A 57,509-nucleotide genomic window follows, 5' to 3' on the forward strand; every position below is an offset into this window, starting at 1 on the left:
GCCCGGACCGATCGAGCGACGTCGCGCTGCCCGACGGGGCGAGGTGGGCGGCCTCGGTGGTCGACACCCGGCCGGAGATCCGCGGTGCGATCGACACCGTCCTGGCCGACACCGTCATCGTCGACGACCCTGCGCAGGGGCTCGAACTCGCCCGCCGTCTGGGCGTGCGCGCGGTGACGCCCGCCGGCGACCGCATCTCGGCGGCGTCGGTCGAGGGCGGTTCGTCACGCCGCCCCTCCACGTTGGAGGTCCAGTCGGCGATCGATGCCGCTACCGCCGAACTCGCCTCGACCCGCAGGCGCGTCGAAGAACTCGAGGCGGCGCTCGCCGGTGCGCTCACCGAGCAGCACGATCGGCGGGAGGCGGCCGAGGAGGCGCTCGCGGCGCTGCACGAGTCCGACGCCGGCGTCGGCGCCGCGTATGAGCAGATGGCCCGGCTGGGCCAGGAGATCAGAGCCTCGCGTGCCGAGGCCGACAAGCTGACCCGACAGCGGAATCTGCTCGAGAAGGGCCGCGAGGAAACCCTCGAGAACCTGCAGGAACTCACCGAGCGACTGCGTCTCGCCCGCGATGAGTCCGAGGTGGGGACCGAGATGTCCGCCGACGACACCGACCGCGCGAACGCCGCGACCGCCGTCGGCGTGGCACGCAGCGCCGAGATGGAGGCGCGCCTGACCTTGCGGACAGCCGAGGAACGCCTGGCATCCGTCCGGGGCAAGGCGGACTCGCTGCGGCGGGCCGCACAGCGCGAGCGCGAGGCACGCGAGCGGGCTCGTCGGCAGGACGAGATCCGACGCCAGGCCGCGGGCGTGGCGGCAGCCGTCGAACGCGCCGGTGCACAGGTCAGTGAGCGTCTCGCCGCGGCGGTGGCCTCGGCGCAGGCCGGGCGCGACGAACTCGAGGAGATCCGGACCGCCCGCACCGCGACCCTCGACGCGCTCCGGGTCCGGGCGGGCGAACTGACGACCACCCTCAATTCGCTGCGCGACACCGTCCACCGCGACGAGGTGGCGCGGGCCCAGGTCGCGCTGCGGATCGAACAGCTCGAAGAGCAGGTTCTCGAGACCTTCGCGATGGCGCCCGACGATCTGATCGCCGAATACGGTCCCGACGTGCCGATGCCCCCGTCGGCGCTGGAGATGGCCGAGTACGAGCAGGCCCGGGAACGCGGCGAGCAGGTCGTCGCACCGGCCCCGATGCCCTACAACCGGGCGACACAAGAGGCCCGCGCCAAGAAGGCACAGAAGGATCTCAACACGCTCGGCAAGGTGAACCCGCTGGCGCTCGAGGAGTTCGCCGCTCTCGAAGAGCGGTACAACTTCCTGTCGTCGCAGCTCGAGGACGTCAAGGCGGCCCGCAAGGACCTCCTCGACGTCGTGGAAGAGGTCGACGCCCGGATTCTGCAGGTGTTCACCGAGGCGTACGCCGACGTGGAACGCGAGTTCGGCCAGGTCTTCCAGACCCTGTTCCCCGGCGGCGAGGGCCGGCTCGTCCTGACCGAACCCGGCGACATGCTCACGACGGGCATCGAGGTCGAGGCGCGTCCGCCCGGTAAGAAGGTCAAGAGGCTCTCGCTGTTGTCGGGCGGAGAGAAGTCGCTGACCGCGGTCGCCATGCTGGTGGCGATCTTCCGCGCGCGCCCGTCGCCGTTCTACGTCATGGACGAGGTCGAGGCCGCGCTCGACGACACCAACCTGCGGCGACTGATCACATTGTTCGCCCAGCTGCGGGAGAAGTCGCAGCTCATCGTCATCACCCACCAGAAGCCCACGATGGAGGTCGCGGATGCGCTCTACGGAGTCAGCATGCGCGGCGACGGCATCACGACGGTCATCTCGCAACGCATGCGCGGAGTGAACATGCCCGTCGGTCAACAGGAGGACACCAGCCAGTGAACACCGGAATCATCATCGGCATCGTCGTCGCGGTGCTCGTCGTGATCGCGCTGATCGTGCTCGGGCTGGTGCTGTCGCGCCGCCGGCGCATCTCGCTGACCGACGAGCGGCAACCGGAGATCGTCGACGGGACGACCCGCCAGGTCGACCGGTCCGGGGGCTACCAGGCCGGATCGGGGTTCAGCTTCAGTCGCGGGGAGGCCGCGGGTGACACCGCCCTCGCGGAACCGCCGCGACGGAGGCCGGAACCCCCGGCTCCGGAGTCTGCGACGCCGGCACCCGAGGTGGTCCGGCCGCCCGGCGAGCGCACCGATGTCGACGGTCAGCCGGGCGTCGGTGACGACTCCGCGGTGCCGCGGGATTCGATCCGGCGCGGCGTCACCGAGGTGTCGCTGCCCGAGCCGGACACCACCGAACCCGAGACCGCAGAACCTGCCACCGCCCGCCCCGAAACCGTCGAGCCGGAAACCGTCGAGCCCGAGACGGCGGAGCCCGACGTCGCCGAGCCCGCGTCCGCCACTGCCGCACCCGCGCAACCCGAGGTCGCCGAGCCCGAGGTCGCCGAACCCGAACCGGCCACCGCCGAGCCGGCAACGACCGAGCCCGGGACCCGGGTACCCGACGATGTCGCGGAGGCGACCACCGCGCCGCCGCTGGACGAGATCGCGCCGACGGCGGGCCGGATCGGTCGGCTGCGCGGCCGGCTGTCCCGGTCACAGGGCGCGATCGGCAAGGGTGTGCTGGGCCTGCTGGGCGCCGGCGATCTCGACGAGGACAGCTGGGAGGAGATCGAGGACACGCTGGTGATGGCCGATCTCGGTGCGTCCACGACGGCCACCGTCGTCGAGACGCTGCGCACCGAGCTCGCGGCCAACCCGGTCCGGACCGCGGGCGAGGCCCGGGCGTTGCTCAAGCGGGTCCTGGTCGAGCAACTCGACCCGACGCTCGACCGCTCGATCCGGGCGCTGCCGCACGCGGGCCGTCCCGCCGTCGTCCTCGTCGTCGGCGTCAACGGCACCGGCAAGACCACCACGACCGGCAAGCTGGCACGCGTCCTGGTCGCCGACGGGCGTCGTGTCGTGCTCGGCGCGGCGGACACGTTCCGCGCGGCTGCCGCCGACCAACTGCAGACGTGGGGTGAGCGGGTCGGTGCCGAGATCGTGCGCGGCAAGGAACAGGCCGATCCCGCCGCCGTCGCATTCGACGCGGTCGACCGGGGCATCGAGAGCGGCGTCGACGTGGTCATGATCGACACCGCCGGCCGGCTGCACACCAAGACCGGCCTGATGGACGAATTGGGCAAGGTCAAGCGCGTCGTGGAGAAGAAGGCGCCGGTCGACGAGGTGCTGCTGGTGCTCGACGCGACCGTCGGACAGAACGGACTGATGCAGGCCCGGGTGTTCGCCGAGGTCGTCAACATCACCGGCGTGGTGCTGACCAAGCTGGACGGCACCGCCAAGGGCGGCATCGTGTTCCACGTACAGAAGGAGCTCGGCGTGCCGGTCAAGCTCGTCGGGCTGGGGGAGGGCGCGGACGACCTCGCGCCCTTCGAACCGGAGGCATTCGTCGACGCACTGCTCTGACGCTGTAGACGCTGCCGTGAAGTCGGGATCTGTGATCGGAAATACCGGGTCAGACATCGTCGACGGAGTCTGAGAGACAGCTCAGAGCCGAACTGGGACGTTACATGGGCGAAATACAAACCGCTCAGGGGGTTACGCGCCCGAAACGTCAGGGCACCACGGCTGAAACCGACTGCCGACAATCTCTTTGGAGGCGCCGAGCCGTCGGCGCATCCTGAGGAGGTTTCGTAGTGGAGTTGGCTCAGTTGCCAAACGAATCGTTTGGCCCGATAGACACGGGCAACACGGCATTCATGCTCGTGTCAGCCGCCATGGTGTTGCTGATGACCCCGGGCCTCGCGTTCTTCTACGGGGGGTTGGCGCGAGGCAAGTCCGTCCTGAACATGATGATGATGTCCTTCGGCGCGCTGGCGTCGATCAGCGTCGTGTACGTGCTGTGGGGCTTCTCGATGTCGTTCAGCGACGGGATCACCGGCAGCAGCGACATCGGCGGGATCTTCGCGAACCCGTTCGCGCTGTTCGGCTCCGACCAGCTGATGAGCACCATCGGCGAGGGCGACACCGAGCAGTACGTCACCGGCGGTCTGTCGATCCCGGCGATCGTCTTCATGGGATTCCAGCTGACCTTCGCGGTCATCACCGTCGCCCTCATCAGCGGTGCGCTCGCCGAACGCGTCAAGTTCTCCACCTGGATGGTCTTCACCGTCCTGTGGGCGACGATCGTGTACTTCCCGCTGTCCCACATGGTCTGGGGCGGGCTCGTCGGTGGCGGCGGCCTCCTCGGTGGCGGTGAGGACGGTCTGGCGGCCAAGATGTTCGGGACCGACGAGGAAGGTGCGGCCAACGTCGCGCCGATCGACTTCGCCGGCGGCACGGTCGTGCACATCAACGCCGGTATCGCGGCGCTGGTCCTGGTCCTCATCATCGGCAAGCGCGTCGGCTTCGGCCGCACCGCCTACCGTCCGCACAACATCCCGTTCGTGATGCTGGGCGCAGCACTTCTCTGGTTCGGCTGGTTCGGGTTCAACGTCGGCTCCGAGCTGGGCGCCGATCTGCTCGCCGGTCAGGTGTGGGTCAACACCACCGCTGCCACCGCCGCGGCGATCCTCGGCTGGCTCGCGGTGGAGATCATCCGTGACAAGCACGCCACCAGCGTCGGCGCCGCCTCGGGTGTGGTCGCCGGTCTGGTCGCCATCACCCCCGCGTGTGGTTCGCTGACCCCGGTCGGCTCGCTCATCCTCGGTGTCATCGCGGGTGCTCTCGCCGCCGTCGCGATCGGCCTGAAGAACAAGTTCGGCTACGACGACTCGCTCGACGTCGTCGGTGTCCACCTCGTCGCCGGCCTCTGGGGCACGGTGGCCATCGGCCTGATCGGCGAGGACGTGGGCCTCTTCTGGGGCGGAGATTACAAGCAGCTGGTGGTCCAGGTCGTGATCGCCTTGTTCGCCCTCGTGTTCACCGGTGTTCTCACCGCGATCATCGCCCTGGTGCTCAAGCCGCTGGGTTGGCGCGTCAGCGACGAGGACGAGAAGAGCGGCATCGACGAGGCGGAACACGCCGAGACGGCCTATGAGCTGGCATGACGCTCGAAGCCATTCGCTACTACGCTGAATCCTGTGGAGAGGGATAACTAATGAAGCTGATCACTGCAATCGTCAAGCCGTTCACGCTCGAGGATGTCAAAGCCGGGTTGGAGCAGGCCGGCATCCTGGGCATGACCGTGAGTGAGGTCCAGGGCTACGGCCGCCAGAAGGGTCACACCGAGGTCTATCGCGGCGCCGAGTACTCGGTCGACTTCGTACCCAAGGTCCGCGTCGAGGTCGTGGTGGACGACGCCGCCGTGGACAAGGTCGTCGACGTGATCGTCGAGGCCGCCCGGACCGGCAAGATCGGTGACGGCAAGGTGTGGGTCTCGCCGGTCGAGTCCGTGGTTCGCGTCCGAACCGGCGAGCGCGGTGGCGACGCACTGTAGCGAGCCCGCCGAGGCGTCGACGAAATCCCGGTGAACGGCCCCGTGCCCGACGACCAGTCGGGCGCGGGGCCGTCGGAGTTCCACACCTCGTATTCCCTTCTCTCCCAAACACTTTGGAGGCAGTCGTAAGCGCCGCAGACCTGGCCAAGACCCGACGGCAACTCACCGAATCCGGCCGATCGGGAAAACTCGATGCACCGGCACTGCGCCAGGTGCTCGTCGACCTGCACGAATTCTGGCTGACCAGCAAGGGCGCCGAACTCGGCATCAAGCCGCACAGCGGGTTCGCGATCGTCGCCGTGGGCGGACTCGGTCGCGGTGAGATGCTCCCGTATTCGGACCTCGATCTGATCCTGCTGCACGACGACATGCCCGCCGAGCGGGTGTCCGAGGTCGCCGACGGACTCTGGTACCCGTTGTGGGACGCCAACATCCCGCTCGACCACAGTGTGCGGACGGTGCCGCAGGCGCTGCAGGTCGCCGGCGACGACGTCACCGCGGCCCTCGGCCTCCTCGAGGCGCGCCACATAGCCGGCGACGAGGATCTGTCCACGTTGCTGATCGGCGGGGTCCGCCAGCAGTGGCGCAACGACATCCGCAATCGGTTCCCCGAAGTGGTCACGCACGCGCAGGACCGCTGGCGGCGAGCCGGCGACATCGCACATCGCGCCGAACCCGACCTCAAGAGCGGCCGGGGCGGCCTGCGTGACGTCCAGCTCCTGGGTGCGCTGGCGATCGCCCAGCTCACCAGCGGGATGGCGAGCCTGCGACCTGATTCGCCCGGTGCCGGACCGCAGGTCGCCTACACGCGGCTCCTCGACATCCGTACCGAACTGCACCGCATCGCCGGGCGTCCCCGCGAGCACGTGCAGGCCCAGGACGCCGACGAGATCGGGGCGGCCCTCCGGATCGGGGACCGGTTCGATCTCGCCCGCGTCATCAGCGACTCGGCCCGCACCATCAGCTACTCCATCGACGTCGGCCTGCGGACCGCGGGCAACGCCCTGCCGCGTCGCGGACTGGCCAAGCTGCGGCGCTCGCCGCTGCGCCGTCCGCTCGACGAAGGCGTCGTCGAGCACAGCGGAGAGATCGTGTTGGCGCGCAACGCGATTCCGAGCAAAGACCCGGGACTCATCTTGCGGGTGGCCGCCGCGTCGGCCCGAACCGGCCTCCCGATCAGCGCGTCGACGCTGAGCCGGCTGGCCGATTACGCGCCGGAACTGCGTGAGCCGTGGCCGGCCGAGGCGCTCAGCGACCTGCTGGTCCTGCTCAGTTCGGGACATCACATGGTCGACCCGATCGAGGCACTCGACCGCACCGGCCTGTGGGGCCGGCTCCTGCCGGAATGGGGTGCGGTGCGCGACCTCCCGCCGCGCGATGCCATCCACACCTGGACCGTCGACCGGCATCTCGTGGAAACCGCGGCGTACGCGAGTGCGATGACCACCCGGGTGTCCCGGCCCGACCTGCTCGTCCTCGGTGCGTTGATCCATGACCTCGGCAAGGGCCGGGGTGCCGACCACAGCATCGTCGGCGCCGATCTGGCGGTTCAGGTCGGCAATCGGTTCGGGCTCTGGCCGCAGGATGTGGCGATCCTCTCCGACATGGTGCGGCACCACCTGCTGCTGCCGCAGGTCGCCACCCGCCGGGACCTCGACGACCCGGCCACCGCCGAGTCGGTCGCCGACACCCTGGGACACAACCGGGTGCTGTTGGAACTGCTTGCCGCACTTGCCGAAGCGGATTCGCTGGCCACCGGCCCGGGGGTGTGGGGGGAGTGGAAGGCCTCGCTCATCCACGACCTCGTCCGCCGGTCGATGCGACTCATCGACGGCGAAGAGCCGAGCGCGCCCGAGCCGCTGACGGCCGAGGACCTGGCCACGGCGGCGGAAGGGGACTACGCGGTCCGGCTCGTCCGGGCCGACGGACAACACACGTACCGCGTCACCATGGTGGCGCCGGATCAACCCGGCCTGCTGTCGAAGATGGCCGGGGTCCTCGCCCTGGGCGGGTTGCGGTCCCACTCGGCGTGTGCCCAGAGCGCCGACGGGAAGGCGATCAACTCGTTCCTGGTCGTCCCGATGTTCGGCAGTCCGCCCGATGCCGGCCTGCTGCGCCAGCAGCTGATCGCGGCCGTCGACGGCAAGATCGATGTCCTCGCGCGGCTCGACGCGCGCGAGCGGGACTCACCGATCCCGACGATCGGCACCGTCACCACGATTCCCGGCACCGTGGTGACCATCGGCGCCAGCGCCGGGAGCACCGATCCCGAGGTCGACGGGGCCGGGCATCCGAAGAACGCGGTACCCGCGCTCTTCGCCGTGGCGCCACCGCGGGTGACGTGGCTGGACGCCCCGGTGGGGGAGGCGGTGCTGGAGGTCCGCTCGGACGACCGGATCGGCCTGCTCAGCCGGGTCAGTGCGGTCCTGGAACGCCACGGCGCCGACATCCGGTGGGCCAAGGTGGCGACCCTGGGCGCCACCGGGGTCGACATCTTCGGCCTGCGGCTGGCGACCGACACCGAGGACGCACGGGCGGAGCTGGCCGAGGCCGTCGTCGCGGTCTGCCCGCCACCGCAGCCGGCGCGCGAGGAGGACGGCGACGGGCCGCAGTCCTATGGCGGGACGGGACGGTCCGGAGTGCCGATCTCCTAGATGTTCCGTCTCGGGACCCGCATGGAAGGATGGGACCCATGTTCGATTCCCTCTCCGACCGGTTGACCGGTGCCCTGAAGGATCTGCGTGGCAAGGGGCGGCTGTCCGACGCCGACATCGACCGCACCTGTCGCGAGATCCGGCTCGCCCTGCTCGAGGCGGACGTCTCGCTCGCGGTGGTCCGGTCCTTCATCGCCCGGATCAAGGAGCGCGCCAAGGGTGCCGAGGTCTCCGCGGCACTCAACCCGGCGCAGACGGTCGTCAAGATCGTCAACGAGGAACTCATCGGAATCCTCGGCGGGGAGACCCGGCGGGTGCGGTTCGCCAAGAACCCCCCGACCGTCATCATGTTGGCCGGTCTCCAGGGTGCCGGTAAGACGACACTCGCCGGAAAGCTGGGCAACTGGCTCAAGCAGCAGGGTCACACCCCGCTGCTCGTCGCCTGTGACCTGCAGCGTCCGGGCGCGGTCTCCCAGCTGCAGATCGTCGGCGAGCGCGCCGGCGTACCGGTCTTCGCGCCGCATCCGGGCACGAGCGTCGGCGGCGAGGGTGTGCTCGGTGTGACCTCGGGCGATCCGGTCTCGGTCGCGCAGGCCGGTGTCGACGAGGCGCGGAGCAAGCACTACGACGTGGTGGTCATCGACACCGCCGGCCGGCTGGGCATCGACGCCGAACTGATGAAGCAGGCGTCGGACATCCGCGACGCCACGTCGCCCGACGAGGTGCTGTTCGTCGTCGACGCGATGATCGGTCAGGACGCCGTCACCACCGCCGAGGCCTTCCAGGAGGGTGTGGGCTTCACCGGCGTCGTGCTGACCAAGCTCGACGGCGATGCGCGCGGCGGTGCGGCGTTGTCGGTACGCGAGGTGACCGGCCAACCGATCATGTTCGCGTCCTCGGGCGAGAAGCTCGAGGACTTCGACGTCTTCCATCCCGACCGCATGGCCAGCCGCATCCTCGGCATGGGCGACGTGTTGTCGCTCATCGAGCAGGCCGAACAGCACTGGGATGCGCAGCAAGCCGAGGCCGCGGCCGCCAAGATCACCCAGGGCGAGCTGACCCTCGAGGACTTCCTCGAGCAGATGCTGATGATCCGCAAGATGGGCCCCATCGGCAACATCCTGGGGATGTTGCCCGGCGCCGGCCAGATGAAGGACGTGCTGTCGCAGGTCGACGACAAGCAGCTCGACCGCGTGCAGGCGATCATCCGCGGCATGACCCCCGCCGAGCGCGACAACCCGAAGATCATCAACGCCTCACGCCGGATCCGGATCGCCAACGGGTCGGGTGTGACCGTCAGCGAGGTCAACCAGCTCGTCGACCGGTTCTTCGAGGCCCGCAAGATGATGGCGCAGATGTCGGGTCGCATGGGCATGGGCGCGATGAACCGCAAGTCCAACCGCAAGGGCAAGAAGGGCAAGAAGGGCAAGAGCCGCGGCCCCACCCCGCCGAAGGCGGCGCGCGGCGGCTTCCCGGGTATGCCCGGAGGCATGCCGGCCGGGTTCCCGGACCTGTCGAACATGCCGGCCGGTCTCGATCAGCTGCCCCCGGGTCTCGAGGGCATCGACGTGTCGCAGTTCCAGCAGCCCAAGAAGAAGAAATGACGGTGGGTGGCCCGGAACAGGGTGCAATGGCCCGCCACTACCGGGGCACCGATCCGCTCACGTCCGAACCGGTCGAGTTCTGGGTGTCCGACGACACCATCAGCCTCACCGCGGTTCCCGACGCCGAGACGGCAGTCGACGGTGGCTGGATTCTGCCGGGCCTCGTCGACGCCCACAATCATGTGGGGATCGCGCCGGGCCTCGGGGTCGACATCGAGCAGGCCCGTGGGTACGCCTACGCCGATGCGCGCGCAGGCACCCTGCTGATCCGCGAGGTCGGGTCGCCGCTCGACACGCACCCACTCGACGACGACCCCGCTTGCCCGCGCTTCATCCGCTCGGGCAAGCACATCGCCCGGCCCAAGCGGTATCTGCGCGACTACGGCGTCGACCTCGACGATCCGGACGAACTCGCGGCCGAGGTGGCCCGGCAGGCGCAGGCCGGCGACGGCTGGGTGAAGATCGTGGGCGACTGGATCGACCGCGAGGTCGGCGACCTGGCCCCGTTGTGGACCCGTGCACAGATAGAGGCGGCGGTGGCGGTGGCGCACGAGCACGGCGCCCGGATCACCGCCCATGTCTTCGGAACCGATGCTCTCGTCGACCTGATCGGGGCCGGTGTCGATTGCATCGAGCATGGCACCGGGCTGACTCCCGATCTAGTCGACCAGCTCGTCGACCGCTCGATCGCGTTGGTGCCCACCCTGATCCAGGTCGAGAACTTTCCCGGGATCGCCGACGGAGCCGAACGCTTCCCGACCTACGCCGCGCACATGCGCGCCCTGCATGCGGGCGCCCCGGCGGTGTTCGCCGCCGCGCGTGAGGCCGGTGTCCAGATCTTCGCCGGGACCGACGCGGGCGGATTCGTCGAGCACGGACGCATCGTCGACGAGATCGAGGCGCTCTCGGACGTGGGCCTGGGCCCGGCGGGTGCGATCGCGGCGGCGTCGACGAATGCGCGCGCCTGGCTGGGCGCCGACCTCCTGGAGGACGGGCACCGCGCCGACTTCGTCGTGTACGCGGACAACCCGTGCGACGACCTGGGCACGTTGCGACACCCGGTGGCAGTGGTCTCGTCTGGTCGCCACCTCGTGTGAGCAAAGCCACACGGTAGTGGCTGGTTGCCTTCCTTACCGCCGCGTAACGTAGCAACGGCGTTGCAACGGTTCGGCCAGGACGAACCGGATCAGTCCACCTCGGATCCGCGGCCCGGATCCGAGAGCGCGGGCCCGTCGGAGCCGGGGGTCGAGGGAGGCTCCGGCGGTGTCGCGCATCAGGAGGCGGATGAGCCGACACCGACAGAGTGACGGAAGTGACGTTCGGCATGTGGTCGTCCTCGCGGGGTGGGTGACCACATGCCGGTCCATCGGCTGTTCCTTCTGCAGGCCGATCACCGGATTCGGTACTCACCGCCCGGTCTGGCACAATGATTCGCTGGTTCGTCGGATCCGGTCACGGCCGCCCGACGGTCACACCACTACAGACGCAAAACCGGGTCCGCCACTCCGGGCGGATTGCTGAATTGCGCAGTGACCACACGAAAGAGATGTAGACATGGCTGTCAAGATCAAGCTCACGCGGCTCGGCAAGATCCGCAACCCGCAGTACCGCATCGTCGTCGCCGACGCCCGCACCCGCCGCAACGGCCGGGTCATCGAGACCATCGGCAAGTACCACCCCAAGGAAGAGCCCTCGCTGATCGAGGTCGACTCCGAGCGCGCGCAGTACTGGCTGGGCGTCGGTGCGCAGCCGACCGAGCCCGTGGCCGCGATCCTCAAGGTGACCGGTGACTGGCAGAAGTTCAAGGGCCTGCCGGGCGCCGAGGGCACCCTGAAGACCGCCGAGCCCAAGCCGTCGAAGCTCGACCTGTTCAACGCCGCGCTCGCCGCCGCCGACAACGAGCCGGTCGCCGCCGCGACCACCCCCAAGAAGAAGGCCGCCAAGAAGGACGACGAGGCTGCCGAGGCTCCCGCCGCCGAGGGTGACGCGTGAGCGCAGTCGTCGCCGACGCGGTCGAGCACCTGGTCCGCGGAATCGTCTCCAACCCCGATGACGTCCGGGTCGACCTCGTCACCGGCCGTCGCGGCCGGCTCGTCGAGGTTCACGTGAACCCCGACGACCTCGGCAAGGTGATCGGTCGCAACGGTCGTACCGCCACCGCGCTGCGCACCCTGGTCTCCGGGATCGGCGGCCGCGGGATGCGCGTCGACATCGTCGACACCGACCGCTGACCGCGAACCCGAACACCGAGCGCATCGTGGATCTCGTCGTAGGCCGTGTGGTCAAGTCACACGGAATCCGTGGTGAGGTCGTCGTGGACGTCCGCACCGACGAGCCCGAGATGCGTTTCGCCCCGAACTCGGTGCTGCGTGGCCGTCTGCCGCGCGGTGCCGGGGAACGGGATTTCACCGTCACAGCCGCCCGGGATCATTCCGGGCGGCTGTTGGTGTCCCTGGCCGGCATCGCGGACCGGGATTCCGCCGACGCCCTGCGCGGCACCCTGTTCCTCATCGACAGTTCGCAGGTGGAGCCTTCCGACGACCCGGACGAGTTCTACGACCACGAACTCGAGGGCGTGCCCGTACAACTCACCGACGGCTCCGCGGTCGGCGTCGTCGAATCGGTCCTGCATCTGCCCGGCGGCGAGTTGCTGTCGGTACGCACCACCGGCGACCGTGAGGTGCTGGTGCCGTTCGTGCGCGAGATCGTGCCGAGCGTCGGTCGCGAGCTGATCGTGATCGACCCCCCGGAGGGGCTGCTGGATCCGGATTCGCTCGACGAGGCGCCGTGATGCGTCTCGACGTCGTGTCGATCTTCCCCGAGTACCTCGATCCGCTCCGAGTTGCTTTGCTGGGCAAGGCGATCGACGCCGGACGGATCAGCGTGGCGGTCCACGACCTACGCAACTGGACGCACGACGTCCATCGCAGCGTGGACGACTCGCCGTACGGCGGCGGGCCCGGCATGGTGATGAAACCCGACGTCTGGGGGCCGTGCCTCGATGAGGTGTGCCCCGACGACGCGCTGCTGATCGTGCCGACCCCCGCCGGTGTGCCGTTCACCCAGGAGACCGCGCGTCGCTGGAGCACCGAGCCGCATCTGGTGTTCGCCTGCGGCCGGTATGAGGGTATCGACCAGCGTGTCTTCGACGACGCGGCCCGACGGGTGCGCGTCGAAGAGGTCTCCCTCGGCGACTTCGTCCTCATCGGGGGAGAGGTCGCGGTCATGGCCATGATCGAGGCGACCGTCCGGCTGCTCGACGGCGTACTCGGCAATCCCCGCTCGCATCAGGAGGATTCGTTCTCCGACGGGCTGCTCGAAGGTCCGAGTTACACGCGGCCGGTGTCCTGGCGCGGTCTGGACGTCCCGCCCGTACTCCTCAGTGGCGACCATGCGAAGGTGGCACGCTGGCGTACCGAACAGGCCCTCGAGCGGACGCGCGCGCGCCGGCCTGATCTCCTCCCGGACCCTGTGGACTCCTCCGCGGACCATCCGGGCGATACCGACTAGGATTCGGCAGAGGTTCGACTCGGACGGGGGTCCAGCAGACGATGCAGGGGTATTCGGCCATGGTCGAGGAACTCGACCGGCAACGCACCGAACTCGAACGGGTCCGGAAGTCGTTGTCGCAGCTGACCTCCCGGGCGACCAGTCACGACCGGCTCGTCGCGGTGACGGTCGACGCGCGCGGCCGTGCGGTGGACATCATGATCGAACCCTCCGCAATGCGTCGATACCGCGCGGATCAACTGTCCGCCCTGCTGACCACGCTGATCGCCGAGGCGGACACCGCGCTGCGCACCAGATCCGCCGACATCCTCTCCGGCGCAACGGATCTGCCGATCGACTACGCCGACGCCCGCCTCGACAGTGTGGTCGCCGATGACCGACCCTGACCTCTCGCCGGCGGCCGACGCCGGTCCCCGGGTCGCCGCCGACCCCGGTGCCGCCGCCGTCGTGGCGACGCGACTGCAGGCAGCGGCGGCGGAACTCACGGCGATACAGACCGAGCTCGCCGCCCTGCTCATCGACGTCGACATGGCAGTAGGCACCGGGAAATCGGCGGGTGCGTTCCGGGCGGGGTTCTCGCCGGCGGCCGCGGCGTCGACGGATCGTCTGCACGACGTCGGGAACCGTCTCGGACAACGCCGCCGCGCCCTCGTCGCCGGCATCGACGACCTCCTCGACCGAGATGCCGAGGCCTCGGCGCGTATCGGCCGGGCCGACGCATGACGGCGCGTGGCGAGGCCGAGCGGATCGCCGAGGAACTGGCCCCGGGGGTGTGGCCGACCGCCGACGCGGCGGCACTGAGCGACTCGGCACAGCGCGTGCGGGCACTCGCCGAGAGGGTGGCCGGCCTCGCCGAGGCGGTGTCGTCGGTGACCGACTCGTACGCGACGGGGGACTCGACCGCGGGCGGGTTCCACGATGCCGTCGTCGACGGGCTCGGACAGATCGCCGGTGCCGATCTGCCCGGAGCGGCGGAACGGCTGCGCGCGCTCGGGACGTCGCTGGACGCGTATGCCCGGACGGTGATCGACACGCAGCAGCAGATGTCGGTGGTCGCACTGATCGCCGACCGCGACATCCGGCGGGCCGAGGTGAACGCCGCGATCGGTGACGACACGTGGCGGGTCGAGGCCGCGAGCACCGGCCGGATGGCCCTCACCGCGGCGGGGGATGATCACACCGAACGGTCGGGTGAGGCCGGGCAGAGCGCCGCTGCACCCGCGGCGACGAGCGGGATGATGCCGATGATGCCGCTCGGGGCACTGGGTGCGGCGGGTGCGATGGCTGCCGGTCTCGGGGGTCTGGCCGGCGCGCGGGCTCGCGCCGACCGCGACGTGATCGGCGCGAACGACCTGACCTGGTTGCGGGGGCGAGCCGAGCGACTGCAGACCACGGTTCCGGCATCGATCGCCGGCTGGTTCCGGACGGCAGTGGGCGTCGGGATCGGCCCGCGGGGAGCCCGGGTGGTCGTCGTCGGGACCAACGACCCGCAGCCCTATCAGCGAGCGGGGGTGGAACTCGCCGACGACGAGGCACTCACCGCCAACGGCCGGGCGCCCGAACTCGCGATCCTCGACCACATGGTGCATGCCGGTGTGACGCCGAGAGCGATCGCCGCGGCGACGCCGATGGAGCCCGCCACCATCTCGGCATTGCAGGCCGACGACGTCGTGATCGTGGCGCCACGGACGTAGTGGCTCGGCGATTTCGTCGGCCCGGGGTGTCTCTGGCACAATAGTCGGGTTGCCTGCCGACGATGCCCCGTGTCCGGGGCTGTCTCTCCGAGACCGCCGGTTGCGACGCCAACGACTCGGAGCACGAACCGGTCGAGCCCACGGGCCGCCAGGTTCCTCTGCTCAACGTTCTCCGCCAGACAAGGACCACGACACATGAACACGCTCGACTTCCTCGACAAGCAGTCCCTCCGCGACGACGTGCCGGACTTCGGCCCCGGTGACACCCTCGACGTCCACGTCAAGGTCATCGAGGGCAGCAAGGAGCGCGTGCAGGTGTTCAAGGGCGTCGTCATCCGTCGTCAGGGCGGCGGCGTGCGCGAGACCTTCACCGTCCGCAAGGTGTCCTTCGGCGTCGGCGTCGAGCGCACCTTCCCGGTGCACAGCCCGAACATCGCCAAGATCGACGTCCTCACCCGCGGTGACGTCCGTCGCGCCAAGCTCTACTACCTGCGCGATCTGCGCGGCAAGGCAGCCAAGATCAAGGAAAAGCGCTGACGCGTCTAACCTGACGAGGTGGCCGACACACAGCGACCCCACGATGCCCCCGACGACGACCGCGCCGACGACGCCAAGCGTCCGTGGAGGTTGAAGACCGACCCGGCCGAATCCGATGCCGACGATCGCGGCAAGCGCAAGTCCGGCTCGGGTTCTCTCCTGCGCGAAGTCGTCATCATCGTGGGGTGCGTCCTTCTCCTCACCTGGGTGCTGCAGACCTTCATCGGTCGGCAGTACGTCATCCCGTCGGAGTCGATGGAGTCCACCCTCATCGGGTGCGACGGCTGCACCAACGACCGCATCGTGATCGACAAGCTCACGTACCGGTTCGGTGATCCGCAACCCGGCGACGTCGTCGTCTTCAAGGGCCCGTCGGAGTCGTGGAACGGCGCCTGGGTGTCGCCCCGATCGACGAACCCGATGATGCACAAGGCGCAGGATGCGCTGTCGTGGTTCGGGTTCGCGCCTCCGGACGAGAACAACCTCGTGAAGCGGGTCATCGCGACCGGCGGTCAGACGGTCGAATGTCGCAACGACGAGGGCGTCGGTGTGAAGGTCAACGGTCGCCCGTTGCGCGAGCCCTACATCGACATGAAGCTCCAGGAGGAGACGGTCGCGTCGTTCGGGCCCGGTGTCGCCGGGCCGGGTGACCAGGTACCTCCGTGTCTCGGGCCGGATTTCGGTCCGATCACCGTGCCCGAGGGCAATGTGTGGGTCATGGGTGACAACCGACTGAACTCGCAGGACTCGCGTTACCACGTCGAGGACCAGTACCAGGGCACCGTCCCGGTCAGCGATATCCGCGGCAAGGTCCGGTTCATCATCTACCCCTTCTCGCGGATCGGTGGTGTCGGTTCGTTCAATCCGCAGCAGGGGTGAGACAGCTGTGACGACTCGATGGCCACCCCGCTCACCCGTCCGCCGTGCCGCGGGCCTGCGGACGTTCGAATTCGCCCTGCACCGGCAGGGTCTGGGGCCCGTGGCGGGGGTCGACGAAGCCGGCCGCGGAGCGTGCGCGGGCCCGCTGGTCGTGGCGGCCTGCGTCTTGAAGCCGACGCAGCTCGTCTCCCTCGCCGACCTCGACGACTCGAAACGTCTGACCGAGCGCACCCGCGAGGAGCTGTACCGCTCGGTGACGCGCTACGCGCAGAGCTGGAGTGCGGTGATCATCGAAGCCGCCGAGATCGATCGCATCGGCATCCACGTCGCGAACATCGAGGGCATGCGCCGGGCGGTGGCCGCCCTCGACGTGAAACCGGGGTACGTGCTGTCCGACGGTTTCGCGGTGCCGGGACTGACGGCCCCGTCCCTGCCGGTGATCGGGGGAGACGGGGCGGCCGCGTGCATCGCCGCCGCCAGCATCATCGCCAAGGTCACCCGAGATCGCATCATGGTCGCCATGGACGACGACCTGCCCGGGTACGACTTCGCCATCCACAAGGGCTACAGCACGGCGTTGCACATGTCGCGCATCGACGCCGCCGGCCCCTCACCACAACACCGCATGTCGTACCGTAATGTCGCGGCACGTGTGGTCACCAGCGCAAACGACAACAGGGATAGGCTGACAGGATGAGTGCTGAGGATCTCGAGAAGTACGAAACCGAGATGGAACTCTCTCTGTACCGCGAGTACAAGGACATCGTCGGGCAGTTCACCTACGTGGTGGAGACCGAGCGGCGCTTCTATCTCGCCAACGCGGTCGAGATGATCCCGCGCAACACCGACGGCGAGGTCTACTTCGAACTCCGCATGAGCGATGCCTGGGTGTGGGACATGTACCGCCCGGCGCGGTTCGTCAAGCAGGTCCGCGTGATCACGTTCAAGGACGTCAACATCGAGGAACTCGAGAAGTCGGAACTCCGCCTGCCCGACGAGCCCTGACCACGCGCAATCTGTTGACAACGCCCTGATCGTTCACAGATCAGGGCGTTGCTCGCTTTCGGACGGTCGGCGAAACCGGTTCTGCGCGAATCTGATCGGCATGAGTGCACAAGCGCGCGACCATCCTCGCCCCGATCGCCGCGGTCATATCGGCCGGCTCGGTGAGGACGTGGCCGCGGATTACGCGATATCGCTGGGCTGGACTGTCCTGGAGCGCAATTGGCGTACCCGCTATGGCGAACTGGATCTGGTGGCCGCGGATGGGTCGGTCCTGGTGATCGTCGAGGTCAAGACCCGCGCGAGCCGCACGTACGACGATCCGGTCATGGCGGTCACGCCGACGAAGCTCGCCCGGATGCGCCGACTCGCCGGTATGTGGCTGGCGGCGCAGGACCGGCGATGGTCGCAGATCCGGTTCGACGTCGTCAGCGTGCGCCTCGACCAGGCCGCTCCCGACGATCTGGCTCGTGCGCAGGTGCGGCATCACCAGGGTGTGCACGTGTGAGCCCGGATGTCACAGCTTGCTCAGATCGGTCCGGATCAGCATCACGTTGTAATCGCTCCACCGCGACGCGTTGAAGTAGAGCTCCTTCGAATCACCCTGCAGCGCGGGGGAGTTGGGGAGCATCATCGGTCCGTAGACGACGAGCGCACCTCGGGGCACGATGGTCTTCGGTGCACTCCACGGCCCTTCGGGATGATCGGCGGTGCGCAGCGTGATGTCGTTGTCGCCATCGAGCATGACGTATTTCTCGAGGTACGGGCTCCAGGCGACCGAGAGTTCGGTGACCGGTTGTCGGACGACGACCGCCGAACCGTCGTCGGGGATCGCGGCGATGTCGTCCACCCAGCCGCGACTCTTCCCGGCCCAGTACTCGTACGCGTCGAGGTCGAGGATGTCCGTGGGTTTGAACCGCGCGAGGAAGGCGGCGCCGAATCGTCCGTTCGGGGTGCCGAACTGGTAGACGTACTCCGCTTCGGGTGTCCCGGGCCAGCCGCGGACGTACGCGTTCTGCTGGAACTTGCCGTTGTTGAACTCGATCGGCCGGAACTCGCCGGGCAGTCGGAGCGAGACCGGAGCATTGATGAGGATCGTGTCCTGATCGGTGACCCAGGTCTGGCCGTTGTCGTCGGAATGGGCGATCGCCGAGAAGTTGGTGACCCAGTTGCCCGGCGAACCCCACGAGCGGACCGACATGTAGTTGATGTACTGGCGGAAGCCGTCGCCGTGCGGGAGAGAGATGGCCGCCGTCGGGATGGTGGTGACCTCGACATTAGAGATGCCGAGGGACGGGATCAGTTCCTGCGCGTAGTTCGGTTGACCGGGCGCGATCACCGAACCCGACGTCACGTCGCCGACGCGACCGGCCGGGACGGAGAGTCCGTTCGCGAGGTTGTCGTCGTCGGTGCGGAGCAGCACGTTGTGCCGCCACTGCTGTCCCGGCGCGTTGCAGTTGCCGAAGGTGTCTCCGAAGGCCATCAGCGTCTGGCCGCGGCCGTTGTCCCAGGAGACGCCGAGATCGGTGCCGCCGATACCGAACCGGCTGAATGTGCGGTTGGCGCTGAGCGGTCCCGTCACCCACCCGACGGTGCGGGATTTGGAACCGACATAGGGGATCAACGGCCGCTGCGGTCCCGGGTTCGGAATGCTCGAGCTGCCTGACGAGCCCTCCGACCCGCTGGAGCCACTCGAGCCGCTGGAACCGCTGGACCCGAAACCCAGGAAGCTCGAGCCCGTGCTCGCGTTGCCGCACGGCGCGGCGTGCGCGACGCCGGCACCGGTCGTCAGCGCGACCGCGGTGCCGCTGAAGGCGATGACCCCGGCGAGGGCCAGTCGGACACTCGTGGTGAGACGGCTCGACACGCGCGTCCTCCAGTTACTCTTGCGATAGAAGTGATTGACGTGACTATTGTTACTGGAGTTACATGCGGATCGCGCGGTCCGCGGGGTCACGATCTGGTGTCGAGGGGCGTTCGTCCGCAGGATGGGAGCATGTTGGGACCCTCCGATTCGGCAGGTACGAACGTCCTTGTCGGCCAACTTCTCGGTGCGCCGATGTATGACCGCGGCGAGGTCCTCCATGCCGGTTCTGTGGTCCCTGCGTCGCCAGGCGTATATGGCTGGTGGTTCCAACGCCCGCCCTCCCACCTCATGGACGTGTCGTACTGCCGGAGCCGAGATGGCATGACACTCCCATATGTCGGCATCAGCCCCAGGAGACCCTCCGCGTCGGGCGGTCAGTCGGCAGAATCTCCGTCGTCGGCTGCGAACGCACTACCGAGGACGAGCGTCGACGTCGACTCCGCGCCTCAGTCTCGGTGTTCTCCTGGCTGATGAGCTCGGCATCCAGCTCGCCCTACACGGGACGAAAAGGCATTTCGGCGTCGGCGAGCCGGTCCTCAGTGAGTGGATGGGTGACAACACCCGGGTCTCGTGGTTGGCAGTCGACGAACCTTGGCTGGTCGAGGAAGCACTGATCCGCCAGCTGGATGTGCCGCTGAATCTAGAAGGTAACTCGCACAACCCCTTTTACCGCGACCTCAAGCTGGCCCGGGCTCGGGCTGCAGCTTCGGCGACGTCCTAGCGCACGAAGAACCGCTTCTCGGACCTCGTCCGTGATTGCCAGCCGACACGTTCGAGTTCCGGTGTCTCCGAGTCGTGCGCGGGGTAGCCGATACACAGGTAGGCGACAAGCTTCCAGGCCGGCGGTACCGCAAGTGCCTCGGAAACCTCCTCGGGTTCGAGGATGGACACCCACCCCACCCCGACGCCTCGGGCCCGCGCCGCCAGCCAGAGTGTGGAGATCGCGGTGACGACCGAATACTCCAGCGTCTCGGGCACTGTCTGTCGGCCGAGTCCCCGGCCCTGCTCGACACCGGGTTCGCAGAACACGGCGAGGTGGACGGGAGCGTCGTCGAGACCGGCGAGCTTGAGCGACGAATACAGCTGTGCGCGTTCGCCCGTATAACCGTCCAGCGCGTCGGCGTTGCAGCGAGTGAAGCTGTCGCGCACCGATTGCCGGGCTTCGGCGGACCGGACCTCGACCCAGCGCCACGGTTGGCTGTTGCCCACAGACGGAGCCAGTTCGGCTGCGTCGAGGATGTCGGGGAGCACGTGGGGTTCGAGTGGTTCGCGGCGGAAGCAACGGACGTCGCGTCGCCATCGGAGTAGTCGGTCGAGATCGCCGACGAACGCATCGTCGAATGTTCCGTCGTCCATCGGTTGTCGAGCCTAGTCGGGCTGCTGTGAACGGTGGTGCACAACCGCGAGGTCATCCACAGATCGGCTGTGTGAGTGGTTCGGCGCCGCGCGCCACGCGTGTTCCCGGCGAGACTGTGCCCATGTTGGGGCAAACACAGGCGGTGGGGCTCAATGCCTTTGTCGCGCAGGTCGTCGACGTGCAGGCGAGTGTGAGTTCGGGTCTGCCGGGGTTCGCGGTGACGGGTAATCCGGATTCGTCGGTTCGGGAGGCGCGGGATCGGGTGCGGGCTGCGATCAAGAACTCCGGGTTCAGTTTTCCCGAGTTGAAGGTGACGGTGGCGTTGTCGCCGGCGGACATGCCGAAGATCGGTCCGGGGTTCGATCTGTCGATGGCCGTGTCCATTCTGGCTGCCACGCAACAGGTGTCGGCGGAGAAGTTGTCGTCGACGGTTTTTCTGGGCGAGCTCGGTCTGGATGGCACCGTGCGGCCGATCCGCGGGGTGTTGCCGGCGGTGATCGCGGCGCGGCAGGAGGGGTATCGACGGGCGGTGGTGCCGATCGAGACCGTCGCCGAGGCGGCGCTCGTCGAGGGGATGGACGTCGGTGGAGCGAGCAGTCTGAAAGAGGTGACGCAGTGGCTGGCGGGTGACAACGTGCTCGACACGGTGCATGCGGCGGCGACGACGCACGCGCCGCCGGTTCCCGACATGGCCGACGTGGTCGGGCAGCACGAGGCCCGGCACGCGCTGGAGATCGCCGCCGCGGGAGCTCATCACGTCCTGATGACCGGATCGCCGGGGATCGGCAAGACGATGCTCGCGCGGCGGCTGCCGGGCATTCTGCCGTCGCTGGGTCTGGAGGACTCGTTGGAGGTGACGGCGATCCATTCCCTGGTGGGGGAGTTGTCGCCCGGACGTCCGCTGATCACCGAACCGCCGTTCGTCGCCCCGCACCACAGCTCATCGATCACAGCCCTGCTCGGTGGCGGTACCGGTTTCGCCCGGCCGGGCGCGGCGTCCAAGGCGCATCGAGGAGTGCTGTTCCTCGACGAGTGCGCCGAGATGAGTGTCAAGTCGCTCGAATCCCTGCGGGAACCCCTCGAGGACGGCGAGGTCCGGGTGCCCCGGCGTGACGGCATGGCGGTCTATCCCGCGCGCTTTCAGCTGATCCTCGCGGCGAACCCGTGTCCGTGCGCGCCCGCCCACGACGTCGACTGCGTCTGCACGGCCGTCGTGCGGCGGCGCTATCTGGGCAAGCTGTCCGGACCGCTGCTGGACCGCGTGGACATCCGCGTGCGGATGGACCCACCGGGCAACACCGCGCTGATGAGCGGTGCCGGGGAGTCGAGTGCCGACGTCCGCGCCCGCGTCACCGCCGCACGCGCCACCGCGATCGAGCGGTGGTCGGAATTCGGGTGGCGCACCAATGCCGAGGTTCCCGGGTCCGCGCTGCGGCAGCGGTTCCGGCTGCCGCCCGACGTGCTGCGGCCCATCGAACTGTTCCTCCGAGACGGCCGCGTGACCGCCCGCGGTGCCGATCGCGCTCTGCGGCTGGCATGGACCCTCAGCGATCTGAGCGGGTCCGGGCGTCCCGTCGAAGACGATGTCGCACAAGCACTTCTGTACCGAGACCGAGGAGCGACCTGGTGATCTCCGCCCATCCGTCGGAACCCCGGTCGCCGGAATCCATCGCCTGGGCCTATCTGGCGCGGGTCGCCGAACCGCCGTGCGCCGCGGTCATCGCGCTCGTCGACGACATCGGTCCGGTCGAGGCGGCCGCGGCGATCCGCCGACGCACCGTGCCCGGCGGCCACGAGGCGGTGCTCGCCGCCACTGATGCCCGGAGCGAATCCGACTGTGCGATCGATGATCTGGACACCGCCGAGCGGATCGGTGCGCGCCTGGTGACCCGTGCCGATCCGGAGTGGCCGGCCTGGTCGCTGCTGGCGCTGGGGCAGGCCGACACGGCCGCTCGTGGAGGTGAACCGCTCGCCCTGTGGGTGCGCGGTCCGGCCCGGCTCGACGACCTCGCCGCTGCGTCGGTCGCGTTGATCGGGTCCCGTGCCGCGTCGTCGTACGGCGAACACGTCACGCAGACGCTCGCGTCGGGGTTGTCGGCCCAGGGTTTCGCGGTGCTGTCCGGCGGGGCGTTCGGCATCGACGGCGCCGCTCACCGCGCGGTCGTCGCGGCGGGCGGGGTGACCGCGGCGGTGATGGCGTGTGGGATCGACCGCGACTATCCGGCGTCACACTCGTCGCTGCTGACCGCGATCGCGCGTACGGGCGCGGTGATCAGCGAGTACCCGCCCGGGACGACAGCGGCGAAACATCGATTTCTCACCCGGAACCGACTGGTCGCCGCGATGAGCGGCGCGACCGTGGTCATCGAGGCCGGGCGACGGTCCGGCGCGGCGAACACTGCGGCATGGGCGCGCAAGCTCGGCCGGCCGCTGGGAGCCGTTCCCGGTCCCGTCACCTCGGCGACCTCGGTGGGATGCCACCGGATGATCGCCGACGAGCTCGCCGTGCTGGTGTCCGACGTCGCGTCGGTGGTCAACCTGGTACGACCCGACGGTGGGGGCGACATCGGCCGCGGCCGCGCGAAACCGACCGACGCGCTCGACGCCGAGCAACTACGGGTCCACGACGCCATTCCCGGCCGCGGTGGAGTGGGGATCGACGAGATCGCGTTCGCCGCCGGCCTCGACATCGGAACCGTCCGCGCGGCGCTCGCGCACCTCGACATCAAGGGGTACGTGCAGAACGTGGACGGACGATGGCGGCTGGCGTGACCTCAGCGGCGGGTGAGGACGTCGATGATGACATGCAGATCCTCGACCGTCGCCTCGTTCAGACGGCCATGAGCGTGGACATAACCGATTCCCGCGTACAGGAGCGTCGTCGCGCGTGCGTGCGCCTCGGCCTCCGAGAACCCGAGTTCGCGCATGGCCGAGATCGCGATCGAGAAGATCCGGCAGTCGAGTGCATCGACGGAGTTCGCGATCGACTCGTCCGTCTGGGCCCAGCGGCGCAGGGCGGACTCCATCGCCCAGCGGCGAGGGTCCGACAGCAGGCGCGCCATCCCCTCGACCCGTTCGACCGGTGGTAGGGCTTCCAGTGCCTCGATCCGGTCGGCCGCCGCCGACTGTGCCCGTCGGCAGTGTTCGGCGAGCGCGGTCTTCAGCGCCCCGATGTCGGTGAAGTGCCAGTAGAAGCTGCCCTTGGTCACACCGAGGCGCGCACTGAGGCGCGAGATCTTGAGGGCGTCGATCCCGTCGTCGACCAGGATCTGGGTCGCGGCCTCCAGCCAGTCGTCCACACTGAGCCGCGAGCCGCGGCGCGGGGTGGACTGGTCCACGGGCTGATCCGGCATGGAGTCACCTCTGGTCGGGTCTCGCGACGTCTGACTTTAGGAATGGCAAAGTCTCGAATTCACATCGCTTGATCGATAGAAAACCTTACAACCGCGGATGGGTGGTTCGCCGCTCTAAAGCTAAGGGTGGCCTAATCTCGTAGGCGTAGGGTTGACCCGAAAGGGAGGTTCGATGGCGAAACGCGTGAACACGATGACGGTGCTACGAAGAGAGCGGATCAGCCCGCATTTCGTACGCCTGTACCTGGGCGGGGAGGGGTTCGACGACTTTCGGCCGGCCCTGGGCAAGTCCGGGGAACCCGACACCGACATGTATGTGAAGTTCGTCTTCGCACCGCCGGGTGTCAGCTATCCCGAACCGTTCGATCTCCAGGAGATCCGTACGAACGAGGCGCCCGAGCGGCAACCCGTGTTGCGTACCTACACGGTGCGCCGGGTCGACGCGGAGGCCCGCGAGCTCGTCGTCGACTTCGTCGTGCACGGCACCGAGGGCATCGCCGGCCCCTGGGCGGCCTCGGTGGAGCCAGGCGAGACGATCCGTTTCATCGGGCCGGGTAGTGGCTACCGTCCGCGATCCGATGCCCCCTGGCATCTCATGGCGTGCGACGAGGCGGGTCTCCCCGCGGTGGCCGCCGCACTCGAAGCCCTTCCCGCCGACGCCGTCGCCAAGGTCTTCATCGAGGTCGCCGGCCCCGACGACGAACTCGACCTCGACGCACCCGCCGGGGCGCAGGTCTCCTGGGTGCACCGCGGCGGACCTGCGGCGGACGTCGACGATTCGCTCGCCGGTGACAACGCCCCGCTGATCGCGGCCGTACGCGCGACGGAATGGCTCGACGGCGAACCGCACGTGTTCATCCACGGAGAGGCGCAAGCGGTCATGCACAACCTGCGTGCCTACATCCGCAAGGAACGCGGCGTGAGTGCGGCCAACGCCTCGATCTCCGGGTACTGGCGGCGCGGCCGGACCGAGGAGGGGTTCCGGCAATGGAAGGCCGACCTGCGGGCCGAGGAGGAGGCCGTCGGCGCCCAGGGCTGAGGCCCACCGGCCGGACAGGCACCGATTCGGCCACGACGCCGCGTGTGCGGTTGCGCTCGGGTGCCCGACGGGGTGAGGTCGTGACCATGCTCGACGACTTCGCCGATCACCTGCGCCTGGAGAAAGGGCGCAGCGAGCACACGATCCGCGCCTATGTCGGTGGGGTTCGCGCCCTCGTCTCGTTCGCCGGTGCCCGCGGAATCGCGGTGGCCGACATCGATCTCCCGCTGCTGCGGGCCTGGCTCGCGGAACTGACCCGGCGCGGCGCCGCGCGCACGACCGTGGCCCGGCAGGTCTCCGCGGCGAAGACGTTCTGCGCGTGGGCGGTCCGCGAGGGCTACCTGGCGGCCGACCCGTCACAGCGGTTGAAGGCTCCCAAGGCGCACCGGACCCTGCCCGCCGTACTGGCCCCCGCCCAGGCAGCGGCCGCGATCGCGGCCACCGGAGTGGATCGTGCCCCCGACGACCCGATCGCCCTGCGGGACCGGGTCATCCTGGAGTTGTTGTACGCCAGCGGAGTTCGAGTGGGGGAGTTGTGCGGGCTGGACGTCGGCGACGTCGACGCCGGGCGACGGGTGGTGCGGGTGATCGGCAAAGGCGACAAGGAACGGTCGGTCCCCTACGGAGAGCCCGCCGCCCGCGCGATCGACGCCTGGCTGCGTTCCGGACGCCCGGCCCTGGTGACCGACGCTTCCGGACCAGCCTTGCTGCTGGGTGCCCGCGGGGGACGGCTCGACCAGCGGATGGCGCGCTCGGTCGTGTCACGCGCGGTCGAGGCGAGCGGAGGCCCGGCGACCGGGCCACACGGACTCCGGCACAGCGCCGCCACTCATCTGCTCGAGGGTGGTGCCGACCTGCGCGTCGTCCAGGAACTGCTCGGGCATTCGTCGCTCGCCACGACGCAGATCTACACGCATGTGAGCGTCGAACGTCTGCGTGCCGTCCATCGACAGGCGCACCCGCGAGCGTGACCGCCGTCAGTCGACCGGTTTGAGCCGGACGCGCACGGCCCCGAGCAGACCCAGCGGGTCCAGGTAGTCCGCCGCACGTCCGCTGCCGCGTCGGGCGCCCCAGTGCAGGCAGGCGGGCACCGGGCATCCCGGATGACCGGTCATCACGGTCCCGATGACATCGCCCCGCGAGACGTGATCACCCGCGTCGACACTCGCCTCCACCGGCTCGTACGTGGTGGTCACGCCGTCGGGATGGGACACCGAGACCACCGGCCGGCCGGCGACCGTTCCCGCGAAGCGCACGCGACCGGCCCCCGCCGCGCGGACGGTCTGGCCGGGCCCGGCCGCGAGGTCGACGCCCCGGTGGCCGGGCTGCCATCGCTTCTCGGGCTCGTCGTAGGCGGTCACCACGGTGGGCCGGGGCGACAACGGCGCCGCGTACACACCGACGGACGCGGCGGCGGGGACCGGACCGACGACGCAGAGGACAGTCGGCAGGAACGCGGCGAGGACACGCAGTGTTGGGGATGGCACGCTGATTGGACGCAGCGGAAGCCGGATGGGATCCGCCGGGCGCGCGGTCGATGCCGATCCGACCTCCGACTGCATCACCACAACCGTCTCCGACGTGGGCGAAGGCGTTTTGGTGATCCATCCGCCGCGGCGTAAACTCTCCCACGCACCTCATCGCTCGTTGATGAGGTGACTTCGCGCGCCTGCACTCAGGTCTGTGACGCTCCGGGCTTCGACGCCCTGACCAGCACAGTCGAGAAACACACGCCAAGTGAGCAGTCCCGGAACGGCCCATGCCGTCTCGGGTGGCACTCGGCCGCAGGCGCCAGGGTCGGTACCGACGGTACCGACGACAACTGCGAGAAAAGGACGATCATGGCTGTCGTGACCATGAAGCAGCTGCTGGACAGCGGCGCACACTTCGGGCACCAGACCCGCCGTTGGAACCCGAAGATGAAGCGATTCATCTTCACCGACCGCAACGGCATCTACATCATCGATTTGCAGCAGACGCTGACCTACATCGACAAGGCGTACGAGTTCGTCAAGGAGACCGTCGCCCACGGCGGCACCATCCTCTTCGTCGGCACCAAGAAGCAGGCACAGGAATCGATCGCCGCGGAGGCGACCCGTGTCGGCATGCCGTACGTCAACCAGCGCTGGCTCGGTGGCATGCTCACCAACTTCTCGACCGTCCACAAGCGCCTGCAGCGCCTGAAGGAGCTCGAGACCATGGAGCAGACCGGCGGCTTCGAGGGACGCACCAAGAAGGAAATCCTCATGCTCACGCGTGAGAAGAACAAGCTCGAGCGCACCCTCGGCGGTATCCGCGACATGGCCAAGGTTCCGTCGGCCGTGTGGGTCGTCGACACCAACAAGGAGCACATCGCCGTCGGCGAGGCGCGCAAGCTGAACATCCCGGTCATCGCGATCCTGGACACCAACTGCGATCCCGACCTCGTCGACTACCCGATCCCGGGCAACGACGACGCCATCCGCAGCGCAGCACTGCTCACCCGCGTCGTGGCCTCGGCCGTGGCCGAGGGTGTCCAGGCCCGTGCCGGCGCCGCCAGTGGCGACGCCAAGCCCGAGGCCGGCAGTGGCGAACCGCTGGCAGAGTGGGAGCAGGAACTGCTGACCCAGGCTGCGGCACCGGCCGGCGACGCCGCCGCGACCGACGCCCCGGCTGCTCAGTAGTCCCGACTGCTCGCAGTCCGGTCCCCAACACTTTCTCTAAGGAGGCTCGCCGACGATGGCGAACTACACCGCAGCTGATGTGAAGCGTCTCCGTGAGCTCACCGGCTCTGGAATGCTCGACTGCAAGAACGCGCTGGCCAACAACGACGGCGATTTCGACAAGGCCGTCGAAGAGTTGCGTATCAAGGGCGCCAAGGACGTGGGCAAGCGCGCCGAGCGCTCCACGGCCGAGGGCCTGGTCGCGGCCAAGGGCGGCGCGCTCATCGAGATCAACTCCGAGACCGACTTCGTCGCGAAGAACGGTGAGTTCCAGCAGCTCGCCGATGACATCGTGAACGCGGCGGCCGCGGCGAAGACCAACGACCTCGACGAGCTGAAGAAGGCTCCGCTCGGCGACGGCACCGTGGACGAGGCCGTGGCGGCTCTCTCGGCCAAGATCGGCGAGAAGCTCGAGCTCCGGCGCGTGGCCTACTACGACGGTCCCGTTGCCGTGTACCTGCACAAGCGCGCGTCGGACCTGCCTCCGGGCGTCGGCGTGCTGGTGTCCTACACCGGTGAGGGCGAGGCCGCCGAGGAGGCCGCTCGCGGCGCCGCGATGCAGGTGGCCGCGCTCAAGGCGCGCTACGCCACCCGTGACGAGGTCCCCGCGGACGTCGTAGAGAACGAGCGTCGTATCGCCGAGCAGACGGCCAAGGAGGAGGGCAAGCCCGAGCAGGCCCTGCCCAAGATCGTCGAGGGTCGCGTCAACGGCTTCTACAAGGACGTCGTGCTGCTCGACCAGGCCTCGGTCCAGGACTCGAAGAAGTCCGTCAAGGCCCTGCTCGACGACGCCGGTGTGACCGTCAAGGCCTTCACCCGGTTCGAGGTCGGCCAGGCCTGATCGAACGCGTTCCACATCGCCCCGTCTCCGTCCAGGAGACGGGGCGATGTGCGTTCACGGGGTCCGTCGCGTCCGCAGAGCGGCGGCGAGTGCCCCGATCGCCACGGCGACGAGACCCAGCATCATCAAGGTCGTCTTCAGCGCGGCCAGGAAAGTCCGAGCGGTCACCGACCGGGCCGCATCCTGAGTCCAGGGCCGAGCCTGCCCGGCGACCGCGGCGACCGCAGGCGACGTCGGTCCGCCCGCGCAGGCGGGCGCCGGTCGCTCCGGATGTGCGGACCGCAGCTGATCGCTCGCGCAGGATGCGAAACGATCGGCGACCGCCCCGTGCAGCACCGGGCGAACCGGTGACTCCGACAGCGACGCAACGAGTTCGGCTCTCACCGCCGGAACCGTCTCGCTCGTCTGGCCGGCGACCTGACCGAAGAAGAAGAGGGTGACGACCGCCAGCCCGATCGAGGCGCCGATCTGCTGAACAGTGGGGATCGTCCCGGTTGCCGTGCCCACCGTGGCTTCGGTCGTGTCGGACAGGATCACGGCCTGCAGCGGTGCGATGAACACACCCGTCCCCAGACCGCCGAGTACGAGGGGACCGAGGATGCCGGGCACCGGCAGGGTCTCCGCAGCCGGTTCGATGATCATCGCGAGCCAGACGAATCCGGCTCCGACGGCGACGGATCCGGCCATCAGGGTGTGCGGTGCGGTGACGCGGGCGACCACGCGTGGTGAGGCGAGTGAGCCGACCGCGGCGCCGATCGCGAAGGGCAGGGCCAGCATCCCGGTCCGGAATGCCGAGTAGCCGAGTCCGAACTGAGCCGAGATCGACACGGTGAAGAAGAACCCGGCGAACACGCTGAAGAACAGGAGCGACAGGAGAAGCCCGATCTACGTCTCGAACGGATCCGGGATGCCGGGCCGGTACGACACCCTCGACGGCCCCGGCATCGAGGGCAACGGCTCCAAGCTGTTCGACCAGATCGCAGTCGGGGCGGTGATCGAGACCGCCACGGCGCAGTGCACGAGGAACCTCCAGCGGCGGATGCGCGACATCGGTGTGCCGGCGACGTTCCACCTCTACGAGGGCGGGACCCATGCGTGGCCGTACTGGCAGGACGAACTGCATCGTGCCTGGCCGCAGTTCGACGCGGCCCTACGCGGCTGAATCCACAGGGCACCCTCGCGCGGCGCGCACGACGCGTATCGCGGGTCGGTTCCGGTGACGACGTACGATAGTTCACCGAACCGACGAGTGAGGAAGCCGATGAGTGAAGCGTCCGACCCCATCCGGCGGGATGGATTCCGTAGGGTCTTGCTGAAGTTGGGCGGCGAGATGTTCGGTGGCGGCGAAGTCGGGCTCGACCCCGACGTCGTGGGTACCGTCGCCGACCAGATCGCCGACGTCGTCAATTCCGGTGTCCAGGTCGCCGTCGTGATCGGCGGCGGCAACTTCTTCCGCGGCGCCGAACTCCAGCAACGAGGGCTCGACCGAAGCCGCTCGGACTACATGGGCATGCTCGGCACTGTCATGAATTGCCTTGCGCTGCAGGACTTCCTGGAGAAGCGCGGGATCTCGACCCGGGTGCAGACCGCCATCACGATGGGGCAGGTCGCCGAGCCGTATCTCCCGCTGCGTGCCCAGCGGCACCTGGAGAAGGGCCGCGTCGTCATCTTCGGCGCCGGCATGGGGATGCCGTACTTCTCCACCGACACCACCGCGGCCCAGCGTGCGCTGGAGATCAAGGCCGAGGTGGTCCTGATGGCCAAGGCGGTCGACGGCGTGTACGACGCCGACCCGCGCACCAACCCCGACGCCACCCTCTTCACCGAGATCACTCACCGCGAGGTGCTCGACAAGGAGCTCAAGGTCGCCGACGCGACGGCCTTCAGTCTGTGTATGGACAACAAGATGCCGATCTTGGTGTTCAATTTGCTCCAGCAGGGCAATATCGCCCGTGCGGTCGCAGGCGACCGCATCGGCACCCTGGTCAGCACCTGAACCGGCGCCTGACCCCGAGATCGACGAGAAAACCGACCGAACGGAACAAGGACGAAGATGATCGACGACGCGTTGCTCGACGCCGAGGAGAAGATGGAGAAGGCGGTCAACGTCGCCAAGGAGGACATGGGCTCCATCCGCACCGGGCGGGCGAACCCGGCCATGTTCAACAAGGTCAACATCGAGTACTACGGCTCGATGACCCCCGTGACCCAGGTCGCGAGCATCAACACGCCCGAACCGCGACTCGTCGTGATCAAGCCGTATGAGGCGTCGACGCTGCGCGACATCGAGACCGCGATCCGCAACTCCGACCTCGGGGTCAATCCGACCAACGACGGCACGATCATCCGGGTCGCCGTCCCGCAGCTCACCGAGGAGCGTCGCCGCGATCTGGTCAAGCAGGCCAAGGGCAAGGGTGAGGACGCGAAGGTCGCGATCCGCAACGTGCGCCGCAAGGCCGCCGACGAGCTCAAGCGCATCCAGAAGGACGGCGAGGCCGGCGAGGACGAGGTGTCGCGCGCCGAGAAGGAACTGGACAAGACCACGGCGACCTACGTGCACCAGATCGACGACTTGGTCAAGCACAAAGAAGACGAATTGCTCGAGGTGTGAACGAGGTTCCGCAACGGGGCGGTGAGAAGAAGTCGCGCGCCGGCCGCGACCTGCCGGCCGCGATCGCGGTCGGCGGCACGCTCGGCATCAGCATCATCGCGATCCTGATCTTCGTCCCGAAGGTCTGGTACGGCCTCGTGGCGGTCGCGTTCGCGGTCGCCACCTGGGAGGTCATCAAACGTCTCCGCACCGGTGGCTACGACGTCGCCCTCTGGCCGCTGCTCATCGGTGGCCAGGCCATCATCTGGGCGAGCTGGCCCTGGGGTCCGACCGGAGCCCTCGTCGCCTTCGTGGCGACGGCCCTGGTGTCGATGGTGTGGAAGCTCCTCGGGCAGGGCATCGACAAGGCGCCGGTCAACTACCTCCGCGACCTCGCCGTCACCGTGTTCGTGCTGGCGTGGTTGCCACTGCTCGCGTCGTTCGGCGCCCACCTGGTGGTACAGGACGACGGGGCTGCCAGAGTGGCCACGCTGATGGTCGTGGTGGTGTGCTCCGACGTCGGCGGCTATGCCGCGGGCGTGATGTTCGGCAAGCACCCGATGGCGCCGGCGATCAGTCCGAAGAAGTCCTGGGAAGGCATGGTGGGCTCGCTCGTCGTCGGCACTGTCGGTGCCGTCGGCTGCGTGGTGTTCCTGCTCGAGAGCCACTGGTGGATCGGCATCATCCTGGGGCCGGTCCTGGTGGTCTGCGCTACCCTCGGCGATCTCGTCGAATCCCAGGTGAAGCGTGATCTCGGGATCAAGGACATGGGCACGCTGCTGCCCGGCCACGGTGGCATCATGGACCGGCTCGACAGCCTGCTGCCGTCGGCGTTCGTGGTGTGGGTCGTGCTCACCGCGCTGCTCTGAGCACGGGCGACCGCGGCGCCGAACGCTACTTGGCTGCCTTCTTCAGCGCGCGCCGCAGTTGCAGCATCCGCAGGCCGCCCACGAGCGCGACGACCAGCGCACCGGCGATGGCCGCGATCAGCAGGCTGACCCCGAGGGGCAGATTGACCTCCCAGAACAGCAAGTCGATGGTCTGCGACTGGAGGTTCTGCACGATGAAGACGAGCAACAGGACCAGGATGATCGCGCCGATCACCACGCCGAACCAGGTGGCGCGCGTCCGCGTGTGCTCCACGTCGGCGACCGTGCGGCGGAGACGATCACGATGGTCCGGGTCAGGGGCGTGCTGCTCCGGGGTGTGCGCGTGACCGGTCGCCGGTGGCGGTGACCCGGCGGGCTGTTCGCCCCACGCCGGTACCGAACCCGTGTGCCGTCGGTCCTCGGGTGTCGTCATCACTTCATCATGACATGCGACAATGGCGAAATGACCTCATTGCCACTCGTGTTCGACGCGCCCAAGCGTGGGCGGCCGCCGACACACTTCGCCGACCTCGACCCCGCCGGTCGCGTCGCGGCGCTGGCCGACCTGGGGCTGCCGAAGTTCCGGGCCGATCAACTGGCCCGCCAGTACTATGCGCGCCTCAACGGTGACGTCGACGAGATGACGGATCTGCCGGCGGCATCGCGCGAATCGTTGCGGCACAAGCTCTTCCCGCAGCTGCTCACGCCGGTCCGGCACATCTCCTGCGACGACGACTCCACCCGCAAGACGCTCTGGCGCCTGCACGACGGCACGCTCCTCGAGAGCGTCCTCATGCGCTACACCGATCGCAACACGCTGTGCATCTCGAGCCAGGCTGGGTGCGGCATGGCCTGCCCGTTCTGTGCCACCGGGCAGGGCGGACTGGACCGCAACCTGTCGACCGCCGAGATCGTCGATCAGGTGCGGGCCGCGGCCCGCGCGCTGCGCGACGGGGAATTCGGCGAGCCCGGACGCCTGTCGAACGTCGTGTTCATGGGTATGGGTGAGCCGCTGGCCAACTACAAGCGCGTGGTCAGCGCCGTCCGGCAGATCACATCGCCGGCGCCGGAGGGCCTCGGGATCTCCGCCCGCTCGGTGACCGTGTCGACCGTCGGTCTCGCGCCGTCGATCCGCCGTCTCGCCGACGAGGGGCTCGCGGTGACGCTCGCCGTCTCGCTTCACACGCCCGACGACGAACTGCGCGACACCCTTGTCCCGGTCAACAACCGGTGGTCGGTCGCCGAGGTGCTCGAGGCGGCCCGCTACTACGCCGACACCACCGGACGGCGCGTCTCCATCGAGTACGCCCTCATCCGCGACGTCAACGACCAGCCCTGGCGGGCCGACCTGCTGGGGGAGAAGCTGCACCGGGCCCTCGGGTCACTCGTTCATGTGAATCTCATCCCGCTGAACCCGACGCCGGGTTCGGAATGGGACGCCAGTCCGAAACCGGTCGAACGCGAGTTCGTCCGCCGGGTCCGTGAGCAGGGAGTCTCGTGCACCGTTCGCGACACGCGCGGGCAGGAGATCGCCGCCGCCTGTGGACAGCTGGCGGCGGAAGAGCGCTGACCAACAACGCAACCGAGAACGAGAAACGCCGAGCGGATCACCGCTCGGCGTTCGTCGTAGATGTGGCGAGGCGTCCGGTCAGGACCACTTGCCGCGGTTCATCCACCACCCGCGCACCACGAGGAAGAGCGTGCCCGCGGCGAAGGCGATGAGATACAGGTCCTCGATGCGTCCGGTGTGGTTGCCGATGATCATCGCGAGCAGGAACAGCGCGAAGAAGATGGCCGCACCGTAGAAGGTCTTGGTCCCCGCTCCGTGCCAGCCGAACCGGGCGGACGGGGCATCGGCGGGCTCGCGGCGCCAGCCGGTGTCGATGACCTCGACTTCGCCATGCCCGCCATCGCCGTGCCCCACAGTGTGCTCAACATCGGTGCTTGCCACAGCCACTCCTCACAGCGCGGACGTCAGATGTCTGACGATCGGTAGTAGTTCTCCGAGCAGCATAGCGGCACCTCCTGCCCGCAGGTCGGTCCGGTGTCACCGGCGGCGGTTCGTCGACGAGGATGGTCCAGAATGGGTGCGTGCCCACACGCGTGCTGATCCTCGGCTCCACCGGTTCCATCGGCGTCCAGGCTCTCGAGGTGATCGCCGAGCATCCGGATCGTTTCGAGGTCGCCGGTCTGGGTGCCGGCGGGTCGAATCCCGACCTGCTCGCCGATCAGGCCGCCGCGTTCGGCGTGCCGGCCTCGCGGATCGCCGTCGCCGACGCCACGCGGGCGCAGGAACTCGGCGAACGTCTCGGCGGCCGGGTCCTGAATGGACCGGACGCCATGTGCGATCTGGTCGACGCCGTCGCCGCGGACACCGGGGTCGATGTGATCCTCAACGCCGTCGTCGGCTCGATCGGTCTGGCGCCCAGCCTCGCCGCACTCCGATCGGGTGCCCGGCTCGCGCTGGCCAACAAGGAGTCGCTCGTGGCGGGCGGTGCACTGGTCCTCGACGCCGCCGCGACCGGGCAGATCGTCCCGGTCGACTCCGAGCACTCCGCGATCGCACAGTGTCTGCGCGCGGGGACGGCCGCCGAGGTGGACCGACTGGTCCTCACCGCGTCGGGTGGACCGTTCCGCGGATGGACCCGTGCGCAACTCGAGGACGTCACCCCCGAGCAGGCCGGCCGACATCCCACGTGGTCGATGGGCCCGATGATCACGCTCAACTCCGCGACCCTGGTCAACAAGGCCCTCGAGGTCATCGAGGCGCACCTGCTGTTCGACGTGGACTACGACCGCATCGACGTCACCGTCCACCCGCAGTCGATCGTGCACTCGATGGTGACCTTCGTCGACGGGGCGACGGTGGCGAAGGCCTCACCGCCGTCGATGAAGCTGCCCATCGCCCTGGCCCTGGGATGGCCGGACCGGGTGCCCGGATCGTCGACGGCCTGCGACTTCTCGACGGCGTCGGCGTGGACGTTCGAACCCGTCGACGACGCGGTGTTCCCGGCGATCGAGCTGGCTCGACGCGCCGGTGCGGCGGGAGGCAGCCTGACGGCTGTCTACAACGCCGCCAACGAGGCGGCCGCAGCAGGGTTCTTCGCAGGTGCGATCCGGTTCCCGCGCATCGTCGAGGTCATCGAGGAGGTGCTCGGCGAGGCAGATCAGTGGCGCCGGACGCCAGGTACTGTGGAAGAGGTCTTCGCCGCCGATCGGTGGGCCCGGGATCGTGCTGCGCAGCTGGTCGCGGCCGCATCCGTCTGATCGGCGGCTCTCGTGAGCGGGTGCGCCCCGTGATCCGGATGGAGTAGGTACGTGAGTTTCGCGATCGGCGTCACGCTGTTCGCCGTGGCGCTGTTGCTGTCGGTCGCCTGGCATGAGTGCGGCCACATGTGGGCCGCGCAGGCGACGGGCATGAAGGTCCGGCGGTACTTCGTCGGCTTCGGTCCCACGATCTGGTCCACCCGGCGCGGCGAGACCGAGTACGGGATCAAGGCGCTGCCGCTGGGCGGTTTCTGCGACATCGCCGGGATGACCCCCCACGAGGAACTCGCCTGGGACGAGAAGGACCGGGCGATGTACAAGCAGAAGGCCTGGAAACGCCTGGTCGTGCTGTTCGCCGGACCGGCCCAGAACTTCCTCCTCGGTTTCGTCCTCATCATCATCGTCGGACTGACGTTCGGCCTGCCCAATCTCAACCCCGGCCCGACTCCGGCAACCGTCGGCAAGACCCAGTGCGTCCCGTCGACGATCACCATCGAAGGCAACAAGCAGACCGACGCGCCCTGCACCGGCACCGGCCCGGCGGGCGCCGCCGGGCTGCTCCCCGGTGACGACATCGTGGCGATCAACGGTCAGCCGGTCGGGCAGGCGTCGGATCTGACCCCGGTGATCCGCGAGTCCAGCGGCCCGGTCGCGCTGACGGTCGACCGCGACGGTCAGCGACTCGACCTGACGATGACCCCCGAGCCCACCACGGTGACGGCGACGAACGCCGACGGCACCTCCGAAACCCAGACCTACAACATGGTCGGCATCGCCTACGACGTCCCGCCGAACGTCATCACCTACAGCGGCCTCGAGATCGTGCCCGGCGCGATCGGATTCACCGGCGAACTGGCGGTCGAGACCTGGAACGCGCTGCTGTCCCTGCCGTCGAAGATCGGTGCGCTGTGGACGGCGGTCACCGGCGGTGAGCGCGCCCTCGACACCCCGGTCAGCGTGTACGGCGCCTCGGTGCTCGGCGGTCAGGCCGTCGAGCGTGGGCTGTGGGACATGTTCTGGATGCTCCTGATCAGCATCAACTTCTTCCTGGGACTGTTCAACCTGGTCCCGCTCCTCCCGCTCGACGGCGGCCACATGGCGATCGTCGGCTACGAGAAGGGCCGCGACACCGTGCGGCGCTGGTTCGGCCGGGCACCCGGTGGGGCCGTCGACTACTACAAACTGCTCCCGATCACCTACGCCGCCGTCGTGATCATGGCCGGCTTCATGGTGCTCACGCTCACCGCCGACATCATCAACCCGATCAACCCGTGGCAGTGACCCGCACGATCCGGGTCGCCGTCCGGCGACGAATACCACCAGAGAACCGAAACCCCCAGAGGTGAACGAGATGAACGCCCCGACTCCCGCGACCGCTGTGCCGATCGGACTCGGCATGCCCGCCGGACCACCGCCGGTGCTCGCCCCGCGTCGGAAGACCCGGCAGTTCTTCGTCGGCTCGGTCGGCGTCGGCAGCGACCACCCGATCTCGGTGCAGTCGATGACGACCACCAAGACCCACGACATCAACGCCACCCTGCAGCAGATCGCGGAGTTGACGGCCTCGGGGTGCGACATCGTGCGTGTCGCCTGCCCGCGTCCCGAAGACGCCGAGGCACTGCCGATCATCGCGAAGAAGTCCAAGATCCCGGTGATCGCCGACATCCACTTCCAGCCGAAGTACATCTTCGCGGCGATCGACGCCGGCTGTGCCGCCGTGCGCGTCAACCCGGGCAACATCAAGGAGTTCGACGGCCGGGTCAAGGAGGTCGCCAAGGCGGCCGGTGATGCCGGGATCCCCATCCGGATCGGCGTCAACGCCGGGTCCCTCGACAAGCGGATCCTGCAGAAGTACGGCAAGGCGACCCCGGAGGCGCTCGTCGAGTCGGCGCTGTGGGAGGCCGGGCTGTTCGAGGAGCACGGCTTCGGCGACATCAAGATCTCGGTGAAACACAACGATCCGGTGATCATGGTGGAGGCCTACCGCCAGCTCGCCGCCGCCTGTGACTACCCGCTGCACCTCGGGGTCACCGAGGCCGGGCCCGCCTTCCAGGGCACGATCAAGTCCGCCGTCGCCTTCGGCGCGCTGCTCAGCGAGGGCATCGGCGACACCATCCGGGTGTCCTTGTCGGCCCCGCCGGCCGAGGAGATCAAGGTCGGCGACCAGATCCTGCAGTCGCTGAATCTCCGCCCGCGCAAACTCGAGATCGTCTCGTGCCCGTCGTGCGGCCGCGCCCAGGTCGACGTCTACAAGCTGGCCGACGAGGTCACCGCCGGACTCGAGGGCATGGAGGTCCCGCTGCGCGTGGCCGTGATGGGGTGCGTCGTCAACGGCCCCGGGGAGGCCCGGGAAGCCGACCTCGGCGTGGCGTCCGGAAACGGCAAGGGGCAGATCTTCGTCAAGGGCGAGGTCATCAAGACGGTTCCCGAGGCGCAGATCGTCGAGACCTTGATCGAAGAAGCGCTGCGGATCGCCGAGGAATCAGGAGAAACTGGAGACGGTACTCACGTGGGCCCGCCCGTGGTGACCGTTTCCTAGGTCGGCGGCAGGCTCGAGAGGGAGGAGCGGCGTTGCTGAAGCTACTGGGCGACAAGCCGCTCGGCGCTCGTGATGCGGCCGCTGTCGAACGTGTCCTCACCTCGGACCCGGTGGCGATGTGCATGGTCGCGGCCCGCTTCGAGACGCACGGGATCAACCCTCGGCTGCTGGGCGGCGAGCTGTGGACCGCGCAGAATCCCGCGTCGTCCCTCTGCTTCTCCGGCGCCAACCTGATCCCGCTCACCGGTTCGCCCGAGGATCTCGACTACTTCTCCGACCGCGCCATCGCCGGACCGCGGGCATGCTCCTCCATCGTCGGCCGCGCCGACCTCGTGATGCAGATGTGGGAACAGATCGAGCCGGTGTGGGGTCCGGCGCGTGAGGTCCGGCCGGTGCAACCGCTGCTCGCCCTCACGTGTTGTTCGGCGGTACCCGCCGACCCGCTCGTGCGGCTGGTGACCCTCGACGACCTCGACGCGTACATGCCCGCGGCCATCGACATGTTCATCGGCGAGGTCGGTGTCGATCCGACGGCCGGCGACGGCGGTCGTTCCTACCGACGACGCCTCGCCTCGCTCATCACCGCGCAGCGGGTGTTCGCCCGGTTCGACGGCCCCGACGTCGTGTTCAAGGCCGAGATCGGCTCGCTGTCCCGCCGGGTCGGCCAGATCCAGGGAGTCTGGGTGGATCCCGACCGGCGCGGTGAGGGACTGGGACTGGGTGGTACCGCGGCCGTCGCGGAGGCCGTCGCCGCTCACGGCCGCATTCCGAGTCTGTACGTCAACAGCTTCAACGTGACCGCGCGCGCGGTGTACGACCGCATCGGGTTCACCGAGGTCGGCACCTTCGCGACCGTCCTCGTCGACTGAGTGCCGCCCCGCGTGGCGTCGCGGGATTCCGGCCGGGCCACCCTAGACTCGACCGCGATGTGGCGCATGCGAACTCGATGGACCCCGGCGGTGATCGTCGCGGTGTGTGCTGCCGTGACGGTGGCCACCGTCGGTTGCTCGGCCTCCGAGGACGACGGCCCGCGCCGCGCCGCGGAGCGCTTCCTGCAGGCCTACGCCGATCGTGAGGTCGCGTCCGCGGCGGCGCTGACCGACACCCCCGCTGCCGCGGAGTCCGCGATGGAGTCGGCCTGGGCCGGGCTAAACGCCGAGGCACTCGAGTCGCAGGCCGGGCGGGTCCGCGTCACCGGGGACACCGCCGAGGTGGACGTCGACTACACGTGGGCGCTGCCGCGGGGCCGCGACTGGGCCTACGACGCCACCCTGCGGATGGGCCGGTCCGACGACGGCTGGGCGGTGCGCTGGGCGTCAACGAACATCCATCCGAAACTCGGTGCCGATCAACGCCTTTCGCTCCAGATTGTCGAGGCGCCGCGCGCGACGGTCAATGAGTCCGACGGCTCGGAGGTGATGGTCAACGGCACCGTCGTGGGCGTCAACTTCGATGCGACCGCTGCCGCGGAACAGGGCGCGTCGGTCGCCGAGTCGGTGACCGGTGCGGTCGCGGTACTGCGCCGGTTCAGTCCCTCGCTCAACGAGCAGACGATCATCGAGCAGGTCACCGCGAACCGGCAGCAGTACCCGCTCGCCCGGCTGTCCCACGACCAGTTCGACCGCTTGCGCGACCAACTGGCGATCCCCGGCGTCGTGACCAACGAACAGGCCGAACTGGTCCCCGAGGACCCGAGATTCGCGCCCGCCCTGCTGACCGAGGTCAAGAAGGTCGTCGACTCCGAGGTGTCGGGGCGGGCGGGCTGGCGGGTGGTGACGGTCAACCCCAACGGCCTCGACGCCGACGTCCTCGCCGACCACGACCCGGACCCCGCGCCGGCGGTCTCGTTGAGTCTGTCGCGGACGGTGCAGAACGCGGCCCAGCGAGCGGTCAACGCCACCAACCGGTTCCAGATCGCGCTGGTCGTCGTGCAGCCGTCCACGGGGCGCATCCTCGCGGTCGCCCAGAATCCCGCGGCCGACCGGTCGGGGCCCATCGCGACGACCGGTCTGTACCCGCCCGGGTCGACCTTCAAGATGGTGACCGCCGCGGCCGCCATCAGCCATCGGATGGCCACCCCCGACACCCCCGTCGGATGTCCCGGCGCGATCCAGATCGGTCCGCGCCTGATCCCGAACTACGACGGGTTCTCGCTGGGGACGGTGTCGATGCTGCGGGCGTTCGCGCAGTCCTGTAACACCACGTTCGCCAAACTCGCCAGCGAGATGGGGCCGTCGGATCTCGCGCACGCCGCGGCCGCGATGGGCGTCGGACAACACTACGAGATCGCCGGCCTCGATGCCGTGTCCGGCTCGGTGCCGATCGAGAACGAACTCGTCGCCCGCAGTGAGGACGGCTTCGGGCAGGGCAAGGTCCTCGTCTCGCCGCTGGGGCTGTCTCTGGTGGCCGCCACCGTTGCGAACGGTCGGAAGGCCCCGGTGCCGCAACTCATCCTGGACAAGCCCACGAAGGTCGAGGGACCGACGCCCACGATGGCACCCGAGGTCTACGCCCAGCTGCGCCCGATGATGCGTGAGGTCATCACGAGCGGAACGGCGTCGGTGATCGACGGCCAGGGTGCGGTGTTCGGCAAGACCGGTGAGGCGGAGTTCGCCGGCGGGTCACACGCCTGGTTCGCCGGCTACCGCGGCGACATCGCGTTCGCCACCCTCGTCGTGGGCGGCGGTGACTCGAACAACGCGGTGGCCGTCACCCGCGACTTCTTCGCCGGTCTCGGTCCGGGCTACGCGGTGCGCCCTCTCTCCTGAGACGCCTCACCCCGGTGGCACCATCGTTTAGGCGCCCCCGGGTGTCCGGACGGGGAGGATCACCCGTCGCCCGGCATGCTCGATCACCTCGACGGGGTGGTCGTAGGTGTGGCTGAGCAGGTCGACCGTCATCACCTCCGACGTCGGCCCGATCGCGAGCAGCCGGCCGTCCTTCATCACGGCCACCCGGTCGGCGTAGGCGGCGGCGAGGGTGAGGTCGTGCACCACCAGCAGCACGGCGTTCCCGGCATCGCGGTGGACGCGCAGGATGTCGAGAACCTGCTCCTGATGGTGGATGTCGAGTGCCGCGGTCGGCTCGTCGAGCATCATGACGGGGGTGTCCTGGGCGAGGGCACGACCCAGGGAGACGCGTGCCTGCTGGCCGCCGGAGAGTTGTCCGAACGGGCGGTCGGCGATGTCGCCGAGCTCGCACAGTGCCATCGCGTCGGCGATCACGGCGGGGGAGTTCGCCGCGCGCGGTGTCCGCAGCCACGGGTAGCGGCCCATCGCGACGACCTGGGACACGGTGAAGGGGGTGTCCACCCGGTTCTGCTGGGTCACCAGCGAGCGGTGGCGGGCGAGTTCGCGCATCGAGGTCGTCGCGACGTCCCGGCCGTCGACCTCGATGTGGCCGCGCTGCGGTGTGCGGGTACCGGACAGCGCCGACAGCAGCGTGGACTTGCCGCATCCGTTGGGACCGACGAGGGCGACGAGTTCACCACGGGAGACGTCGAGGGTCACCTCGCTCACCACCTCGCGTCCGCCGAGCACGACCGAGACGTCTCGTGCGTGGATGCCCGGGGTCGTCGTCACGGCGGTTTCGGTCACCATCCGGCACCCGCGTGACGGCTGCGACGCAACAGGATGAAGAAGACCGGGCCACCGATCAGGGACGTGAACATGCCGAGCGGGAGGTCGGCGTCACCGAGCATCGTCCGGGCGGCGAGGTCGGCACCGGTGATGACCAGCGCTCCACCGATCACGCTGGTGGGTAACAGGATCGCGTGGCGCGGTCCGACGATGAGGCGCATCACGTGCGGCACGATGAGGCCGACGAAGGCGATGATCCCGGCGAAGGCGACCGCCGCGGCGGTCAGCACCGCGGTGAGCACGATCGCCTGCCGGCGGACGGCCTCCACGTTCACGCCGAGGGAGGCGGCCTGGATGTCGCCCAGCGCGAGCAGATCGAGCTTCGAGACCAGGAACAGGCAGGCCGCGACACCCACGACGACGAGCGGTGCGACGACCCAGATCTCGCTCCAGGTGCGTCCGGCGAGCGAGCCGAGCTGCCAGAAGATGATCTGCTCGCGGGCGGCGGTGGTGGCCACGAAGGTGAGGAACGCGATGATCCCGGCCGCGAACGCGTTGACCGCGATACCGGTGAGCACCAGCATGATCGCCGACGACGACCCGTCGCGAAGGGACAACACGTACACCGCCGCCGCGGTGATGAGGCCGAACACGAAGGCGGCCCCGGCGAGAGCCCAATTGCCCGCCGCGCCACCGGCTCCGGCGGTCCCGCCGGCGAGCACGATCATCAGACAGGCGCCGACCGCGGCGCCGGAGGAGACGCCGATGATCCCCGGTTCGGCCAGCGGGTTCGCCAGCACTCCCTGCAGGAGGCAACCCGCGGCGCCGAGCGCGGCTCCGACGAACAGTCCGAGCACGATGCGCGGGAAGCGCACATTCCACAGCGCGCCTTCGCCGTTCGGGTGGGAGGGGAGCGGTCCGAGATCGAGGTGGAAATGGTGGGCGAGGCTGCCGAGCACCTCGAGCGGCGGCACCGACACCTTTCCGGTGCCCGCGGACACGATGACGAGCACGACCAAGGCGACCAGCATCACCGCCACCACCGTGAGGTCACGGACCCGATGCGACGTGCCGGCCGGGGGAGCGACGACGGCCGACGGGGTAGTCGGCTCGGTCGCCGGGTCCGTCGTGGTCCGCGCTGGGTCGGTCATGCGTAGATCGACCTCGCCAGCGCACCCAGCACCAGTCCGACCTCGGGGCCGAACGCCAGGATCTGACTCTCGTCCATCTGCACGACCCGTCCGTTGCGGCCGGCCTCGGTGTCGGCCACACCCGGCAGGGTCAGCACTCCCTCGGGTCCGCCGACGGTGGCCGCACCCTGGGTCATCACGAGGATCACGTCCGGGTCGGCCGTGATCATGGCCTCGGCGCTGATCGCGGTGAACGCGCCGGTGAGATCGGCTGCCGCGCCGGCATCCCGGCCACCGAGCGCCTCGATGAGGTCGTCGGCACCCGATCCGGGCCCGGCCAGCAGCAGCAGGTTGCGTCCGCGGATGTAGAGGAACGCCATGGTGGGATCTCCGGACGGATCCGGGACCAGCGCGCGCGCCTCCTCGATCTGGGCGTCGGTCCGGGCGACGAGCTTCTCGCCGGCATCGGCGACACCAAGTGCGGCTGCGACCGAGCGGATCAGGGTGTCGTTCGACTCCAGATTGCGGGCGGCCGGGAACACGACGACCGCGACGCCGGAGTCGCGGATCTGGTCGACGGCGGCGGTGGGCACAGTGGACTCGCTGACGAGCAGGACGCTCGGGTCAAGGGCGAGAACGGATTCGGCGTTGAGGCTGTGTCCGCGGTTGGTCACCACCGGCAGCGATCTCGCCGACGGGAAGGCGGTGGACGTGTCGCGCCCCACCACGTGGGACCCGAGTCCGAGGGCGTACACGATGTTGCCGAGGGTTCCGTTGATGTCCACGGCGATGATCCGATCGGCGTCGTCGACGGTCACGTCCCCGTACCGGAGCGAGTCGACGGTGGCGGGGAGTCGCGGGGTGGGGTTCTCGACGACGGGTGCGACGTCGGACTCCGCGAGCGTCGCGGTCTGCGGACCGTCGCGCAGATGGGCGCCCGGCGAGTGCCGCTCCTGCTCGATCGGGGTGACGAAGCACGCCGACAGGCTCAGCACGGTCAGCACCATCACCAGCGCCGCCCGTAACCCCCTGGTCCGCACCGCACACCTCCATCGTCGACTCCGATGCCCGCCCATCGGCTCCTCCCGGCGAGCTTAGTGACGTTCGCCGCGGTGTCCGCCCACGGGCCTCGCCGCGACGGGCCGGGATAGTCTGGTCGCATGCCAGTTCGCAGTGCCCTCACGCCGGGGATCGTGTCGCCCATCCGGTCCGTGCCCGACTCCATCGAACGTCCCGAATACGCGTGGAAGCCGACGGTGAACGAGGGCCATGAGCCCTGGGTGCAGACCGCCGAGACGATCGAGAAGATGCGCATCGCGAGCAAGATCGCGGCCAACGCACTCGCCGAGGCGGGCAAGGCCGTCGCCCCGGGCGTGACCACCGACGAACTCGACGCGATCGCGCACGAGTACATGATCGACCACGGTGCCTACCCGTCGACCCTGGGCTACAAGGACTTTCCGAAGTCGTGCTGCACCTCGCTGAACGAGGTGATCTGCCACGGCATCCCGGATTCGACGGTGATCGAGGACGGGGACATCGTCAACATCGACGTCACCGCCTACATCCACGGCGTGCACGGCGACACCAACGCGACCTTCCTCGCCGGCGACGTGGACCAGGAGGCCGCCGATCTCGTCGAGCGGACGCGGATCGCGACCGAGCGGGCCATCAAGGCCGTGAAGCCGGGTCGCGAGCTGAATGTCATCGGTCGGGTCATCGAGTCCTACGCGAACAGGTTCGGCTATACGGTCGTGCGCGATTTCACCGGCCACGGCATCGGTGAGACCTTTCACAACGGACTGATCGTGCTGCATTACGACGAGCCGAATGTCGACACGGTCCTCGAACCCGGGATGGTCTTCACCATCGAGCCGATGATCAACCTCGGCGCACTGCCGTGGGAGATGTGGGACGACGGCTGGACCGTGGTGACCGCCGACCGCCGGTGGACCGCGCAGTTCGAGCACACCCTCGTCGTCACCGACGACGGCGCCGAGATCCTCACTGTGCCGGACAACTGACATCGGGCCCGACAACTGAGGTTCGGCCGACAGCCGAGACGTTCAGGCGGGGAAGCGGACGGGTTGCGGTTCGCTGCTCGTCGTGGTCGTCCCGTTGCCGAGCTGACCCTGGCCGTTGAGGCCCCAGCAGTACATCTCGTCGTCCGCGACCGCGCACACGTTCGCCGAACCGGTGGTGACCTCGGTGACCCCCGACAGTCCGTTGACGCGGTCGGGGCTCTTGTCCGGCTGGTCGCTGCGCGAACCCCAGCAGTAGGCGGAGCTGCCCGCGGCGGCGCATCCGCCATAGGCCGCCGTGGACACCTCGGTGGCCCCGCGGACGTCGATGCGGGTCGGGGTCCGCCGGTTCTGCTCCGTACCGTCGCCGAGTTGGCCGCTGGTGTTCTGGCCCCAGCAGAACACGCCGCCGGAGCCGGCGACCGCACACGTCGAGTACAGGCTCGTGCTGATCGACGTGGGCGAGTCGAGTCCGAGGACCCGGGTCGGGGTGAGGCGGTCGAGTGTGGTGCCGTCGCCGATCTGGCCTTCCCGGTTGTTGCCCCAGCAGTACGCCGAACCGCCGGCGATGGCGCAACTCGTGGTGTGCGACGTGGACACGGCGGTCACGTCCGAGAGACCGGCGACGCGGGTGGGCACGTCCACCGACCCGGTACTGCCGTTGCCGACCTGGCCGCTCGCGTTGTTGCGCCAGCAGTAGGCGTCGCCGTCGCTGATCGCGCAGATCGTGAGCCCGACCGACACCGCCGACACCCGGGACAGGCCGGACACCTTCGTCGGCAGCGGCACGTTCTGCCCGGGCGGTCCGATCCCGTAACCCCAGCAGTAGAGGTCTCCGGAACTGATCGCGCAGGTCGTCCCGAGGCCGCCCATGCTCACCGCCGAGACGTCGGAGATGCTGGTGACCGCGACCGGGCGCGGGCGGTCGGTGGTCGTACCGTCGCCCAGCGTGCCCCGTTCGTTGTCGCCCCAGCAGTACAGTCGATTGCCGCGCACCGCGCACGTACTGTCCCCGCTGGAGGCGATGGACTCGAACTCATCGCTGCCGGTGGAGGATCCGCCGGAACTGCTGGGCGGCGTCGTCGATGACCCGGCGACCGGCGCCGTCCCTGGACCCGACCCCGATCCGCTGAGGGCGATCGCGGCGCCGACGACACCGACGACGAGGACGACGACGCCGAGTACCGCGGCGACGATCCACGCGGTGCGTGAGCCCGTTCCCCGGGATCCCGGGCCGGGTCCGTGGGGTTCGCCGGGCCCGGTCACATATCCGGGTGGTGGACCCGGCGGCGGCCCGCCGGGACCGTACGCCGGGAACGGTGGGTGACCGCCAGGTGGCTGGGCACGGTGTGCCACCGGGTGCACCGGCGCCTGCTGGGTGGGCAGCGGTGGTGAGAACGGACGGCCGGGTGCCTGCGCCGCGACGACGGAGGGCGCCGTCGACGCGATCTCGACCGCCTGGGCGAGCGCCGCGGCGAACTCGGAGCAGGACGCGAACCGGTCGGCGGGGTTCTTGGCAAGGGCGCGCGCGAACACGGCATCGGCGTGGACGAGGTCGGGGCGGCGCTCGGAGATCCGCGGTGCGGGCGTGTTGACGTGGCCGGCGATCAGGGCCATCGGGGTCTGCCCGGGATAGGGCTGCGATCCGGTGAGCAGCTGGAACGTCGTGCACGCGAGCGCGTACTGGTCCGACGCCGGGATCGCCGGTTCGCCGGTGAGAATCTCGGGTGCGGCGTAGGCGAGGGTGCCGACGAACAGGTTGGTCGCGGTCATCTTCGCGCCGTCCATCAGGCGGGCGATGCCGAAGTCGAGCACGGTGACCCGGGTGATCCGGCCGTCGGGGCCGTGGGCGACCACGATGTTCGCGGGTTTGATGTCGCGGTGGATGACGCGCCGGGTATGGGCATAGTCGAGCGCGTCGGCGACCTTGCCGACGACCGTCACCACGTCGTCGACCGGCAGGGCCGACGCGGCGGCGAGGTCCTCGCCTTCGAGGTAGGACATCGAGAACCACGGGCTGCCGTTCTCCACGCCGTGGGTGTAGACCGTGACGATGCCGGGGTGATCGAGGGCCGCGGCGGTGCGGGCCTCGTTGCGGAACCGCTCGGCGAAACTGGGATCGGCGGGGTTCGGCGAGATGATCTTGAGGGCCTCGCGGCGGCCCAGGGTGGGGTGTTCGACGAGCCAGACCTGTCCCATGCCGCCGCGCCCGAGCATCGAGAGGACGCGATATCCGGCGAACACGGACCCGGGCTTCACGACCTCCACGTCCGATGACCCCCTCGACTCTGAACGACCGGCTGTCGACCTGTTCGTCCGGGTCACTGTATCCAGACCCGCACGACCGCGAGCGCAACGGTGGGACTTGTGAACGACGCCACCGTGGTCGCGGCCTCGGGTCCGGCCTCTAGTCTGTTCCGGGTGGGCGGACTCGGTGGCGCATTGCTCGTGGGCGGTACCAGCAGTGATGCCGGGAAGAGCCTGATCGTCGCCGGGCTGTGCCGTGCGCTGCGGCGCACCGGTGTGCGGGTCGCACCGTTCAAGGCGCAGAACATGTCCAACAACTCGGTGGTCACCCTCGACGGCGGCGAGATCGGTCGTGCCCAGGCGTTGCAGGCGTTCGCCTGTGGCCTCGAACCCTCCACCAGGTTCAACCCGGTGCTGTTGAAACCGGGCAGTGACCGTCGCTCGCACGTGATCCTCCGCGGTCGGCCCGCCGGAGACGTCGGGGCCGCCGACTACCTGCACTGGCGGGCGCGGCTGCGTGCCGTCGTCGCCGACGAGTTGGCCGGTCTCCGACGCGACTTCGACGTCGTCATCTGTGAAGGTGCGGGTTCGGTCGCCGAGATCAATCTGCGCGCCAACGACATCGCGAATCTCGGTCTCGCACAGGCGGCGGACCTCCCGGTGGTGCTGGTCACCGACATCGACCGCGGCGGGTCGCTGGCCCATCTGTTCGGTACCACCGCGGTCCTCGACGACGCCGATCAGCGGCTGATCGCGGGGTTCGTGGTCAACAAGTTCCGTGGTGACCCGTCGATCCTCGAGCCGGGACTGCGGCAGGTCGAGGCGATCACGGGACGGCCGACACTCGGGGTGGTGCCCTTCGCCGACGACCTGTGGCTCGACGCCGAGGACTCGCTCGCGGCGCCGGTCGGGCGGCGGGTCGGGCCACCGCGCTCGTTCACCGAATGCTCCGCGACCGGAGGACCCCGATTGCGGGTCGCCGCCATCCGCCTGCCGCGGATCTCCAATTCGACCGATGTCGAGGCGCTGGCCTGCGAACCCGGTGTCGACGTCACCTGGGTCGACGACCCGGCCGGGGTGGCGGCCGCCGACCTCGTCGTGCTGCCCGGCACCCGCGCCACCGTGACCGACCTCGAGTGGCTGCGGGCGCGCGGTCTCGGGGAGGCGCTCACCGAACGTGCCGCCCGCGGACGTCCGATCGTCGCCGTGTGCGGCGGATTCCAGATGCTGGGCCGCACCCTCGACGACCGGGTGGAGTCCGGTCGCGGGCGGGTGCCCGGGCTGGGGTTGTTCGACCTCGACATCGAGTTCCACGCCGAGAAAACCGTGCGGCAGGTGACCGGGACCGGCGGCGACTCGTCCGGCGTCGCGATCAGCGGCTACGAGATCCATCACGGCCGGGTGACCCGCTCGGCCGAGGACACGTGGATCGTCGACGACCGGCACGGTCCGGAGGGCGCGGTGCGGGGGGCGGTCCGGGGTACCCACTGGCATGGACTGCTGGCGTGCAACGACTTCCGGCGTCGTCTCCTCACCGACGTCGCGGCCGAGGCCGGGGTCCGTGGGTTCCGCGTGGCGTCCGACACCGACGTCGACGAGGTACGCCGCCGGCAGGTCGACCAGATGGCCGACCTCGTCACCGAACACCTCGACCTCGACGCCATCATGCGGCTGATCCGACAAGGACCGCCACGCCACCCCAAGGTCATCCGTCACCACCTCGAGGACTTGTAGACGCCGGGGTCGTGGAGACGGGTTATCGTGGGCGCCATGACTGAAGACCGCCCCATGATCGACGACCGACGTCAGGTGACCGTGGGCGGCCTCACCTTCGACGTCCGGATCGGGGGACCGGAGACCGGTCCGTGGGTTCTGCTGCTGCACGGGTTCCCGGTGAACGGGAGCTGCTACGACGACGTCCTGCCGCGCCTGCACGAGTCGGGGCTGCGGACACTGGTCATCGATCAGCGCGGGTACAGCCCCGGCGCGCGGCCGCCCGGGGTGGACGACTACCGGCTCACCCACCTCGTGTCCGATGTGATCGGGGTTCTCGACGCCCTCGGCATCGGCTACGCGATCCTCGTCGGGCACGACTGGGGCGGCATCGTCGCGTGGCATCTCGCCGGGAAGTACCCCGACCGGTTCACCGGTCTCGTCGTCGCCAGCACCGGGCATCCGTCGGCCATGCGCGACGCGCTCGTCGGTAGCGACCAGCGTGAACGTTCCTCGTACATCCTCGATTTCGTGGCCGACGGGGCCGAGGAGAGGCTGCTCGCCGACGATGCCGCCGAGCTGCGGGCGGTGGGGATCTCCGAGGACGAACTCGCCCCGCTGCGGGAACCGGGCGCCCTGACCGCCGCGCTGAACTGGTACCGCGCGAACTTCACCGGCGACATCAAGGCGACGATGGCGTGCCCGCCGGTCGAGATCCCGACCACGCTGCTGTGGAGCGACGCCGACACCGCCCTGGGTCGCGAACAGGCGCAGGGCAGCGGCCGGTACGTCTACGGCGACTTCCGCTACTGCGAACTCGCGGGCGTGGACCACTGGATTCCGCAGCGCGCGGCCCCGGCCCTCGCCAGCGAGATCGCCCTGCGCTCAACGATTTTCTGAGCTCGCGCGGCGGGCCTGGCCGTCAGATCTCCAGGCCGAGGATCGCGTTCTCCAGGACCTCGGGCATCGCCGGGTGGATCCAGTACTGGCCGCGGGCGAGTTCGTGTGCGGTCTGGCCGAAGTGCATCGCCTGGATGACCGGCTGGATGACCGTCGGTGCCTGCGGGCCGATGAGGTGTGCGCCCAGCAACCGGCCGGTGCCGCGTTCGGCGATCAGCTTGCAGAATCCGGTGGTGTCCTCCATCGCCCAGCCGTAGGCGACATCGCCGTAGGCCTGGACCTTGACGGCGATGTCGTGGCCGGCCTCGCGAGCCTCGTCCTCGGTGAGGCCCACCGCGGCGATCTGCGGGTGGGTGAACACCGCCGCCGGGACGTACCGGTGGTCGAAGGCGTCCAGATCGGTTGCGTCCCAGCCTTTCAGGAGATTGGCCTGCACCACCCGCTGTTCGTGGTTGGCGACGTGCTTGAGCTGGTACGGCGAGCTGACGTCGCCCAGCGTCCACACTCCGCGGGCGGCGGTGCGACCGTGCTGATCACAGCGCACGCGACCTTCGTCGTCGAGCTCGATACCGACGGAGTCGAGGTTGAGCCGGTCGCCGTTCGGCTGCCGGCCGGTCGCGATCAGCAGGACGTCGGCCTCGAGTGTCGCGCCGTCGGAGAGCCCGACCCGCACACCGCCGTCGGGCAGATCCTCGGCCTCGGTGATCGTGGTCTCCAGCCGCACGTCCCACTTCTCCCGGGCCACCTGGGTGAAGCGGTTGGAGATGTCGGCATCCTGCTTGCGGAGCAGACCCGGGCCGCGCGCGATGATCGACACATGTGAGCCCAGCGCGCCGAAGACGTGTGCGAATTCCGCTGCGATGTAACCGCTCCCGACGATGATCAGGCGTTCGGGCAGCTCGGGAAGACGCATGACGTCGTTGTTGGTGTAGTAGGTGACCCCCGAGTCGGCGATGATCTGGGGGATGACCGCGCGCGATCCGGCGGCGAGCACGACCTCGTCGGCGAGAACGGTGTCGCCGTCTCGCGTGACCAACCGGTACCGGCCGTCGTCGTCGCGCCCGTCGAATTCGACATGGGAGTCGTACACGGTGATGTTCTCGCACCGATCGACCCGGTACTCCTTGCCGCCCTGCGACAGCGGGTCGATGCGGCCGAACACGCGCTCGACGATGCCGGGCCAGTCGACCGAGTCCACCTTCGAGTGCACGCCCAGGCGAGCACCGTGCCTGGCGATCTCGGCCACCTCGGAGGCGTAGACGAACATCTTGGTCGGGATGCACCCCACGTTGAGGCAGGTGCCGCCGTAGACGCCCTCCTCGAAGATCGCGAGGGTCTTGTCCGCGAAGCGGTCATCGGGAATGGCGTTGCCGCTGCCGGAGCCGATGATGGCCAGGTCGACGACCTGCGTGGCGGTCATAGAGGATTCTCGCTTTCGGTTGAGAGGACGGCGGACAGCCAGTGGTCGACCTCGCGATAGGCGTGCTCGCGTGCGTGTGCGACGGAGAGGAAGACGTCGTGCCGGGCGTCGGGGATCGGTACCGCGGTCACGCGGCCGCCGAGGCACCCGCTCCAGCGGGCGATGTGGGTGACGTCGAGGACGGCATCGGCATGATCGGTGGACGCCGAGTAGGTCCTGGCGAAATGCGTTTTGTCCGAACGTAACACGAGCGCGGGAACACCGACGTCGATGCCGCGGTGCAGGCGACGCTGACCGCTGCGCACCGCGTCGAGGAAACCGAAGGTGACCGGGAATCCGCCCAGCGGTTTCGCCGACAGGTCGTAGTTCCATTCGCCGTGAGCGCTGTCGTGCAGGCTCTCGCCGTAGGCCTGCGAGAGTTCCTTCGGTATCACCCTGGTCGGCGCGACGGCGGCGATCGCCTTGACGAGCAGCGTGACCGGGAGGGTGCGGAGCACCGCGTCGCCCTGCAGATCGAACCAGGGTGAGTTGAGCAGGAGTCCGTCAACTGCCGCGTGCAGCGCCGGCTCGCGCTGCCGCAACCGGTCGAGCCAGAGTGCGGTGATGAGGCCGCCCGTCGAATGCCCGGCCACCACGACCCGGCAGTCGGGTCCCAGCTCGTCGAGGATGATCCGCAGCGACGCGTTGAGCTCTTCGTCGTACATCGCGAGGTCGGTGGTGAAGTGCGGCGTGTGGTGCGATTGCCACGATCGCCCGCATTTTCGCAGGTCGACAGCATAGAACGCGTACCCGCGGTCGACGAAGAAGTCGGCGAGCGGCTCGTGGAAGAAGTAGTCGGTGAACCCGTGGACGTAGAGCACTGCGCCGCGCGCGGGTGACGACTCGGCGCGTCGCACCAGGGTCGCGGTGATCGGCGATTCACCGTCGGGATCGGGGCCCAGGGGGAGGACGCGTTGCCGGTAGTCCTCGAGAAATCGGTCGGGCTGCCAGTCGGCGGCTGCGGATGCGCTCACGGCGACCAGCATAGTGACAGGTCAGGACTGCCCGGATGTCGTGCAGCACACAGTTGCGAAGGTCGATTCTCGTGCTGGACGTGCCATGCTGGACAATGACGGTTGAGAAGGACCGGGTGAGAAGTGCCCGGTCGACAAGTTGCCATCCGGGACGACGTGCCGCGACGAACACCGGTCACAGTGTCCCTCCAGGTGAAGTGGAGTCCAGGTGTCGAAAACGGTGATCACGACCGACGTCGCGTTGGTGGGTGCGGGAATCATGAGTGCGACGCTCGGAGCGCTGCTCCGACAGCTTCAGCCCGACTGGTCGATCAGCCTGTTCGAGCAGCTCGACGCCGCCGCCGCCGAGAGCAGCGACCCGTGGAACAACGCCGGCACCGGACACTCGGCACTCTGCGAGCTGAACTACACGCCGAAGACCGCCGACGGCGACGTCAACATCGACAAGGCGCTCACCATCAACGAGCAGTTCCAGGTGTCGCGCCAGTTCTGGGCCCACGCCGTCGACAACGGCATCCTCGGTGACCCGTCGGAGTTCATCAACCCCATCCCGCACGTCGCCTTCACCCACGGCGCCGAAGGCCAGAAGTACCTCCGCAAGCGCTACGACAATCTCGCGACCCAGACCCTGTTCGAGGGCATGGAGTTCATCGACGATCCGGCCGAGTTCACCGCGCGACTGCCGCTGATGTCGGAGGGACGCGACTTCGCCGACCCGGTCGCGCTGAACTGGTTCGACCAGGGCACCGACGTCGATTTCGGCGCGCTCACCCAGCAGCTCCTCAATCATGTCGCCCAGGGCGCCGACATCTACTTCGGTCATTCGGTGACCAATCTGTCCAAGCAGTCCGACGGCAGCTGGATCGTGAAGGTCCGTAACGGCCGGACCGGGCAGAAGCTGTCCGTGCACGCGAAGTTCGTGTTCGTCGGTGCCGGCGGCGGTGCGCTGCACCTGCTGCAGAAGTCGGGCATCAAGGAGGCCAAGGGGTTCGGCGGGTTCCCGGTGTCCGGTGAGTTCTTCCGCTGCACCAACCCCGATCTCGTCGCCGAGCATCACGCGAAGGTCTACGGGCAGGCCGCCGTCGGTGCCCCGCCGATGTCGGTGCCGCATCTCGACACCCGCGTCATCAACCACAAGCCGGGCTTGCTGTTCGGCCCGTACGCCGGATGGTCGCCGAAGTTCCTCAAGAGCGGCAAGATCACCGACCTGCCCGCCTCGATCAAGCCGGGCAACCTGCTCCCCATGGTGTCGATCGCTCCCAAGGAGTTCGGGCTGCTCAAGTACCTCATCAGCGAGCTCGCCGCCGGGCCGGCCGACCGGGTGAAGACGCTGTCGGAATTCGTCCCCCGCGCGCTCGGCGCCGACTGGGAGCTCATCACCGCCGGACAGCGCGTGCAGGTCATACGCAAGACCGGGATGGGTGGTCAGCTGGAGTTCGGCACCGCGGTCGTCGCGGCCGGCGACGGCACCATCGCCGGGCTCCTCGGTGCGTCCCCAGGCGCCTCGACCGCCGTGCCGGCGATGATCTCGGTGCTCGAACAGTGCTTCCCGAAGGAGTACGCGGGCTGGTCGTCGAAGCTGACCGCGATCATCCCGTCCTTCGGTCAGAAGCTCAACGACAACCGCGACCTGTACCGCCAGGTGTGGGACTGGACGAACAAGACGCTGCAGCTGACCGACCGGAACGAGGTCCCGGCCGAGACCGGCCGGCTCGCGCCCGCCACTGCCGGCTGATCGCGCGAGGTGAAGTCCGGTCGCCTTGTGTGCTAACCACGACACATGATCCCTGAACCGCGGGTCCACCGCGCCCTGGCCGACGACATGGACGCAGCCACGCTCTATCGGGTCCTCCGGCTGCGGGTCGAGGTCTTCGTCGTCGAGCAGGCCTGTCCGTATCCCGAACTCGACGGCCGAGACCTGGAACCGACGACGCGCCAGTTCTGGATCACCGACGGTGGGGACCGGGCCGACGGAGGCGACGAGGACGGGCCAGACCCCGGGGCGGTACTGGCGACGCTTCGTCTGCTCGAGGAACCGGAGGCCGACGGCGGACAGGTCTTCCGGATCGGCCGCGTCTGCACCGAACGCAACCATCGGGGTCACGGCCTCGTGGCGACCCTCATGACCGCCGCGCTCGCCGAGGTCGGGGAGCGCCCGTGCCGGATCGAGGCGCAGACCTACCTCACCGAGATGTACGGCAAGTTCGGCTTCGTCCGTGACGGCGACGACTACCTCGAGGACGGAATACCCCACGTGTCGATGCTCCGCGCCGGGTCACGATGACGACCCTCGGTGAACTCCCCGCTTCCGTGGACCCCCTCGCTGATGTGCGCTATCCGTTCAGCGCCGTCGTCGGGCAGGAGCAGCTCAAGCTCGCACTGATCCTGTCGGCCATCTCGCCGGGCATCGGGGGTGTCCTGATCCGCGGTGAGAAGGGCACCGCGAAATCGACCATCGTGCGCGGGCTCGGCCCGCTGCTCAGCGTCCCCGGTCCAACGGACGACACCACCGGCCGCGTGGTCGAACTGCCCATCGGTGCAACCGAGGACCGTGTGATCGGCTCGCTCGATCTCACCTCGGTGCTGCGGGACGGCCGTGCCGAGTTCACTCCCGGTCTGCTCGCCCGGGCGCACCGCGGGGTGCTGTACATCGACGAGGTCAACCTGCTCGCCGATCACCTCGTCGATGTGCTGCTGGACGCGGCGGCCAGTGGACGGGTCACGATCGAACGCGATGGTGTGTCGCACACCATGGCGGCCGATTTCGTACTCGTCGGCACCATGAACCCGGAGGAGGGAGAGCTGCGCCCGCAGCTGCTTGACCGGTTCGGACTCGCCGTCGACGTGGCCGCCGACCGCGAGGTCGACGAACGCGTGGAGGTGGTGCGCCGCCGCATGGCATACGACGCCGACCCGGCGTCGTTCGTCGCCGCCCACGCCGCCGCCGAAAACGAACTGACACAACGGATCGCGAGCGCACGAGCCGCCGTGGGTGCGGTGGCCCTCCCGGACCGGGAGTTGCGCCGTATCGCCGGGATCTGCGCCCACCTCGACGTCGACGGACTCCGCGGCGACATCGTGGTGGCCCGGACCGCGCTCGCTCATGCCGCCTGGCGCGGGGCCACCGCCGTCGAGGACGTCGACGTCCGGGCGGCCGTCGAGCTCGCGCTGCCGCATCGGCGCCGCCGCAACCCCTTCGACGAGTCGGGGCTCAGCCGCGACCAGCTCGACGAGGCGATGTCGGCGGGCGAGGACGCGGCCGGACCCGACACACCCGATGACGACCCGGAACCGCCCGAGACACCACCGCCCGGTGGCGGCGGCGAGGCCCCGGACTCCGCATCCGACACCGGCCCGGCGCCCGACACCGACCCCGATGCGGCTCCCGAGACCGGCGACACCGACGCCCCGCAGCACGCGCCCGGCCCGGCGTTCGGGTCCGTGCCGACCTCGACGGCTCGCCGCATGCCGACCCTGCGCGTCGAGGGACTCGGCGACGGTGACCCGGGTCGCCGCTCGAAGGCGCGGAGCCGTCGCGGACACACCACCCATGCGGTGGACTTCGATGCCGGCCGACCGGTGCATCTGTTCGGCACGGTGCTCGCCGCCGCGGGGCGGGCTGGTCGCGGCGGGGACGGGTTCGAGCGCGGTGTGCGGATCGCCGCCCCCGACCTGCGGTCGGCGCAACGGGTCGGCCAGGAGGCCAACCTCGTCGTCTTCGTGGTCGACCTCAGCGGGTCGATGACCGCCCGGCGTCGGCTGGCCGCGGTGTCCGAACTGTGCGTGGAGATGTTGCGCGACTCATATACCCGCCGCGACCGCGTCGCGGTGGTCGTGGCGCGGGGTTCCTCCGCGACGCTTGCGGTGCCGCCCACCAAATCGGTCGAGATCGCGGTGCGCCGCCTCGAGGAGATCCGTACCGGCGGCCGGACACCGCTCGGCGAGGGCCTGCAGCTCGCCGCCGATGTCGTGCAGCGGTGTCGCCGCGCCGAGCCCGACCGGCGGCCGCTGCTGGTGGTGCTCACCGACGGACGTGCCACCTCAGGACGAGGCGCGATGGCACGGGCGCGGGAAGCCGCGGACGGTATCCGTCGTCGCGGCATCGGGTCCGTGGTCGTCGACTGCGAGCAGGGGATGGTCCGGCTCGGACTCGCCGGCGATCTCGCGGCCCACCTCGGCGCGAGCCTGATCCCGATGGACGAACTGTCCGCCACCGCGCTGACGGGACACGCACCCGCGCGGGGAGCGGCCTGACCGCCCCCGCCACCCCGATCTGAGACCAGAGGAGAAGTCGAGTGCCGCAGGGAGTTCCGGTCAGCATCCCCGATGACGGCTTGACGACGCGACAGCGCCGTAACCAGCCCGTCCTCGCGGTGCACACCGGCGACGGCAAGGGCAAGTCGACCGCCGCTTTCGGGATGGCGATGCGCGCGTGGAACGCGGGTATGCGGGTCGCGGTGTTCCAGTTCGTCAAGAGTGCGAAATGGAAGGTGGGGGAGGAGTCGACGATGCTCACCCTCGACCGGGTGCACGCGGAGACCGGCGCCGGAGGGCCGGTGGAATGGCACAAGATGGGTCAGGGCTGGTCCTGGTTGCGGGCCAACGACGACCAGGACGACGACCACGCGGCCGCCGCCCGGGCCGGGTGGTCGGAGATCGCACGCCGTCTCGATGCCGGCGAACACGACTTCTACGTCCTCGACGAGTTCACCTATCCGCTTCACTGGGGCTGGGTGGACACCGCCGAGGTGCTCGACACCCTCGCCCGCCGACCCGGACGCCAGCACGTGGTCATCACCGGCCGGCGCGCCCCGCAGGCCCTCGTCGACGCTGCCGATCTCGTGACCGAGATGCACAAGATCGCCCACCCGATGGACGCCGGACGCAAGGGGCAGAAGGGGATCGAATGGTGATCTCCGCGCGGGCGTCGACGCCCGCCGTCGTGATCGCCGCGCCGTCGTCGGGCAGCGGCAAGACCACCGTGACGACCGGCCTCATCGGCGCACTGCGGGCGGCCGGACACCGGGTGGCGCCGTTCAAGGTCGGCCCCGATTACATCGACCCCGGCTACCACGCCGTCGCGGCCGGACGACCCGGACGCAATCTCGACCCGAATCTCGTGGGCGCCGAACGCATTGCGCCGCTCTTCGCCCACGGCGCCGCGGGCGCCGACATCGCGGTCGTCGAGGGCGTGATGGGCCTCTTCGACGGCCGGATCGTGGAGCGCGACAGCGGCAACGGCACGGGTGGCAGTCCAGGTGGCGATGCCGGTTCACTCGGCGTCGGCTCCACCGCGCACGTCGCGTCGATCATCGGTGCGCCGGTGATCCTCGTCGTCGACGCCGCGGGCCACAGCCAGTCGCTGGCCGCCGTGCTGCACGGGTTCCTCTCCTACGACCCCTCGGTGTCGATCGCGGGCGTCATCCTCAACCGGGTCGGCTCGCCACGCCACGAGATGGTGCTGCGACAGGCCGCCGCGCGGGTGGGACTGCCGGTTCTCGGTGTGCTGCGGCGCCACCCGTCGCTGACGGTGCCCTCCCGGCACCTGGGCCTGATCCCGGCCGCCGAACGCAACGCCGACGCGGTCGCCGCCGTGAACGCGATGACCGCGCACCTGCGCGGCGCCCTCGACCTGCCGGCGATCGTGGCCGCCGCCCGCGGACGTGCGGTCCCCGACGCCGCGGCCTGGTCGGCTGCGGAAGCCGTCGCGCCGTATCGTCCCGCAGCGTCGGC

Annotated in this window: 56 protein-coding genes and 1 pseudogene (2 of these 57 cut by a window edge); 44 read left to right on the plus strand and 13 right to left on the minus strand. The window is 69.2% G+C overall.

The window, feature by feature from the left end; all coding sequences use genetic code 11:
- From smc to GR168_RS09925, 19 genes are all read left to right on the plus strand, one after another.
- Positions 1–1,895 carry the 3' portion of a chromosome segregation protein SMC gene (gene smc, locus GR168_RS09835; RefSeq protein WP_065628996.1) on the plus strand. It extends 1,714 nt beyond the left edge of the window, so only the last 1,895 of its 3,609 coding nucleotides appear in the window; its start codon lies beyond the left edge, outside the window; it ends in the stop codon at positions 1,893–1,895.
- Entirely contained in the window at positions 1,892–3,478 is a 1,587-nt protein-coding gene (gene ftsY / locus GR168_RS09840) for a signal recognition particle-docking protein FtsY (RefSeq protein ID WP_137809336.1), read from the plus strand. Before smc ends, ftsY begins: the two co-directional genes overlap by 4 nt.
- A 230-nt stretch (positions 3,479–3,708) precedes the next feature.
- Positions 3,709–5,061: an ammonium transporter gene (locus GR168_RS09845; RefSeq protein WP_171011577.1), complete on the plus strand. Its 1,353-nt coding sequence runs from the start codon at positions 3,709–3,711 to the stop codon at positions 5,059–5,061.
- A gap of 50 nt (positions 5,062–5,111) precedes the next feature.
- The gene (locus GR168_RS09850; RefSeq protein ID WP_004572306.1) at positions 5,112–5,450 is read left to right on the plus strand and encodes a P-II family nitrogen regulator; all 339 of its coding nucleotides are present in this window, start codon (positions 5,112–5,114) and stop codon (positions 5,448–5,450) included.
- Between the two features lie 113 nt (positions 5,451–5,563).
- Complete coding sequence (locus GR168_RS09855; RefSeq protein WP_159370628.1) at positions 5,564–8,104, plus strand: [protein-PII] uridylyltransferase; 2,541 nt, start codon at positions 5,564–5,566, stop codon at positions 8,102–8,104.
- Between the two features lie 38 nt (positions 8,105–8,142).
- Entirely contained in the window at positions 8,143–9,708 is a 1,566-nt protein-coding gene (gene ffh / locus GR168_RS09860) for a signal recognition particle protein (RefSeq protein ID WP_068972354.1), read from the plus strand.
- Positions 9,709–9,734: 26 nt separating this feature from the next.
- Entirely contained in the window at positions 9,735–10,805 is a 1,071-nt protein-coding gene (locus GR168_RS09865; RefSeq protein WP_068972353.1) for an amidohydrolase family protein, read from the plus strand.
- Between the two features lie 457 nt (positions 10,806–11,262).
- The gene (gene rpsP, locus GR168_RS09870; RefSeq protein ID WP_058250078.1) at positions 11,263–11,700 is read left to right on the plus strand and encodes a 30S ribosomal protein S16; all 438 of its coding nucleotides are present in this window, start codon (positions 11,263–11,265) and stop codon (positions 11,698–11,700) included.
- Positions 11,697–11,939, plus strand: a complete 243-nt coding sequence (locus GR168_RS09875; protein ID WP_004572301.1) for an RNA-binding protein — start codon at positions 11,697–11,699, stop codon at positions 11,937–11,939. The genes rpsP and GR168_RS09875 overlap by 4 nt, the downstream gene beginning before the upstream one ends.
- A gap of 26 nt (positions 11,940–11,965) precedes the next feature.
- Positions 11,966–12,499, plus strand: a complete 534-nt coding sequence (gene rimM / locus GR168_RS09880; RefSeq protein WP_159370629.1) for a ribosome maturation factor RimM — start codon at positions 11,966–11,968, stop codon at positions 12,497–12,499.
- Positions 12,499–13,218, plus strand: a complete 720-nt coding sequence (trmD, locus tag GR168_RS09885; protein WP_058250080.1) for a tRNA (guanosine(37)-N1)-methyltransferase TrmD — start codon at positions 12,499–12,501, stop codon at positions 13,216–13,218. The genes rimM and trmD overlap by 1 nt, the downstream gene beginning before the upstream one ends.
- Before the next feature lie 41 nt (positions 13,219–13,259).
- Positions 13,260–13,604, plus strand: a complete 345-nt coding sequence (locus tag GR168_RS09890; protein ID WP_159370630.1) for a YbaB/EbfC family nucleoid-associated protein — start codon at positions 13,260–13,262, stop codon at positions 13,602–13,604.
- Complete coding sequence (locus GR168_RS09895) at positions 13,591–13,941, plus strand: hypothetical protein (RefSeq protein ID WP_065628988.1); 351 nt, start codon at positions 13,591–13,593, stop codon at positions 13,939–13,941. The genes GR168_RS09890 and GR168_RS09895 overlap by 14 nt, the downstream gene beginning before the upstream one ends.
- Complete coding sequence (locus tag GR168_RS09900) at positions 13,938–14,912, plus strand: hypothetical protein (RefSeq protein WP_159370631.1); 975 nt, start codon at positions 13,938–13,940, stop codon at positions 14,910–14,912. The genes GR168_RS09895 and GR168_RS09900 overlap by 4 nt, the downstream gene beginning before the upstream one ends.
- Before the next feature lie 195 nt (positions 14,913–15,107).
- A complete protein-coding gene (gene rplS / locus GR168_RS09905; RefSeq protein WP_004572295.1) occupies positions 15,108–15,449 on the plus strand; it encodes a 50S ribosomal protein L19 in 342 nt (113 codons plus the stop codon).
- 18 nt (positions 15,450–15,467) lie between these two features.
- Complete coding sequence (gene lepB, locus GR168_RS09910; protein WP_159370632.1) at positions 15,468–16,328, plus strand: signal peptidase I; 861 nt, start codon at positions 15,468–15,470, stop codon at positions 16,326–16,328.
- 7 nt (positions 16,329–16,335) lie between these two features.
- Positions 16,336–17,025, plus strand: coding sequence for a ribonuclease HII (locus tag GR168_RS09915; protein ID WP_058250085.1), 690 nt, complete (start codon positions 16,336–16,338; stop codon positions 17,023–17,025).
- Positions 17,022–17,333 (plus strand): DUF2469 domain-containing protein, encoded by a 312-nt coding sequence (locus GR168_RS09920; protein WP_004572292.1) that lies wholly within the window; start codon positions 17,022–17,024, stop codon positions 17,331–17,333. Before GR168_RS09915 ends, GR168_RS09920 begins: the two co-directional genes overlap by 4 nt.
- Before the next feature lie 100 nt (positions 17,334–17,433).
- Complete coding sequence (locus GR168_RS09925; RefSeq protein ID WP_058250086.1) at positions 17,434–17,838, plus strand: YraN family protein; 405 nt, start codon at positions 17,434–17,436, stop codon at positions 17,836–17,838.
- Between the two features lie 9 nt (positions 17,839–17,847).
- Here GR168_RS09925 and GR168_RS09930 read toward each other — a convergent pair whose 3' ends face one another.
- Complete coding sequence (locus tag GR168_RS09930; RefSeq protein WP_159370633.1) at positions 17,848–19,197, minus strand: DUF4185 domain-containing protein; 1,350 nt, start codon at positions 19,195–19,197, stop codon at positions 17,848–17,850.
- A 334-nt stretch (positions 19,198–19,531) separates the two neighbouring features.
- Here GR168_RS09930 and GR168_RS24245 point away from each other — a divergent pair, with 334 nt between their 5' ends.
- Positions 19,532–19,918, plus strand: a complete 387-nt coding sequence (locus tag GR168_RS24245) for a GIY-YIG nuclease family protein (RefSeq protein WP_343213052.1) — start codon at positions 19,532–19,534, stop codon at positions 19,916–19,918.
- Here the strand turns inward: GR168_RS24245 and bluB are convergent.
- Positions 19,915–20,553 carry a 5,6-dimethylbenzimidazole synthase gene (gene bluB / locus GR168_RS09940; protein ID WP_159370634.1) on the minus strand — a complete coding sequence of 213 codons (639 nt, stop codon included), beginning with the start codon at positions 20,551–20,553 and terminating at the stop codon, positions 19,915–19,917. The genes GR168_RS24245 and bluB overlap by 4 nt on opposite strands.
- Positions 20,554–20,675: 122 nt before the next feature.
- Here bluB and GR168_RS09945 point away from each other — a divergent pair, with 122 nt between their 5' ends.
- Both GR168_RS09945 and dprA read left to right on the plus strand, forming a co-directional pair.
- Positions 20,676–22,184, plus strand: a complete 1,509-nt coding sequence (locus GR168_RS09945) for a YifB family Mg chelatase-like AAA ATPase (protein ID WP_159370635.1) — start codon at positions 20,676–20,678, stop codon at positions 22,182–22,184.
- Positions 22,184–23,326, plus strand: coding sequence for a DNA-processing protein DprA (gene dprA / locus GR168_RS09950; RefSeq protein ID WP_159371886.1), 1,143 nt, complete (start codon positions 22,184–22,186; stop codon positions 23,324–23,326). The genes GR168_RS09945 and dprA overlap by 1 nt, the downstream gene beginning before the upstream one ends.
- Positions 23,327–23,328: 2 nt before the next feature.
- Here the strand turns inward: dprA and GR168_RS09955 are convergent, their stop codons facing one another.
- Complete coding sequence (locus tag GR168_RS09955) at positions 23,329–23,907, minus strand: TetR/AcrR family transcriptional regulator (protein WP_159370636.1); 579 nt, start codon at positions 23,905–23,907, stop codon at positions 23,329–23,331.
- 172 nt (positions 23,908–24,079) lie between these two features.
- On the opposite strand from GR168_RS09955, the gene GR168_RS09960 reads away from it, so the two are divergent.
- Both GR168_RS09960 and GR168_RS09965 read left to right on the plus strand, forming a co-directional pair.
- Positions 24,080–24,946 (plus strand): siderophore-interacting protein, encoded by an 867-nt coding sequence (locus GR168_RS09960; RefSeq protein ID WP_159370637.1) that lies wholly within the window; start codon positions 24,080–24,082, stop codon positions 24,944–24,946.
- A gap of 86 nt (positions 24,947–25,032) precedes the next feature.
- Positions 25,033–25,917 carry a tyrosine recombinase XerC gene (locus GR168_RS09965; protein ID WP_159371887.1) on the plus strand — a complete coding sequence of 295 codons (885 nt, stop codon included), beginning with the start codon at positions 25,033–25,035 and terminating at the stop codon, positions 25,915–25,917.
- A 6-nt stretch (positions 25,918–25,923) separates the two neighbouring features.
- On the opposite strand, the gene GR168_RS09970 is transcribed toward GR168_RS09965, so the two are convergent.
- The gene (locus GR168_RS09970) at positions 25,924–26,433 is read right to left on the minus strand and encodes a M23 family metallopeptidase (RefSeq protein ID WP_238995061.1); all 510 of its coding nucleotides are present in this window, start codon (positions 26,431–26,433) and stop codon (positions 25,924–25,926) included.
- Between the two features lie 354 nt (positions 26,434–26,787).
- Here GR168_RS09970 and rpsB point away from each other — a divergent pair, with 354 nt between their 5' ends.
- Together rpsB and tsf are read left to right on the plus strand one after the other, a co-directional pair.
- Entirely contained in the window at positions 26,788–27,609 is an 822-nt protein-coding gene (gene rpsB, locus GR168_RS09975; RefSeq protein ID WP_058250093.1) for a 30S ribosomal protein S2, read from the plus strand.
- A gap of 55 nt (positions 27,610–27,664) precedes the next feature.
- Positions 27,665–28,489, plus strand: a complete 825-nt coding sequence (tsf, locus tag GR168_RS09980) for a translation elongation factor Ts (protein ID WP_058250094.1) — start codon at positions 27,665–27,667, stop codon at positions 28,487–28,489.
- A gap of 54 nt (positions 28,490–28,543) precedes the next feature.
- Here the strand turns inward: tsf and GR168_RS09985 are convergent, their stop codons facing one another.
- A complete protein-coding gene (locus GR168_RS09985) occupies positions 28,544–29,341 on the minus strand; it encodes a hypothetical protein (RefSeq protein WP_238995062.1) in 798 nt (265 codons plus the stop codon).
- Positions 29,342–29,372: 31 nt separating this feature from the next.
- Between GR168_RS09985 and GR168_RS09990 the strand changes: the two are divergent.
- From GR168_RS09990 to GR168_RS10005, 4 genes and pseudogenes are all read left to right on the plus strand, one after another.
- Positions 29,373–29,651 (plus strand): annotated as a pseudogene (locus GR168_RS09990) (alpha/beta hydrolase-fold protein); the annotation flags it as partial.
- A 99-nt stretch (positions 29,652–29,750) separates the two neighbouring features.
- Entirely contained in the window at positions 29,751–30,485 is a 735-nt protein-coding gene (gene pyrH, locus GR168_RS09995; RefSeq protein ID WP_058250098.1) for a UMP kinase, read from the plus strand.
- A gap of 57 nt (positions 30,486–30,542) precedes the next feature.
- Positions 30,543–31,100, plus strand: a complete 558-nt coding sequence (gene frr, locus GR168_RS10000) for a ribosome recycling factor (RefSeq protein ID WP_058250099.1) — start codon at positions 30,543–30,545, stop codon at positions 31,098–31,100.
- On the plus strand, positions 31,097–31,948 hold the full coding sequence (locus GR168_RS10005; protein WP_159370638.1) for a phosphatidate cytidylyltransferase: 852 nt from the start codon (positions 31,097–31,099) through the stop codon (positions 31,946–31,948). Before frr ends, GR168_RS10005 begins: the two co-directional genes overlap by 4 nt.
- 25 nt (positions 31,949–31,973) lie before the next feature.
- Here the strand turns inward: GR168_RS10005 and GR168_RS10010 are convergent, their stop codons facing one another.
- Entirely contained in the window at positions 31,974–32,381 is a 408-nt protein-coding gene (locus GR168_RS10010; protein WP_058250101.1) for a lipopolysaccharide assembly protein LapA domain-containing protein, read from the minus strand.
- Between the two features lie 30 nt (positions 32,382–32,411).
- Here GR168_RS10010 and rlmN point away from each other — a divergent pair, with 30 nt between their 5' ends.
- The gene (gene rlmN, locus GR168_RS10015) at positions 32,412–33,518 is read left to right on the plus strand and encodes a 23S rRNA (adenine(2503)-C(2))-methyltransferase RlmN (RefSeq protein WP_159370639.1); all 1,107 of its coding nucleotides are present in this window, start codon (positions 32,412–32,414) and stop codon (positions 33,516–33,518) included.
- A 78-nt stretch (positions 33,519–33,596) separates the two neighbouring features.
- Here the strand turns inward: rlmN and GR168_RS10020 are convergent, their stop codons facing one another.
- Positions 33,597–33,899, minus strand: a complete 303-nt coding sequence (locus GR168_RS10020; protein ID WP_159370640.1) for a DUF2631 domain-containing protein — start codon at positions 33,897–33,899, stop codon at positions 33,597–33,599.
- Between the two features lie 140 nt (positions 33,900–34,039).
- On the opposite strand from GR168_RS10020, the gene dxr reads away from it, so the two are divergent.
- From dxr to GR168_RS10045, 5 genes are all read left to right on the plus strand, one after another.
- Complete coding sequence (dxr, locus tag GR168_RS10025; protein WP_159370641.1) at positions 34,040–35,215, plus strand: 1-deoxy-D-xylulose-5-phosphate reductoisomerase; 1,176 nt, start codon at positions 34,040–34,042, stop codon at positions 35,213–35,215.
- A 51-nt stretch (positions 35,216–35,266) separates the two neighbouring features.
- Positions 35,267–36,496: a M50 family metallopeptidase gene (locus GR168_RS10030; protein WP_068971260.1), complete on the plus strand. Its 1,230-nt coding sequence runs from the start codon at positions 35,267–35,269 to the stop codon at positions 36,494–36,496.
- A 70-nt stretch (positions 36,497–36,566) separates the two neighbouring features.
- Positions 36,567–37,754 carry a flavodoxin-dependent (E)-4-hydroxy-3-methylbut-2-enyl-diphosphate synthase gene (gene ispG / locus GR168_RS10035; protein WP_078112440.1) on the plus strand — a complete coding sequence of 396 codons (1,188 nt, stop codon included), beginning with the start codon at positions 36,567–36,569 and terminating at the stop codon, positions 37,752–37,754.
- Positions 37,755–37,786: 32 nt separating this feature from the next.
- Complete coding sequence (locus GR168_RS10040) at positions 37,787–38,623, plus strand: GNAT family N-acetyltransferase (RefSeq protein WP_159370642.1); 837 nt, start codon at positions 37,787–37,789, stop codon at positions 38,621–38,623.
- A 57-nt stretch (positions 38,624–38,680) separates the two neighbouring features.
- Positions 38,681–40,522, plus strand: coding sequence for a penicillin-binding transpeptidase domain-containing protein (locus GR168_RS10045; RefSeq protein ID WP_159370643.1), 1,842 nt, complete (start codon positions 38,681–38,683; stop codon positions 40,520–40,522).
- 27 nt (positions 40,523–40,549) lie between these two features.
- On the opposite strand, the gene GR168_RS10050 is transcribed toward GR168_RS10045, so the two are convergent.
- From GR168_RS10050 to GR168_RS10060, 3 genes are read right to left on the minus strand one after another with little or no spacing between them, the layout of a single operon-like run.
- Complete coding sequence (locus tag GR168_RS10050) at positions 40,550–41,353, minus strand: heme ABC transporter ATP-binding protein (protein ID WP_159370644.1); 804 nt, start codon at positions 41,351–41,353, stop codon at positions 40,550–40,552.
- Complete coding sequence (locus GR168_RS10055; RefSeq protein WP_058250109.1) at positions 41,347–42,483, minus strand: iron ABC transporter permease; 1,137 nt, start codon at positions 42,481–42,483, stop codon at positions 41,347–41,349. The genes GR168_RS10050 and GR168_RS10055 overlap by 7 nt, the downstream gene beginning before the upstream one ends.
- Positions 42,480–43,502 carry an ABC transporter substrate-binding protein gene (locus GR168_RS10060; RefSeq protein ID WP_137809353.1) on the minus strand — a complete coding sequence of 341 codons (1,023 nt, stop codon included), beginning with the start codon at positions 43,500–43,502 and terminating at the stop codon, positions 42,480–42,482. Before GR168_RS10060 ends, GR168_RS10055 begins: the two co-directional genes overlap by 4 nt.
- A 120-nt stretch (positions 43,503–43,622) precedes the next feature.
- Here GR168_RS10060 and map point away from each other — a divergent pair, with 120 nt between their 5' ends.
- Positions 43,623–44,486, plus strand: a complete 864-nt coding sequence (gene map, locus GR168_RS10065) for a type I methionyl aminopeptidase (RefSeq protein ID WP_137809354.1) — start codon at positions 43,623–43,625, stop codon at positions 44,484–44,486.
- A 42-nt stretch (positions 44,487–44,528) separates the two neighbouring features.
- Here map and GR168_RS10070 read toward each other — a convergent pair whose 3' ends face one another.
- Positions 44,529–46,742, minus strand: coding sequence for a protein kinase (locus tag GR168_RS10070; RefSeq protein WP_238995063.1), 2,214 nt, complete (start codon positions 46,740–46,742; stop codon positions 44,529–44,531).
- Between the two features lie 162 nt (positions 46,743–46,904).
- On the opposite strand from GR168_RS10070, the gene GR168_RS10075 reads away from it, so the two are divergent.
- Together GR168_RS10075 and GR168_RS10080 are read left to right on the plus strand one after the other, a co-directional pair.
- The gene (locus GR168_RS10075; RefSeq protein ID WP_159371889.1) at positions 46,905–48,464 is read left to right on the plus strand and encodes a cobyric acid synthase; all 1,560 of its coding nucleotides are present in this window, start codon (positions 46,905–46,907) and stop codon (positions 48,462–48,464) included.
- A 54-nt stretch (positions 48,465–48,518) separates the two neighbouring features.
- Positions 48,519–49,343, plus strand: a complete 825-nt coding sequence (locus GR168_RS10080) for an alpha/beta hydrolase (RefSeq protein WP_058250113.1) — start codon at positions 48,519–48,521, stop codon at positions 49,341–49,343.
- Positions 49,344–49,365: 22 nt separating this feature from the next.
- Here the strand turns inward: GR168_RS10080 and mtr are convergent, their stop codons facing one another.
- Together mtr and GR168_RS10090 are read right to left on the minus strand one after the other, a co-directional pair.
- Positions 49,366–50,763 carry a mycothione reductase gene (gene mtr / locus GR168_RS10085; RefSeq protein WP_159370646.1) on the minus strand — a complete coding sequence of 466 codons (1,398 nt, stop codon included), beginning with the start codon at positions 50,761–50,763 and terminating at the stop codon, positions 49,366–49,368.
- Positions 50,760–51,788, minus strand: a complete 1,029-nt coding sequence (locus GR168_RS10090) for an alpha/beta hydrolase (protein ID WP_068971265.1) — start codon at positions 51,786–51,788, stop codon at positions 50,760–50,762. The genes mtr and GR168_RS10090 overlap by 4 nt, the downstream gene beginning before the upstream one ends.
- A gap of 196 nt (positions 51,789–51,984) precedes the next feature.
- Here GR168_RS10090 and mqo point away from each other — a divergent pair, with 196 nt between their 5' ends.
- The 5 genes in view from mqo to GR168_RS10115 are tightly spaced (at most 45 nt apart) and all read left to right on the plus strand, a layout consistent with a single transcriptional unit that may run on beyond the window.
- A complete protein-coding gene (gene mqo, locus GR168_RS10095) occupies positions 51,985–53,511 on the plus strand; it encodes a malate dehydrogenase (quinone) (RefSeq protein WP_065628965.1) in 1,527 nt (508 codons plus the stop codon).
- A gap of 45 nt (positions 53,512–53,556) precedes the next feature.
- Entirely contained in the window at positions 53,557–54,060 is a 504-nt protein-coding gene (locus tag GR168_RS10100) for a GNAT family N-acetyltransferase (RefSeq protein WP_068971266.1), read from the plus strand.
- Positions 54,057–56,030 carry a VWA domain-containing protein gene (locus tag GR168_RS10105; RefSeq protein WP_159370647.1) on the plus strand — a complete coding sequence of 658 codons (1,974 nt, stop codon included), beginning with the start codon at positions 54,057–54,059 and terminating at the stop codon, positions 56,028–56,030. Before GR168_RS10100 ends, GR168_RS10105 begins: the two co-directional genes overlap by 4 nt.
- Before the next feature lie 41 nt (positions 56,031–56,071).
- Positions 56,072–56,689 (plus strand): cob(I)yrinic acid a,c-diamide adenosyltransferase, encoded by a 618-nt coding sequence (gene cobO / locus GR168_RS10110; RefSeq protein WP_159370648.1) that lies wholly within the window; start codon positions 56,072–56,074, stop codon positions 56,687–56,689.
- A protein-coding gene (locus tag GR168_RS10115) for a cobyrinate a,c-diamide synthase (protein ID WP_159370649.1) crosses the window boundary here: on the plus strand, positions 56,683–57,509 show its 5' portion. It continues 655 nt past the right edge of the window; only the first 827 of its 1,482 coding nucleotides appear in the window; it begins with the start codon at positions 56,683–56,685; its stop codon lies beyond the right edge, outside the window. The genes cobO and GR168_RS10115 overlap by 7 nt, the downstream gene beginning before the upstream one ends.

It is taken from the genome of Gordonia sp. JH63 (assembly GCF_009856645.1).
Taxonomy (GTDB): Bacteria; Actinomycetota; Actinomycetes; order Mycobacteriales; family Mycobacteriaceae; genus Gordonia; species Gordonia hongkongensis.

Coding starts and splice junctions, on each gene's coding strand:
- GR168_RS09850 (WP_004572306.1), top strand. CDS start 5,112: ATGAAGCTGATCACTGCAATCGTCAAGCCGTTCACGCTCGAGGATGTC.
- ffh (WP_068972354.1), top strand. CDS start 8,143: ATGTTCGATTCCCTCTCCGACCGGTTGACCGGTGCCCTGAAGGATCTG.
- GR168_RS09865 (WP_068972353.1), top strand. CDS start 9,735: ATGGCCCGCCACTACCGGGGCACCGATCCGCTCACGTCCGAACCGGTC.
- rpsP (WP_058250078.1), top strand. CDS start 11,263: ATGGCTGTCAAGATCAAGCTCACGCGGCTCGGCAAGATCCGCAACCCG.
- trmD (WP_058250080.1), top strand. CDS start 12,499: ATGCGTCTCGACGTCGTGTCGATCTTCCCCGAGTACCTCGATCCGCTC.
- GR168_RS09890 (WP_159370630.1), top strand. CDS start 13,260: ATGCAGGGGTATTCGGCCATGGTCGAGGAACTCGACCGGCAACGCACC.
- GR168_RS09895 (WP_065628988.1), top strand. CDS start 13,591: ATGACCGACCCTGACCTCTCGCCGGCGGCCGACGCCGGTCCCCGGGTC.
- GR168_RS09900 (WP_159370631.1), top strand. CDS start 13,938: ATGACGGCGCGTGGCGAGGCCGAGCGGATCGCCGAGGAACTGGCCCCG.
- rplS (WP_004572295.1), top strand. CDS start 15,108: ATGAACACGCTCGACTTCCTCGACAAGCAGTCCCTCCGCGACGACGTG.
- GR168_RS09920 (WP_004572292.1), top strand. CDS start 17,022: ATGAGTGCTGAGGATCTCGAGAAGTACGAAACCGAGATGGAACTCTCT.
- GR168_RS09925 (WP_058250086.1), top strand. CDS start 17,434: ATGAGTGCACAAGCGCGCGACCATCCTCGCCCCGATCGCCGCGGTCAT.
- GR168_RS24245 (WP_343213052.1), top strand. CDS start 19,532: ATGTCGGCATCAGCCCCAGGAGACCCTCCGCGTCGGGCGGTCAGTCGG.
- bluB (WP_159370634.1), bottom strand. CDS start 20,553: ATGGACGACGGAACATTCGACGATGCGTTCGTCGGCGATCTCGACCGA.
- GR168_RS09945 (WP_159370635.1), top strand. CDS start 20,676: ATGTTGGGGCAAACACAGGCGGTGGGGCTCAATGCCTTTGTCGCGCAG.
- GR168_RS09955 (WP_159370636.1), bottom strand. CDS start 23,907: ATGCCGGATCAGCCCGTGGACCAGTCCACCCCGCGCCGCGGCTCGCGG.
- GR168_RS09960 (WP_159370637.1), top strand. CDS start 24,080: ATGGCGAAACGCGTGAACACGATGACGGTGCTACGAAGAGAGCGGATC.
- GR168_RS09965 (WP_159371887.1), top strand. CDS start 25,033: ATGCTCGACGACTTCGCCGATCACCTGCGCCTGGAGAAAGGGCGCAGC.
- rpsB (WP_058250093.1), top strand. CDS start 26,788: ATGGCTGTCGTGACCATGAAGCAGCTGCTGGACAGCGGCGCACACTTC.
- tsf (WP_058250094.1), top strand. CDS start 27,665: ATGGCGAACTACACCGCAGCTGATGTGAAGCGTCTCCGTGAGCTCACC.
- pyrH (WP_058250098.1), top strand. CDS start 29,751: ATGAGTGAAGCGTCCGACCCCATCCGGCGGGATGGATTCCGTAGGGTC.
- frr (WP_058250099.1), top strand. CDS start 30,543: ATGATCGACGACGCGTTGCTCGACGCCGAGGAGAAGATGGAGAAGGCG.
- GR168_RS10010 (WP_058250101.1), bottom strand. CDS start 32,381: ATGACGACACCCGAGGACCGACGGCACACGGGTTCGGTACCGGCGTGG.
- rlmN (WP_159370639.1), top strand. CDS start 32,412: ATGACCTCATTGCCACTCGTGTTCGACGCGCCCAAGCGTGGGCGGCCG.
- ispG (WP_078112440.1), top strand. CDS start 36,567: ATGAACGCCCCGACTCCCGCGACCGCTGTGCCGATCGGACTCGGCATG.
- GR168_RS10045 (WP_159370643.1), top strand. CDS start 38,681: ATGTGGCGCATGCGAACTCGATGGACCCCGGCGGTGATCGTCGCGGTG.
- GR168_RS10050 (WP_159370644.1), bottom strand. CDS start 41,353: ATGGTGACCGAAACCGCCGTGACGACGACCCCGGGCATCCACGCACGA.
- GR168_RS10055 (WP_058250109.1), bottom strand. CDS start 42,483: ATGACCGACCCAGCGCGGACCACGACGGACCCGGCGACCGAGCCGACT.
- map (WP_137809354.1), top strand. CDS start 43,623: ATGCCAGTTCGCAGTGCCCTCACGCCGGGGATCGTGTCGCCCATCCGG.
- GR168_RS10080 (WP_058250113.1), top strand. CDS start 48,519: ATGATCGACGACCGACGTCAGGTGACCGTGGGCGGCCTCACCTTCGAC.
- mtr (WP_159370646.1), bottom strand. CDS start 50,763: ATGACCGCCACGCAGGTCGTCGACCTGGCCATCATCGGCTCCGGCAGC.
- GR168_RS10090 (WP_068971265.1), bottom strand. CDS start 51,788: ATGCTGGTCGCCGTGAGCGCATCCGCAGCCGCCGACTGGCAGCCCGAC.
- GR168_RS10100 (WP_068971266.1), top strand. CDS start 53,557: ATGATCCCTGAACCGCGGGTCCACCGCGCCCTGGCCGACGACATGGAC.
- GR168_RS10105 (WP_159370647.1), top strand. CDS start 54,057: ATGACGACCCTCGGTGAACTCCCCGCTTCCGTGGACCCCCTCGCTGAT.